General features: G+C 70.7%; 49 protein-coding genes and 1 pseudogene (1 of these 50 cut by a window edge). 22 read left to right on the top strand and 28 right to left on the bottom strand.

Features of this window, described 5'->3' with window-relative positions; genetic code table 11:
- Positions 1-1018, bottom strand: the 5' portion of a protein-coding gene (gene eccB / locus NE235_RS03100) for a type VII secretion protein EccB (protein ID WP_252799147.1). It extends 503 nt beyond the left edge of the window; only the first 1018 of its 1521 coding nucleotides appear in the window; its start codon is at positions 1016-1018; the stop codon falls past the left edge of the window.
- 53 nt (positions 1019-1071) lie between these two features.
- Between eccB and NE235_RS03095 the strand changes: the two genes are divergently transcribed.
- Together NE235_RS03095 and NE235_RS03090 are read left to right on the top strand one after the other, a co-directional pair.
- Positions 1072-2835 carry a RodZ family helix-turn-helix domain-containing protein gene (locus NE235_RS03095; protein ID WP_252799145.1) on the top strand — a complete coding sequence of 588 codons (1764 nt, stop codon included), beginning with the start codon at positions 1072-1074 and terminating at the stop codon, positions 2833-2835.
- A 33-nt stretch (positions 2836-2868) separates the two neighbouring features.
- A complete protein-coding gene (locus NE235_RS03090) occupies positions 2869-3825 on the top strand; it encodes a hypothetical protein (protein WP_252799143.1) in 957 nt (318 codons plus the stop codon).
- A gap of 3 nt (positions 3826-3828) precedes the next feature.
- On the opposite strand, the gene NE235_RS03085 is transcribed toward NE235_RS03090, so the two are convergent.
- Together NE235_RS03085 and NE235_RS03080 are read right to left on the bottom strand one after the other, a co-directional pair.
- Positions 3829-4275 (bottom strand): YbaB/EbfC family nucleoid-associated protein, encoded by a 447-nt coding sequence (locus NE235_RS03085; RefSeq protein ID WP_252799142.1) that lies wholly within the window; start codon positions 4273-4275, stop codon positions 3829-3831.
- Between the two features lie 411 nt (positions 4276-4686).
- On the bottom strand, positions 4687-4920 hold the full coding sequence (locus NE235_RS03080; RefSeq protein WP_252799140.1) for a hypothetical protein: 234 nt from the start codon (positions 4918-4920) through the stop codon (positions 4687-4689).
- A gap of 238 nt (positions 4921-5158) precedes the next feature.
- On the opposite strand from NE235_RS03080, the gene NE235_RS03075 reads away from it, so the two are divergent.
- Positions 5159-12082 carry a WXG100-like domain-containing protein gene (locus tag NE235_RS03075; RefSeq protein ID WP_252799138.1) on the top strand — a complete coding sequence of 2308 codons (6924 nt, stop codon included), beginning with the start codon at positions 5159-5161 and terminating at the stop codon, positions 12080-12082.
- A gap of 153 nt (positions 12083-12235) precedes the next feature.
- On the opposite strand, the gene eccD is transcribed toward NE235_RS03075, so the two are convergent.
- On the bottom strand, positions 12236-13636 hold the full coding sequence (gene eccD / locus NE235_RS03070) for a type VII secretion integral membrane protein EccD (protein WP_252799136.1): 1401 nt from the start codon (positions 13634-13636) through the stop codon (positions 12236-12238).
- A 149-nt stretch (positions 13637-13785) separates the two neighbouring features.
- Between eccD and eccCa the strand changes: the two genes are divergently transcribed.
- On the top strand, positions 13786-17712 hold the full coding sequence (eccCa, locus tag NE235_RS03065; RefSeq protein ID WP_252799134.1) for a type VII secretion protein EccCa: 3927 nt from the start codon (positions 13786-13788) through the stop codon (positions 17710-17712).
- A gap of 110 nt (positions 17713-17822) precedes the next feature.
- Here eccCa and NE235_RS03060 read toward each other — a convergent pair whose 3' ends face one another.
- Positions 17823-18074, bottom strand: a complete 252-nt coding sequence (locus NE235_RS03060) for a hypothetical protein (protein WP_252799133.1) — start codon at positions 18072-18074, stop codon at positions 17823-17825.
- Between the two features lie 193 nt (positions 18075-18267).
- Here NE235_RS03060 and NE235_RS03055 point away from each other — a divergent pair, with 193 nt between their 5' ends.
- Entirely contained in the window at positions 18268-18627 is a 360-nt protein-coding gene (locus NE235_RS03055; RefSeq protein WP_252799125.1) for a hypothetical protein, read from the top strand.
- A 43-nt stretch (positions 18628-18670) separates the two neighbouring features.
- Complete coding sequence (locus NE235_RS03050; RefSeq protein WP_252799123.1) at positions 18671-19042, top strand: YbaB/EbfC family nucleoid-associated protein; 372 nt, start codon at positions 18671-18673, stop codon at positions 19040-19042.
- 33 nt (positions 19043-19075) lie between these two features.
- Here NE235_RS03050 and NE235_RS03045 read toward each other — a convergent pair whose 3' ends face one another.
- Entirely contained in the window at positions 19076-20002 is a 927-nt protein-coding gene (locus NE235_RS03045) for a hypothetical protein (protein ID WP_252799122.1), read from the bottom strand.
- A 516-nt stretch (positions 20003-20518) separates the two neighbouring features.
- Between NE235_RS03045 and NE235_RS03040 the strand changes: the two genes are divergently transcribed.
- Entirely contained in the window at positions 20519-20932 is a 414-nt protein-coding gene (locus NE235_RS03040) for a hypothetical protein (RefSeq protein WP_252799118.1), read from the top strand.
- A 51-nt stretch (positions 20933-20983) separates the two neighbouring features.
- Here the strand turns inward: NE235_RS03040 and NE235_RS03035 are convergent, their stop codons facing one another.
- The 3 genes from NE235_RS03035 to NE235_RS03025 form a co-directional block, all read right to left on the bottom strand.
- Positions 20984-22003, bottom strand: coding sequence for a WXG100-like domain-containing protein (locus NE235_RS03035; protein WP_252799117.1), 1020 nt, complete (start codon positions 22001-22003; stop codon positions 20984-20986).
- A gap of 217 nt (positions 22004-22220) precedes the next feature.
- Entirely contained in the window at positions 22221-22646 is a 426-nt protein-coding gene (locus NE235_RS03030) for a YbaB/EbfC family nucleoid-associated protein (protein ID WP_252799116.1), read from the bottom strand.
- 61 nt (positions 22647-22707) lie between these two features.
- A complete protein-coding gene (locus tag NE235_RS03025; RefSeq protein WP_252799115.1) occupies positions 22708-24033 on the bottom strand; it encodes a S8 family serine peptidase in 1326 nt (441 codons plus the stop codon).
- Between the two features lie 148 nt (positions 24034-24181).
- Between NE235_RS03025 and NE235_RS03020 the strand changes: the two genes are divergently transcribed.
- Genes NE235_RS03020 through NE235_RS03010 form a run of 3 tightly spaced genes read left to right on the top strand, consistent with a single transcriptional unit; the run spans position 24182 to position 26198 of the window.
- Complete coding sequence (locus NE235_RS03020; RefSeq protein ID WP_252799114.1) at positions 24182-24781, top strand: hypothetical protein; 600 nt, start codon at positions 24182-24184, stop codon at positions 24779-24781.
- The gene (locus NE235_RS03015; protein WP_252799113.1) at positions 24778-25374 is read left to right on the top strand and encodes a hypothetical protein; all 597 of its coding nucleotides are present in this window, start codon (positions 24778-24780) and stop codon (positions 25372-25374) included. Before NE235_RS03020 ends, NE235_RS03015 begins: the two co-directional genes overlap by 4 nt.
- Entirely contained in the window at positions 25374-26198 is an 825-nt protein-coding gene (locus tag NE235_RS03010; protein ID WP_252799112.1) for a hypothetical protein, read from the top strand. Before NE235_RS03015 ends, NE235_RS03010 begins: the two co-directional genes overlap by 1 nt.
- On the opposite strand, the gene NE235_RS03005 is transcribed toward NE235_RS03010, so the two are convergent.
- Entirely contained in the window at positions 26092-27360 is a 1269-nt protein-coding gene (locus NE235_RS03005) for a hypothetical protein (protein ID WP_252799111.1), read from the bottom strand. The two genes, NE235_RS03010 and NE235_RS03005, sit on opposite strands and share 107 nt — an antisense overlap.
- Positions 27361-27420: 60 nt before the next feature.
- Positions 27421-27876, bottom strand: a complete 456-nt coding sequence (locus tag NE235_RS03000; RefSeq protein WP_252799110.1) for a YbaB/EbfC family nucleoid-associated protein — start codon at positions 27874-27876, stop codon at positions 27421-27423.
- Positions 27877-28255: 379 nt separating this feature from the next.
- On the opposite strand from NE235_RS03000, the gene NE235_RS02995 reads away from it, so the two are divergent.
- From NE235_RS02995 to NE235_RS02985, 3 genes are read left to right on the top strand one after another with little or no spacing between them, the layout of a single operon-like run.
- Positions 28256-35317 (top strand): WXG100-like domain-containing protein, encoded by a 7062-nt coding sequence (locus NE235_RS02995; RefSeq protein ID WP_252799516.1) that lies wholly within the window; start codon positions 28256-28258, stop codon positions 35315-35317.
- 23 nt (positions 35318-35340) lie between these two features.
- Positions 35341-35673, top strand: coding sequence for a hypothetical protein (locus NE235_RS02990; RefSeq protein WP_252799109.1), 333 nt, complete (start codon positions 35341-35343; stop codon positions 35671-35673).
- Between the two features lie 3 nt (positions 35674-35676).
- Positions 35677-36480: a hypothetical protein gene (locus NE235_RS02985; RefSeq protein ID WP_252799108.1), complete on the top strand. Its 804-nt coding sequence runs from the start codon at positions 35677-35679 to the stop codon at positions 36478-36480.
- 53 nt (positions 36481-36533) lie between these two features.
- On the opposite strand, the gene NE235_RS02980 is transcribed toward NE235_RS02985, so the two are convergent.
- The 10 genes from NE235_RS02980 to NE235_RS02940 form a co-directional block, all read right to left on the bottom strand.
- On the bottom strand, positions 36534-36746 hold the full coding sequence (locus tag NE235_RS02980) for a hypothetical protein (RefSeq protein ID WP_252799107.1): 213 nt from the start codon (positions 36744-36746) through the stop codon (positions 36534-36536).
- A gap of 83 nt (positions 36747-36829) precedes the next feature.
- The gene (locus tag NE235_RS02975) at positions 36830-37138 is read right to left on the bottom strand and encodes a DUF1416 domain-containing protein (protein ID WP_252799106.1); all 309 of its coding nucleotides are present in this window, start codon (positions 37136-37138) and stop codon (positions 36830-36832) included.
- A gap of 41 nt (positions 37139-37179) precedes the next feature.
- Positions 37180-38019 (bottom strand): sulfurtransferase, encoded by an 840-nt coding sequence (locus tag NE235_RS02970; protein ID WP_252799105.1) that lies wholly within the window; start codon positions 38017-38019, stop codon positions 37180-37182.
- Positions 38020-38096: 77 nt separating this feature from the next.
- Complete coding sequence (locus tag NE235_RS02965) at positions 38097-38519, bottom strand: DUF4395 domain-containing protein (RefSeq protein ID WP_252799104.1); 423 nt, start codon at positions 38517-38519, stop codon at positions 38097-38099.
- A gap of 56 nt (positions 38520-38575) precedes the next feature.
- On the bottom strand, positions 38576-38689 hold the full coding sequence (locus NE235_RS38560; RefSeq protein WP_406567528.1) for a putative leader peptide: 114 nt from the start codon (positions 38687-38689) through the stop codon (positions 38576-38578).
- Positions 38690-38831: 142 nt separating this feature from the next.
- A complete protein-coding gene (locus tag NE235_RS02960; RefSeq protein WP_308206011.1) occupies positions 38832-39248 on the bottom strand; it encodes a thioredoxin family protein in 417 nt (138 codons plus the stop codon).
- Between the two features lie 151 nt (positions 39249-39399).
- Positions 39400-40134, bottom strand: a complete 735-nt coding sequence (locus NE235_RS02955; protein ID WP_252799103.1) for an anti-sigma factor family protein — start codon at positions 40132-40134, stop codon at positions 39400-39402.
- Entirely contained in the window at positions 40131-40640 is a 510-nt protein-coding gene (locus NE235_RS02950; protein ID WP_252799102.1) for a sigma-70 family RNA polymerase sigma factor, read from the bottom strand. Before NE235_RS02950 ends, NE235_RS02955 begins: the two co-directional genes overlap by 4 nt.
- 56 nt (positions 40641-40696) lie before the next feature.
- On the bottom strand, positions 40697-41410 hold the full coding sequence (locus NE235_RS02945) for an LmeA family phospholipid-binding protein (protein ID WP_252799101.1): 714 nt from the start codon (positions 41408-41410) through the stop codon (positions 40697-40699).
- A gap of 191 nt (positions 41411-41601) precedes the next feature.
- A complete protein-coding gene (locus NE235_RS02940) occupies positions 41602-41856 on the bottom strand; it encodes a MoaD/ThiS family protein (RefSeq protein ID WP_252799100.1) in 255 nt (84 codons plus the stop codon).
- 135 nt (positions 41857-41991) lie between these two features.
- Here NE235_RS02940 and NE235_RS02935 point away from each other — a divergent pair, with 135 nt between their 5' ends.
- From NE235_RS02935 to NE235_RS02930, 3 genes and pseudogenes are all read left to right on the top strand, one after another.
- Complete coding sequence (locus NE235_RS02935; RefSeq protein WP_252799099.1) at positions 41992-42699, top strand: winged helix-turn-helix transcriptional regulator; 708 nt, start codon at positions 41992-41994, stop codon at positions 42697-42699.
- Between the two features lie 123 nt (positions 42700-42822).
- A pseudogene (locus NE235_RS38555) lies at positions 42823-43272 on the top strand (SDR family NAD(P)-dependent oxidoreductase); the annotation flags it as partial.
- A gap of 166 nt (positions 43273-43438) precedes the next feature.
- Positions 43439-43645 (top strand): Rossmann-fold NAD(P)-binding domain-containing protein, encoded by a 207-nt coding sequence (locus tag NE235_RS02930; RefSeq protein WP_252799098.1) that lies wholly within the window; start codon positions 43439-43441, stop codon positions 43643-43645.
- Between the two features lie 52 nt (positions 43646-43697).
- Here NE235_RS02930 and NE235_RS02925 read toward each other — a convergent pair whose 3' ends face one another.
- From NE235_RS02925 to NE235_RS02915, 3 genes are all read right to left on the bottom strand, one after another.
- Positions 43698-44132 (bottom strand): hypothetical protein, encoded by a 435-nt coding sequence (locus NE235_RS02925; RefSeq protein ID WP_252799097.1) that lies wholly within the window; start codon positions 44130-44132, stop codon positions 43698-43700.
- Between the two features lie 69 nt (positions 44133-44201).
- A complete protein-coding gene (locus tag NE235_RS02920) occupies positions 44202-44510 on the bottom strand; it encodes a hypothetical protein (RefSeq protein ID WP_252799096.1) in 309 nt (102 codons plus the stop codon).
- Between the two features lie 42 nt (positions 44511-44552).
- Entirely contained in the window at positions 44553-45206 is a 654-nt protein-coding gene (locus NE235_RS02915; protein ID WP_252799095.1) for a hypothetical protein, read from the bottom strand.
- A 119-nt stretch (positions 45207-45325) separates the two neighbouring features.
- Between NE235_RS02915 and mshD the strand changes: the two genes are divergently transcribed.
- From mshD to pstB, 5 genes are all read left to right on the top strand, one after another.
- Positions 45326-46177, top strand: coding sequence for a mycothiol synthase (gene mshD / locus NE235_RS02910; protein WP_252799094.1), 852 nt, complete (start codon positions 45326-45328; stop codon positions 46175-46177).
- A 224-nt stretch (positions 46178-46401) separates the two neighbouring features.
- The gene (gene pstS / locus NE235_RS02905; protein ID WP_252799093.1) at positions 46402-47502 is read left to right on the top strand and encodes a phosphate ABC transporter substrate-binding protein PstS; all 1101 of its coding nucleotides are present in this window, start codon (positions 46402-46404) and stop codon (positions 47500-47502) included.
- A gap of 107 nt (positions 47503-47609) precedes the next feature.
- Positions 47610-48587 (top strand): phosphate ABC transporter permease subunit PstC, encoded by a 978-nt coding sequence (gene pstC, locus NE235_RS02900; protein ID WP_406567527.1) that lies wholly within the window; start codon positions 47610-47612, stop codon positions 48585-48587.
- A complete protein-coding gene (gene pstA, locus NE235_RS02895; RefSeq protein ID WP_308206010.1) occupies positions 48584-49462 on the top strand; it encodes a phosphate ABC transporter permease PstA in 879 nt (292 codons plus the stop codon). Before pstC ends, pstA begins: the two co-directional genes overlap by 4 nt.
- Before the next feature lie 13 nt (positions 49463-49475).
- Positions 49476-50252 (top strand): phosphate ABC transporter ATP-binding protein PstB, encoded by a 777-nt coding sequence (gene pstB, locus NE235_RS02890; RefSeq protein WP_252799092.1) that lies wholly within the window; start codon positions 49476-49478, stop codon positions 50250-50252.
- An 86-nt stretch (positions 50253-50338) separates the two neighbouring features.
- On the opposite strand, the gene NE235_RS02885 is transcribed toward pstB, so the two are convergent.
- Positions 50339-51337, bottom strand: a complete 999-nt coding sequence (locus NE235_RS02885; RefSeq protein ID WP_252799091.1) for an inorganic phosphate transporter — start codon at positions 51335-51337, stop codon at positions 50339-50341.
- 79 nt (positions 51338-51416) lie between these two features.
- Entirely contained in the window at positions 51417-52034 is a 618-nt protein-coding gene (locus NE235_RS02880) for a DUF47 domain-containing protein (RefSeq protein WP_252799090.1), read from the bottom strand.
- A 217-nt stretch (positions 52035-52251) separates the two neighbouring features.
- Here NE235_RS02880 and NE235_RS02875 point away from each other — a divergent pair, with 217 nt between their 5' ends.
- Entirely contained in the window at positions 52252-52533 is a 282-nt protein-coding gene (locus tag NE235_RS02875) for a metal-sensitive transcriptional regulator (protein ID WP_252799089.1), read from the top strand.
- A 104-nt stretch (positions 52534-52637) separates the two neighbouring features.
- Here NE235_RS02875 and NE235_RS02870 read toward each other — a convergent pair whose 3' ends face one another.
- Positions 52638-52826, bottom strand: coding sequence for a hypothetical protein (locus tag NE235_RS02870; protein WP_252799088.1), 189 nt, complete (start codon positions 52824-52826; stop codon positions 52638-52640).
- Between the two features lie 97 nt (positions 52827-52923).
- Positions 52924-57450: a hypothetical protein gene (locus NE235_RS02865; protein WP_252799087.1), complete on the bottom strand. Its 4527-nt coding sequence runs from the start codon at positions 57448-57450 to the stop codon at positions 52924-52926.
- Between the last annotated feature and the right edge of the window lie 221 nt (positions 57451-57671).

The following is a 57671-nucleotide window of genomic DNA, read 5'->3' as shown; positions in this document are numbered from 1 at the left end:
TCGGCATCACCGGCGGCAGCCCGTCGGCCGACGGCTTCATGCTCGACCGCTGCGCGGAGTTCGCGGTGGCCGCGTCGATGCTCACCGGCTGCACGGGGCCGTTCTTGTACGCCAGTTTGCTGTTCGGGTCGTTCTGCAGCAGGACGCCCTCGGTCTGGGTGATGGGCGCCAGGCCGTCGCTCAACAGGACGTACCACCGCTCGTCACCGCCGACCGTGCTCACCCGGTAGAAGGTGCCCACGGCCGCTCTGCCGCCCCCGGGCGCGGTGACCGTCTTGCCGCGGTCCGGCACGGGCGGAGACCTGAACTCGGGCCCGGCGGGAACGGCGTTCAACCAGGTCGTCGACACTTCCGGAGGATCGTCGGTCCCGCTGATGGGCCGCACCTCCTCCGCCGGGAGCTTCATGCGCTGGTTGTGCCAGATCACCCATGACTGACCACCGGCGCTCACGACGACGGCCTCACGGTCGCTCAGCGACCGGCCGCCGGTGGCCCGCCCCACCACCAGAGAGGAGTACGAACGAGTGCCGCCGGTGCCGAGTTCACCGTTGCGCACGCACATCGAGAACGGCCCGCGGACCTGATGCCCGGCGTCCGGCAGGGAGTCCGGAGCGCCCAGGATGCCCACCGGCTTCCCCCGGTCGAACTTGCCGAGCGAGGCACGCGACACCGACCTGAGGTGCGGGTTCGCGGTGTTGAGGATCAACCGCGCGGACGTGTAGTTCGCCACCGGGTACAGCTTGCCGTCCTGCTGGCTGTAGACGAACTTGGTGCCGGTCTCCTTCTCGATGATGAGAGTGCCGCTCGCCTGCAGCCCGGTCGCCCCTCCCGGTTTCAGGAGCCCCACGATGCCGAAGCCGGCGAGCACCAGCACGCCGACCATCGCACCGGCGAACACCGACACCGTCAACCTGCGCGTCGGCGGATCCGGCAGGTCGGGCTCACCGGCGAGCAGCGCCATGCCGATCCGCTGCATCGACAGCCGATGTGCTTGATACAGGTCACGACGGTTGAGCATCGGACCTCCTGTATCGAGACATTGCGGAACCCCTGGGTCAGCACCGTAATCTAATGGGATCTTCGAACAACCTGGAATACCGGCACACCTTCCGCGGGGGACCAATGGCCGCGCAGCAGAGCCGCATCGCGTCTCTTCTCAATGCGAGTCCGACGAACGGCACGGTCCGTGACGCCTCCCCGGCCGCGGCGTCGACGAGCACCTCGTCCGGAGGCTCGCCACAGCCCACCTACCACGTGCAGGCCGGTCAGGGCGCGACCGACCGCCAGCTGGGTCTCGACTCCAGCCCCGGCGCGGTCATCAGCGTCGACGGCCACACGGTCGCCCAGGGCGACGACGGGCTGAGCCTCGCCGTCGACCAGAAGGGCGCGACCGACGTGTGGTACTCCCCTCCGTCGGACGGCACGGCGCCGGCCAACGGACAGACGCCGGCGACCGGCCAGACGTCCCCGGCCGTCACCCAGACCGCGAGCCAGTACACCGATCCCACGCAGTCCGGCGCTCAACCGGCCGTCGCCCCCTTCGGATCCCAGACCCCGCGGGGCACCTCGCAGGACGGGCAGAGCGGCCTCTCGGACTACACGCAGGTCTCCGCACACGCGTCCCCGTGGACCGGGACCGGGACCGGCGACCATGCGGGCCTCCAGGACTCCACCCAGACTTCCGGCGGCGGATCCCAGACCACCGCGCCCGGGAACGGGCCGACCGGCACGGACACGGGCGCGGCGACGTACACCGACACGGGCACCGCGGGCACGGGCACCGCGGGTCAGGACGGGCAGACGCAGATCCAGCATCTGAGCGCGGGTGACGGAAACGACGCCGCAAAGGTCGACCTGGCGATCCACGGGGCGACGGGCGGCGACACGGCACCTCAGATGGTCCTGCACGACGACGGCTCCTACACGCTCGACTATGCGAACGGCTACGGCAACGGCCACGACATGCACGTCCTCGTCAAGCCGGACGCCAAGGGCGGCCTCGACATCGAGATCCCCAAGGGACCGGACAACCCGCACGAGATCAAGCTCCACGTCAAACCCGATTCGCATCTCGACGTGAACCTCACCCGGGACGCCGACGGGAACTTCCGCATCGCCACTCACGACCACAAGCAGGATCAGGACGGCGACTGGTCGGGCTTGAAGCACCCGGTGGGCAAGGACGGCAAGCCGGTCACCGACGACGGCCAGCACGGCACCGACGCCGGTGACGGCCAGCACGGCACCGGGACGGGCACCGGGACGGGCACCGGCCTCGGTGACGGGCAACTCCCCACGGGAACCGGGAACACCGCCGTTCCCCCCGCCGACAGCACCGGGACCGGGACTGGGGCTGGGGCCGGCCCTGGGCTTGGGAATGGCATTCCCATCGCCGCCAACCCCGGCACCGGGGGCGGTGGGACCGGCGGAGGTGGGGGTCTCGGGGGGAACCAGTCCCAGGGCAGGACCGGCTCCCAGGGCGACAACACGTCAGAGGGCTCGGGAAGCTCCAAGAAAACCGGACAGGCCGCATACGACCCGGCCGCCTTCGGTGAGGTGCACAACTACCTGAAGAGCAAGCCGGTGCCGAAGCTCATGGACATGACCACCGCGGCGGGCGACCTGAAATCCGAGGACGGACTCAGCTACGCGGCGAACCATATGGGCCTCGGCTCAACGTGCAGGGACCTCCACGACGCGATCAAGGAACAGCTCGATACCGGCCGAAAGCATCTCTCCGTCTGGTGGACCACGAACCTCAACGCGCAGCAGACGAATAACGAGACTGCGAACGCGACCTCGATCGAGAATACGGTTAACAGCGTCGAAACCTGAGCGTTTCGGAAGCAGGAGCGAGAAGAGACGACGATGACCGCGATCGCAAGTCCCGCAAGCATCACGGGGGCGAGCCTCACCACGGCCGCCGCCGCGATGACGGCCGTCCCCTCACCGCCATTCGCCATCTTCGCCGCATTGGCCGGTGGCGCGCAGTGGTTCATGATCAATAATGACGAGACCGTCATGAAGACCGCTACGGACTACTTCAATCTTCACAAAGAGGCCACCGCGCTCAAGCAGGATATGCAGGCGCAGATTCCACGCCTCCTGCCGGACGATAAAGTCACGGACGCGTCGAAACCATTGCTCGTCCAGCACAACGACACTTTCCTGTCCAGCATGGACGAGATGGAGAGCATGCTGAGAGGCGCCGGTGACGCCTTCACGAACATCAGCGGCACGCTGGCGAAGATCACTGACTTCTCGCTGGCCGCGGGCGGATTCTTCCTGGCCGTCGCCTCATACCTGACGCTCACCTGGTGGAACCCGGGAAGTCAGGCGCAGGGCGCGGCCCAGGGAGGGCAGCGTCAGAGCGTCGTCGTCAGGGTGCTCATGAGGCTCAAGAGCCTGTGCACGAAGATACAGAAGTTCCTCAACATGCTGAAGAGCCGGTTCGCAAGCCTGATGAAGGGAAAGCTGCCGACTCAGGGCAACAAGGCCGCCACCCAGGTCGCCAGGACCGCCCGGGCCCGCAAGATCGCCAGAGCGACCAGAATGGCCCGGGGCGGCTCGAACAACCCCACGACGACGGCGGCCACGAACGGCGGCAGGCTCGGCAGGTTCCGAAAGCTCGGCAAGCTCGCCCTGCCGGCGACCGGCGGGTTCTACGGCTACAGCTACGTCTCCGGGGAGATGAACGGGCAGGCGGCCGGCGTGTCGCAGGTGGCCCAGACCCAGATTCAGTGGCCCGGCGAGGTCGAGGGCGACAAGTCCCCCGCCGACGGCAAGAAGAGCACCGACCCGGGCAAGACACCCACCGGCGCATAGCCGCTAGAGACCGAGACGCTTCTGGATGCGCTCCAGCTCCCCGGCCGTGTCGTCGACCGCACGCTCGAAGGCGGCCGCCGCGTTGTCCATCGCATGACCGGCGGCCTCCACCCTTCGCTGCAGCGCGTCCGGGGAGTTCTCCTCGCCGAACAGCTCCGCCATCAGCTCGTTCGTGCGGGCCTGCAGGTCCTCACCGGCCTCACGGATCAGCTCTTTGATCACCTCGGCGAGCTCGGCGGCCGGCAGCCGCATCGCCCGCGGTGTTATCTCGAGGTCGGAGACGCCGCCGTTGACCGTGCAGGTGACCTTGACCATGCCTCGCTCGGATTCCGCGTAGCCTTCGAGCGAGGCCATGCGCTCCTGAAGCTCCTGACTCCGGGCTTCGTACTCCTGCGAGAGCCGGATCAGTTTGTCGATGTCCAGGTCGCCCGGCGGGTTGAACCCCTCCACCACTGCCCTCCGCTCGTGGACGTCCAGGGAGCCCTACATTGTGAGGACAGTATGCCGCAGCGGTCCGGACACGTCACCACCAGCGGATACCCACGGCCGTCAGGGGATCGCCGCCTACGGCGCACACCCCCGGAGAACGAAGATATATTCATTCTTCTCGACCGCCACAGATTTCCAATGGCCATACCATTGTAGACGCCATTGTGGAAAGTTCACCCAGGTTAACCAAGCGTGAATCGTGAATTAAATCAGCGGATCTGTGACCTGGGCGGCTTGGTGCTGCTTCCGGGACTGCGCTAGCGTTCCGAGCGCCGGACTCGAAACCTGACAGTCACGACTGGAGGCCATGGACGACCGCCCCTCCGATGACCTGTTTCCGGGACTTTCATCCGCAGGGAAGTTATGAGCATGTCAGGTTACGACGGTGAGTGACACGTGGGCGCCGGAGCCCTCGGCGACCGGTTCAGCCACTCCTGAAGGCCCGGGAACCACGCCGTCCTCTACCGCGTCGCCCACCGACGGTGCCTCCCCTCCGGCCACCTCACCACCGCCGAGCACGTCACCGTCACCGACGTCGCCACCGTCCGCGTCACCGTCACCGACGTCGCCACCGTCCGCGTCGCCTTCGCCCAGCGCAACGCTCACCACCGAGCCCCCGGCTTCCCCGACGACCGGTACGCCGCCGTCCACGTCACACTCTCCGACCGGTTCCCCTCGGACGCAGCCCACGCCGGAGTCTCCCCCGCCATCCGCCTCGGAAGGTCGGCAACCGACTCCATCGCGTTCGCCGTCCGGTCACGGGAAACCCGGAGCGCACGGCGGGCTCGGCGCCGATCCGGACGACTGGAAGACCTCCGCTCGTGGCTTCACCGCGGCCGCGGACGTGCTGGCCCATGGAGTGGACGACTTCTACCGGGCGATGGCGGCGTACCCGTGGGGCACCGACGACCTGGGCCGCTCGATGTTCGAGGGCGACAAGGAGGCGGGCAGACCCGGCTTCGCGCAACGCCGCGACGGGCTGGTCAAGGACCTGACGTGGACGGTGAACCACCTGTACCGGATGGGGGCCGGCCTGGAGGTGTCGGGCGGGACCTACAAGGAGGCCGACGGGACGATCGTCGACATGCTGGGTGGCCGGCCGCACGTGCCGGCCTCCGGGCGCGCCGCCGTGCCCGAGCACTACACGCCCCCGCACGTCGCGGGCGGAATGCGGTCGTCATCGCCGCCGCCGGACGGGTGGGTCTGGCTCGAGAAAGTGCTGGGATATCTCGGTGTCCCCTGCCAGTGGCCCGAGGCCGACCTCGACGGCCTGGCCGGGTTGCGGGACGCCGCACGGACGATGAAGACCGTGGTGAAGGACGTCCACGGGTTCGTCGCCGCCAACTCGAGCCTGGTGACGAAGAACGGGTTCGGGGCGGCGACGGACGCGTTCGACGCCAAGGCGAAGCGGTTGCACGGCGACGGCATGCTGCTGGAGTCGTTGGCGGCCCGGTGCGACGAGCTGGCCGGCTACTGCGAGGGCGCCCGGAGCGGCGTCGTCAAGGCCCGCGAGCAGTGTGCGGTCACCCTGGCGTTCGTGATCGGTTTGATGATCTTCGCGGGGCCTCTGGGGGGCGCCGTCGAGGCGTGGGCCGAGCGCCGGATCCTGCTTCAGGGCCTGGGGCAGAAGCTCGTCCTGAACGTCATCCGTGAGGCCGTGCTGGGCATGGCCTTCATGGACGGCACGTATCTCATCGACGAGGCGTTCAACTGGGACGGCCTCGACCTGAGCGACCTGACCGGGCTGGTCGGCCATACGGTGAACGGCGCGGTCGCCGGCGGGCTGATGGGGCTCGGCCGCACCGGGCTGGCGAGTCTGAGCGGTAAGTCGGACGCCTTGGACAAGTTCATCGCGTTGAGCGAGTCCTCCGGCAAGGGTGGGATCGCGACCCGGTACGCGCTGAACGGCACCATCGGCACCACCGCGATGTACGTCGCCGGCGGCGTCAGCGGCTACGGCTGGGGCCTGGACAGTCTCGGCGAGTCCGCCGGGATGGGCTTCGGCATGGCGCTCACCGGAACCGGGGCCGAGTTCGTCAACATGCTCCGCCACCGGCGGCAGGGCGGCGCCGATCCGGCGCAGATCTCCGGCGGATCCGGCGACGGCTCCGGGCACGGCTCGGGCGGCGGGGCGCCCCTGAGCGCACCCGACGCCGGCGCACCTCGCCGGGAGGGCACGACCGCCGCCGCCCTCCCGGCAGGCGCCACCGGAGACCTCAACCGGACAGCGCTCGCCGGTCACCCTCCCGCGGACCCGGCGGCGAACGACGTTGGAGCGATCCACACCGACACGCGTGGCGAGGCCGCGACGCCGCGCCGTACCACCTCCGAGGCGGGCACCACCGGTCAGGACGGCGGCAACCGCATCGCAGAGATCATCAACACTGGCCGCTCCGCTGAGAGCACCGGGAAGGCCGCGTCCGCCGAGGCGCCCGGGAGCGCGGCGCACGGGTCCGACGCACGGAGCACCCGCCCTGCCGGATCGGCCGAGCGGCCGGACGCTCCGGCCGCCCACGAGGCGACGCCTGCCCGAAACGCCGCTCCGGCGGGCGGTACCGGCCGTGATGGGGAGCCGCTCGCCGCCTCGACGCACGAGGCGGCATCCGCCCGGAACGCAGTGCCCGAGAGCGGTACCGGCCGTGGCGGAGAGACCCCCGCCGCCTCGACGCACGAGGCGGCGCCTGTTCGAAACGCAGTGCCCGCGAGCGAGACCGGCCACGGCGGTGAGCAACCCGCCGCTTCGGCGGAGGTACGGACCGGGTCCCGGCACCCGGTACCCGAAGAGGGCACGCCGCCGTCCGGCCGGGCCGATTCCGCCGTCGGCGAGACACCCGGCGGGCCACGGGCGGAGAACGGCCCCTCCACAGACCTCTCCGCCGGGCCCGTACCCGCGGGCGAGGGCCCGGTGGCCGCGCCGGCCGGCCACGCTCCGGCGGAGACACGCTCGACGCCCCGGTCCGCCGAGCCGCCGCACCATGCCTCGGCGTCCGGTGTCGCCGAGGGTCTGGCCGCCGGGGCCGTACCCGCGGCCAGGAGCGGCGACCTCGTGGTCGCGCCGGAGCACGCGGCCGCGACCACGCATCCGGGCTCGGAGGCCGCCGTCGCGGAGCCGAAGCGGGAGATCCGGCCGCCGCGCCACGCCGACGGATCGGTCCGGGCGGTGGCGGAGCCGAAGGACGTGAAGGAGGTCGTACGGCGCTGGGCCGACGAGGCTTTCCCCGACCACCTTCCGCGCCGGGTCCGGGCGGAGATCGAGCGACGCGCGACCGAGGCGCTGACGGGCCTGGACCGGGAGGCGGCGACCGACCTCATCTACAAGGGCACCGTGTTCGCCGCGAACGGGCATGTCGTCCGGCTCAGGCTCCGCCCCGCCGACTACGTGAACATGGAGACCCCGGAGGGCGCCCGTATCTACCACGTGGACTTCGGTGGCTCCGGAGCAGGCATGAAGCGTAGTGAGAAGTCCCATACCGACCTGGTCGCCGGTGACGTCGAAATCATGGAGACCTCCGACTCGATGGAGGCGATCGGCACCCCGCTCATGAACATCGAGAGGTCGGCGAGCCGGATCCACGACGAGTCCGTGGAGGTCATGGCCGGTCACAAGTCGGTGGCCTACGCGCACGACTCCTTCATCACGGGCAAGGTGGACCTCGTCGTCGAGGTCGACGGGGCGGAGCTCGCCGGCAGCCGCTCCATCTCGGGCCTCTCGATGGTCGTCGACTTCCCGGCGGAGCTCCACCGGGAGGGCCCTGCGGTCCCCGGTGACGACCGGCCGCCGGCGCCACGGCATCGTGTCCCCGCCGACCGCGCCGGCCTCGTCCGGCAGCACGACGTCCGGTTCCTCGCGCTCGACTGCGAACCGCTGGTCCCGGAGCTCACCCGGCGCGCGCTGCAGGCCGGCGTGTCGCCGCGGAAGGTCGTGCGGCTGATCGAACGGGCGCTCGCGAATGCGATCGACCCGAAGACCCTGCTCAACCAGGCGCGCAATCTTCGCGACGGTCCCGTGACGACGAACGACGTCACCATCGAGTCCCGCGTCATCCGGCTGGAACGGATGTCCGACAGCGACTTGCCGAACCGCCTGGTGGTCCTGCGGGACGACCAGGGGCTGGTAAAGGTCACGACCGAGGCCGAGCACTTCGGCGCCACGTGGAAGCCGTTCTTCGGGTTCAAGGTCGGTGGCGGGGCGAATGACGCGGAGCTCTTCCTCAGGGCCGGCGTCGGGATCCAGGTCGGCACCGACTACGCCCGCAGCCTCGTGCTGAGCAATACCAAACACACCGTCTTCGTGCGGAAGGTCGACGTCGCCGGCTATCACGGAACCGTCCGCATGCAGGTCAAGACGGAGTTCGGGACCTTCCCCGTCGACGTGGCCGCGTTCATGACCGTGCCCGAGGCCGAGTCCGCCGCGTTCTTCGAGGCCGTGACGGGCAAGCCGGCGGCCGAGGACGTCCCCGCGGGGCACCCCGGCTCGACGGCTCCCGAGGGTCCTTCCGGCTCGACGGCCTCTGGTGACCCCTCCGGTTCGACGGCCGGGCACGCTCATTCCCCGGCCGTACCGGACGCGTCGGAGGCGCCGCCGGTGGTGAACGCTTCGCGCGGGCCGGTGGCGGCCGCGGAGCCGCCGCAGCTGGCGGCGGGCAGGGGAGCGGGCATGGGCTCGCTGAGAGAGGTGAACGGAACCGAGCACCTCGTCCCGGAGGTCATCGACACGGCCTTCGCCGACCTTCCGGAGAAGACCAGGGACCAGCTGCGACGGGAGCTGGAGGCGCAGTTCGGCCCTGCCGCCCTCACGGGGCAGAACGTCTCCGACCTCGCGCACGGCAACATCTACGAGTTCGAGGCCGGCGGGCGCCACGTCAAGGTCACCCTCGACGCCGAGGTGGGAGCGACCCGCGGCACCCGCGAGTACGACATGACGGTGAACGAGCGGAAGGCCGCCGGATCGACCGTCGCCGGGGCGGTGAACACCGGTGTCGGAGCCGGAGCCCAGGTCGCGGCGAACGTACGCGGTTCACTGCCGACCACGAAGCTGGGAAGGTTCGCCGTCCGCTTCGGCGCCGATGTCATCAAGGTCCTCGGGCACCTCGGTTTCAACCGGTGGAAGGGCCTGGACTTCTTCTCGAACTGGTCGGAGTACTCCCGATTCGAGACCGAAGGCCCGGTGACCGAGTTCACCAAGGACCTGCGCGTGAACGTGCGTGTGCAGGTCAGCGAGCGCGGCACGCAGACCCTCGACCGGTCCTGGGTGGTAGAGGGGACGGACGTCACGGCGCAGGTCGTCGTCCCCCACCAGTTCGCCCCCCAGTGGAAGATGACGCCGGAGGAGACCGCCGGCCTCGGCCGGGTGGAAGAGGTCGAGGAACTTCCCAAGGACCTGATCGGTTTCGACGGTCAGACGACCGGCGTCTTCTTCTCCTCCGCCGGTTCCAAGGAGCTCACGCTGGGAGCCGCCCGGATCGTGGCGGAGGCGCACGGCGAGCCGGCGCCGGCCCATCTCTCGCAGCTCAGCAAGGATCAGCTCCTCCTGCCGTCGGACATCGACGCGCACCTCGCCGAACTCACGTCGCCGACCGGCTGGAAACGCGTGTACACCGCTCCCGACGGCACCCGGCGCACGGTGATCCTCAAGCTCGACGTCGGCGCTCCGAAGCACATCACGATCGGCACGGGCGTCGAGAGCGAGCACTATCGGGCCGCCGGAACCTGGGTGCGGACGTCGACGAACACCGGCATCGGCGCGGAGGCCGCCGCGGGCGCCGGCGGCCGGGTCAAGGTGGAGGCCGGCCACGTCTCCGGCAAGGCGGTCGCCGCCGTCGAAGGAGGGCTCGACCGGCACTGGCGGTACGGAGGCAGTGAGACCCTCGGCGGCAGCGATGTCGTCCGGGGCACTTACAGCAGCGACGGGCTGAACCACCGGTTCAGCGAGTCGGACCTGTACCTGTCCGTCACCCCGGTGACGCCGGAGGGCGCGGCGCCGACCCGCCACCTGCTCGCCCATGCGGCCGGTGACTTCATGGTGCCGGACCGGATCGCCCATGACCTCGGCCTGGCCCTGACACCGGACATCCCTCCGCCGGCCGAGCCCCGCACGTTCGATCCCAACGAGGCCATGACCTCCGCGCTGGTCGAGCGGTTCCACGCCCGTGAGGTGCTGCCCGCGATCGAGAAGCTCGTGCGCGGTCAGGGCATCGACCCCAAGACGATCGAACGTGAGCTGGAGGCGGCCTTCAGCGAACCGGCGCTGGCGGCGAAGATCGCCTCGCTGGAGGACGGCGTCTCCGTGATGCTCCCGGTGAAGTCCGGTGCGGCGTACGGCCTGAGCGAGAACCTGGGCATCCGTGTGCGCTTGAAACTCCCGGAGGGAGATCACACGGCCGAGCGCTCGGAACTCACCCACATGGCTCGCAATCAGGGACGCAGCTCCTCCGACGCCAACCGGGAGAAGGGTTCGGGGTGGACCGGGAAGGCGCACGCGCGGGCCACCGCGCACGTCTCCGAGAAGGGCACCGGCGGAGGCGAGGTCGGCGGTACGCGGTCGTCGCAGTCCCACACCGGGAGCAGGGACGGCGTCATGGAGCGGGACATCAACCGGCGGCAGACGCAGGGCGGGTCCCACGAGTTCACCTTCAAGGACGTCGAGTTCGAGATCGAGGTCGCCAAGAGCTCCGGTCGGCTGCCCGGGCTCGACCAGGCCGCGCGGGCGGCCAGGGCCGGACTGGGCGCCATCGCCCGGCTGATCGCCGACGACGCCGCCCTCCGATGGTGGGACCGGGTCGACCCCGTCTCGATCGGCAGGGCCACCGTGCACGGAAACGAACTCCGCCTGGTCGTGCCCGACCACCTCACCCGGCCGGCCGCCGAGGGCGAGCGCGTTCCGGGTACGACCCGGGTCCGGGCCGAGAACGCCCGATGGGCGGATGCCGCAGACCCCCTCGCTTCCAACACGACCGTCGCGGAGCGGTTCCGGCCGACGGCGTTGCCGGGTGCCAAACCCCTGCTCGATCAGGTGCTGACCGCGCTGCTGCCGCCTGAGCTGCGCGGGCCGACCCCCGGCGAGTCCGGGCATGCCTCGGGGTACGAGCTGGGCCGGATCGACGGGCAGGAACTCATCCAGGCCGTCGACCGCCAGACGCTCATGACGCTGCCTCAGATGAGGAGGCTGCTCAGCGGGGACGGGGTGTCGCTTCCCGGGGGGCTCGCCCTCAGGATGGACGTGCCGGACCTGACGATCAGGCAAGTGATCTCGGCCAAGATGCGCGAGTACACGCAGAAGCCGAGGACGCACCGGGACGAGTACGGACACGCGTCGAATTCCGGCTATAAGGTCGGCCTCTCCGGCGGGCCCGAGGGTGATCGGGTCGGCCTCGGATCCCTCGGCAGCGGGCGGGGAACATCCGTCGGCCACGAGACCAACAGCACCAACATCGAAGAGAGGAACGTCGAGGAGAAGGCCAGCAGGTACGTCGTCGATGGGACCGTCCACTTCGAGATCAGGCTGCCGGGAGCGAAGGTCCTCGCGTTCGAGGTCACGGACGGGGTGCAGGGCCTGCTCGCCGAGCGGGACGTCGCGGAGTTCCAGCGTCTCCACCCGGGGCTGATCAAGGACCCCGACGGCCTCCTCCAGAAAGCGGAGCAGACCGCGGAGCAGCCCCCGCGGACCGCTGTGGAGGCTCCAGATGTGGCCGGCGCGCTCACCGGGGACACCGGCGAGGCGGACCCGACGTCAGGCGACCCCGACGCCGACTCTTCAGGAACAGGCTGAGCCGGCCGTCCTGGGCCGGCACCGAGCTCAGCCGGTCACCTCGTGTGGCGCCTGCGAACGTCCGCCGGCCGGCGTCGTCCGTCCCGAGCCGCCGGCGCGGAAGTGGCCACCGCGGCGGCAAGGTGGCCGCTGCGGCGGCGGCCGGGAGCGGGCTCAGCCGCCGAGGCCGCGGATCGCCGAGTAGACGTGGAGGACGGCGAGCGCCAGCGGGATCAGGGCGACGACCGCGATCATGTCGATGATGTCGCCGGCGCGGCCCCAGAACGGCGTCGGCTTGTGGTCGGGGAGCCACAGGCCCATGGTCAGCGCGATCGCCGCGACCGCGAGGACGGCCGGCAGGACGAGAGCGAGGCCCGTGGCCGGGGAGCCGCGGAAGGCCATCGCCGCGGCGAGCAGGCCGAGGCCGCCCATGCCGACGACGAGCATCCAGCCCCGCTGCGACCGGCCGCTGTAGATACGCGACCGTAGCAGCAGCGTCATCGACACCACCGCGGCCATGACCGGGCCCGGCCAGCCCGGCGCGAAGACGAGGAAGATCAGTGCGGCCGCCGCGATGAGCGCGATGCCCGCGACGAGCCCGGTCGCGAACCTGTCCGCGACCACCGTGCGCCGCAGCAGCGCCTTGCCGTCGACGACCGTGGTGTCGCTGCGCAGTTCTTCGGCGCTGGAGGGCAGCGGCGGCAACGGCACCCGGGCGAGGCGGAACGACAGCGTCGGGATCAGGGCACTCAGGGCCACCGCGATCGCGACCGCGGCGGCGGCGATCCCGGCGCCGTTGACGCCGGAGAAGGCCAGGACGACGCCCGCGGCGATCGTACCGATGAGAGAGGCGAACGCGATCCCGATGAACCACGGCAGTCCGTCGGCGACGCCGAACCCGGCGAGGACGGCGACCACCGTCGTCGCGGCGAACGCGGTCAGCAGGTGCGGCCCGCCGAGATGCGTCAGGGGCAGATCGCCCCGCGCGGGCGCCAGCAGGCCGCTCACGAAGGCGTACGGCAGCGAGGCGTACCCGAGGACGGCCCCGCCGGTGGAGTCTCCGACCGCGCGTGACAGGGCCGCCGCCAGCAGGACCAGGATCAGCGCGACCATCCCGCCCACGATGGCGGGGAGCCGCCACGGCGGCCCGTACGTCAGGAGCGGGACCGCTCCGACGGCGAACCCGGCGGCCGCGACGCCCAGCCCGAATCGGCGGGTGGTGTCCGGCCGCCAGCGGTCGGAGCGTTCCTTCTTCCCGGTGGCGACGACGTCGGCGACGTCGTCGAAGGCCATCTCCGGGATCAGCGACAGGCGCGGGCGGAAGTGCAGGACCTCACCGTCCCGTACGCCCAGCTGCGTCAGGGTCCGGCCGATGTCGAGCGGAGGGCCGTCGATCCGTTGCAGCACCCAGCCCGAGTGGGCCAGGCCCTGATTGGCGAGGTCGTCGCCGGAGACGCGGAGGAGCGTCGGCAGCAACTGGCCTAGCGGAACCTCGGCCGGCAACGACAGGTCGATCCGCCGGCGCGGTGCGACGACGGTGACCCGGCAGAGGTCGGTTCCGGTTGACGGGCTCACTGGCTCTCCCCGCACGACAGATCTTGACCTAGCACGATGAATCGGCTTAATAGGATGGCGCTAACTTCTTCTCAATGCCAGCGGCCTCGGGAGGCACTCCGTTGGGCACGGTGATCGTCCGTAGGCAGAAAAGGCGTCCGCCTCCCGAGATGCCCCGTGGGGAGATCCTGCTCGAATCGCCGCCGGAGGTCCCCGAGACGACCTCCGCCGGCTTCCAGCAGATCCTGACCTTCCTGCCGATGCTGGCCGGTTCGGGCGCGATGGTGTTCATGGTCGTCACCCCGGGTGCGAGCACCATCTCGTACGTCTCCAGCGGAATGTTCTCGCTGTCGATGTTCGGCATGATGTTCAGCCAGCTCGGACGCACCAGCGGCGAGCGCAAGCAACGGCTCAACGGCGCGCGCCGTGACTACTTCCGTTACCTCGGCCAGGTCCGCCGGAGGGTGCGCAAGGCCGCCGGCCAGCAGCGCGAGGCGCTGGAGTGGAACAATCCCGACCCCACCTCGCTGTGGTCGCTGGTCATGAGCGCCAGGCTCTGGGAGCGCGGAGCCTCCGACGGCGACTTCGGGAACATCCGGATCGGCAGCGGCCCCCAGCGTCTGGCCGTCCAGCTGATTCCGCCGGAGACCAAGCCGATCGAGGACCTGGAGCCCATGACCGCGGGTGCGCTGCGGCGATTCGTACGGGCGCACTCCACGGTCCCGGACCTGCCGATCGCGGTGTCCCTCGCCTCCTTCTCCCGGATCGTGCCGACGGGTGACCCGGAGGCCGTACGCGGCATGGTCCGGTCCCTGCTGGCCCAGGCCGCCGCCTTCCACTCGCCCGACGACCTGCGGATCTCGGTGTGCGCCGCACCCGAGCGCATGCCGGTGTGGGACTGGGTGAAATGGCTGCCGCACTGCATGCACCCGGAGGAGTCCGACGCCGCGGGGCCCGTACGGCTGATGGCCAAGTCGATGACGGTCCTCGAGACGCGGCTCGGCGCCGAGCTGAAGAACCGGCCGCGTTTCTCGCCCGGCCTCACCGCGGACGACCTGCCGTACCACATCATCGTCGTCGACGGCGGCGCGATCAGCGTCGACAGCCAGATCAGCGCGGACGGCATCGACGGCGTCACGGTCATCGACGTCAGCGGCAGCGTGGCGCCGACCTCCGAGGAGCTCATGCTCCGGCTGCACGTCACGGCCGGGGCGATGAGCATGGTCAAGCGGGACCGGACCGGCAAGGAACAGCTGACGGGTCTCGGAAAGCCGGACACGCTGAGCGTCGCCGCCGCGGAGAGCCTGGCGCGGCAGCTCAGCCCGCTGCGCACCAGCGGTCCCAGCGAGCCGGAGCAGAACGTCCTGGCGGTCAACCTCACCCTCACCTCGCTGCTCGGCATCCAGGACCCCACCCGGGTCGACGTGGCGACGCTGTGGCGGCCACGGCCTCCCCGTAACCGCCTCCGGGTGCCGATCGGCGTGGACGCCGAGGGCCGCCCGGTCGAGATGGACATCAAGGAGTCGGCCCAGGGCGGCATGGGCCCGCACGGCCTGGTCATCGGCGCGACGGGCTCCGGAAAGTCGGAGTTGCTGCGCACCCTCGTCCTGGGGCTGGCGGCGACGCACTCCTCGGAGATCCTCAACTTCGTCCTCGTCGACTTCAAGGGCGGTGCGACGTTCCTCGGCATGGAGTCGCTCCAGCACGTCTCCGCCATCATCACCAACCTCGAAGACGAGCTGCCGCTGGTCGACCGCATGTACGAGGCGCTGGAAGGCGAGATGATCCGGCGTCAGGAGTTCCTGCGCGCCGCCGGGAACTACGCCTCGCTGCGCGACTATGAGGCGGCCCGTGAACGCGGGGCGCCGCTCACCCCGATGCCGACGCTGTTCGTCGTCCTGGACGAGTTCTCCGAACTGCTGTCGGCGAAGCCGGAGTTCGCCGAGCTGTTCGTCATGATCGGCCGGCTCGGCCGGTCTCTCGGCGTCCATCTGCTGCTGGCCTCCCAGCGCCTGGAGGAAGGCCGGCTCCGAGGCCTCGACACCCACCTGTCCTACCGCGTCGGCCTGCGCACCTTCTCCGCCATGGAGAGCCGTGTCGTCCTCGGCGTCCCGGACGCCTACGAACTGCCATCGCAGCCGGGCAACGGCTACCTGAAGTTCGACACGACGGGGATGACGAGGTTCAAGGCCGCGTACGTCTCCGGCGCGTACCAGCCCGACGAGGCCGAGAAGGAGTCCGGGTCGCGGATCGTGCAGCAGATCGTGCCGTTCGTGCCGGACTACCTCGCGCCCAAGGTCGTCGACGTGCCGGAGGAACGGGAGAAGACGCAGCACACCGGCGAGGGCACGGGTGAGGAGAGCCTGTTCGACATCCTGGTGCGGCAGCTCGCGGGGCAGGGGCCTCCGGCTCACCAGATCTGGCTTCCGCCGCTCGACGACCCGTCTTCGCTCGATCACCTGTTGCCGCCGCTGGCCGTCGTGCCCGGTCAGGGATACACGACGGTGGGCTGGGACGGGCGCGGCCGGCTGTGCGCTCCGGTCGGCATCGTCGACCGGCCGCGTGATCAGCGCCGCGATCCGATGTGGCTGGACCTCAGCGGCGCGGGCGGTCACGTCGCGGTGGTCGGCGGGCCGCAGAGCGGCAAGTCGACGATGCTGCGCACCCTGATCACCTCTCTGGCGCTGCTGCACACGCCGCGGGAGGTGCAGTTCTACTGCCTGGACTTCGGCGGTGGAACGCTGACGGCGCTCGCGGGCCTGCCGCACGTCGGCGGCGTCGCGTCACGTCTCGACGGGGACCGGGTCCGCCGTACGGTCGCCGAGATGACGACGCTGCTGACCCAGCGCGAGCGGGAGTTCACCGAACGCGGCATCGACTCGATCGCGACGTACCGGCGGCTCCGCGCCCAGGGCGCGGTCCCGGGCGACGGCTTCGGCGACGTGTTCCTGGTCGTCGACAACTGGCTTCTCCTCCGGCAGGAGTTCGAGCACCTGGAGGGCGCCATCACCGACCTCGCCGCGCGCGGCCTGGGATTCGGGATCCACGTCGTCGCCGCGACGAACAAGTGGTCCGAATACCGCATGAACATCCGCGACCTCTTCGGAACCCGGGTGGAGCTGCGGCTCGGTGACCCGTTCGAGTCGGAGGTCAACCGCAGGCTGGCCGACAACGTTCCGCACAACGCCCCCGGCCGTGGTCTCACCCCGGATGGTCTGCACTTCCTCAGCGCGCTGCCGAGGATCGACGGACGACAGACGGCGGACGACCTGTCCGATGCGGTCCGCTCGCTCATCGACACCGTCTCGGTCGGCTGGGACGGGCCCAAGGCCCCGAAGGTACGGCTGCTTCCCGCTCTGCTGCCTCCCACCGCCCTTCCGACGACGGCGGAGGCCGGCCGGCGAATCCCGATCGGCATCGATGAGGACACCCTCTCGCCCGTCCTGCTCGACCTCGACGCCGGTTCGCACTTCGTCGTCGTCGGCGACGGGGAGTCGGGCAAGTCGAACATCCTGCGGCTCATCGCGGAGGGGATCGTGGAGCGCCACGCCCCCACCGACGCGCGCCTCATCTTCCTCGACTACCGCCGCTCGCTGCTCGACACGGCCGACACGGAGCACCGGATCGGCTACGCGGCGTCGAGCACGGCCGCGGGCCCCCTGATGAACGACGTGCGTGAGGCCCTGGTCAGCCGCCTGCCGACCCCTGACCTGACCCCGGAACAACTGCGCAGCCGCTCGTGGTGGGAGGGCGCGGACCTCTATCTCGTGGTCGACGACTACGACCTGGTCGCCACCTCGAACAACCCGCTCGCCCCGATCGTGGACCTCCTGCCCCAGGCGCGTGACATCGGCCTGCACGTGATCATCGCCCGGGCGATGGGCGGCGCCGGCCGGGCGATGTACGACCCGGTGATCCAGCGGATCAGGGAGATGGCCAGCCCGGCGCTCGTCCTGTCTGGCAGCAGGGACGAAGGACCGCTCTTCGGCGACATCCGGCCCCGTGCCCTGCCGCCCGGGCGTGGTCAGTTCGTCGAACGGCGAAGTGGCACCCGCCTCATCCAGACGGCGTTCCTCGAGGCGGAGCAGGCGGGCTGACGCGCGGGCCGGGCATGTCCAGAACGGAATCGATCGCGGGAGAATCGCGTTACGAGCTGATCGGACTCCCCCGTTACGGTTGTGACCGTAACGACGACGCTGAAAGGAGATCACGTGACCGATCCCGGCACGCCGTCTCCCCCGGCCGCCACCGCGTCAGCCACCCCCACGGGCACCCCGTCGGCGACACCCTCCCCGACCGCGAGTCCGTCTCCCACCACCTCCCCGTCGGGGAGTCCCTCGCCCGCGGGAGGCCCCACCGGCAGCCCCTCGCCCACGGGGAGCCCCTCGGGGAGTCCCTCGCCCGCGGGAGGCCCCACGGGGAGCCCCTCGGGGAGTCCCTCGCCCACGGGAGGCCCCACGGGGAGCCCCTCTCCGACCGGGAGTCCCTCTCCGACGGGCGATCCGTCTCCCACGGTCTCCCCGTCGCCGACCACGTCCGCCCCGCCGTCGAGCGTTCCGAGCCTCCCATCCGGGACGCCCTACACGCCGCCGACACACAAGCCCTCACCCCGCCCGGCGCCTTCTCATCCGGGCCGCGGCGACGACGATGTGGTGGAGAGGCATTACACGGGCCTGGCGAAGGCCGAGAAGGGCTTCGGCGACGAGGCCATCGACCTCTCCCGCGACATCAAGAAGCTGATGGACACCATCGACGGTCTCAACTTCGTGGGCAACGACGACACCGCGAAGAAGTTCAAAGAGGGATACCAGAAGGCTCATGACAACCTGCGCACGTACGTCAATGAGCTGATCACCGCATACGGGAAGATCTCCACACGCGTCGGCAGGATGAGCGACAACACCACTCTCGCCGAATGGATGGCCGACATCTCGGCGGGACTGCCGAAGGTTCCGGACGGCCCCACGGACAAGCTCTCCGAGGACGGAAAGCAACTGACCGTCGAGCCGTGAACCGGTCCCCACGTCTTTCGCTGCTGCAGATCTGGAGACTTCTGTGACCACCTCCCCCGACCCCGGCACGAACCTGCCGCCCGCGATGGCCGCGGAGATGAACCGGCTGCTCGGAGAGTTTCAGTCGGAGATCGAGCCCCTCATGGAGGTGCGGCGCGAACTCTCCTCCGTCCGTGGGACGGGAGAGGCCGCGGACGGGCTGGTGACCATCGAGGCGCTGCCGACCGGTGCGCTCTCCAGCGTGAAGATCGACCCCCGGGCGCTCCGCCTCGGTGCCGACGCGCTGGGAGAGGCGATCCTCCAGGCCGCACAGCGGGCGGCTGAGGAGGCCAACGCTCAGCTCAACGAGCGGATGAACGAGGCGATGTCCCCGTATGTCGGGGACATCGAGCGCCTCCTCGGCGACACCACCTGAGCAGGGCGTTCGATCCGCTGCTCCTGACTTCGGCTACGGTGCCGGCGGCACCGGAACGTTGTTGCCCCAGAGCTTCGGGCCTCCGCCCGAGGCGGGCTCCTGCGCGAAAGGCATGATGAGCTTCCTCAGCTGGACCAGCGGGTCGAGCGACGGGTCGAAGAAGTGCAGCGGGTTCTCCTTGAGCTTGTCGGGGTTGGAAAGGGACCCCGCGGTGTCGGAGAACAGGTTGGAGCCGGCCCAGTACCACGCGACCCGCTTCCAGATCTTGTCGTAGGCACGGTCGCCCATACCGAAGTTGGCGGGATCGATGTGGTAGAAGACGAGCGCGCCGATCAGGTTGAACGTGGCGTCCTTTCCGATGTCATAGGGCGTGCCCAGATCATCTCCCGCGATCCCGCGGACGCTCGCCTTGATCGCCTGGTCGAGGACCATGTACCACGAACTCTCGATGAAGTACTTCAGGAGCCTGATCATGTAGCCGCCGGCCGCGGCCCTGAGCCGCTTGTTCAGGAAATACGCCCCGACCCTGACTTCAGGCCAGAGAGCGAACATCGCGTCTTCCAGAAGTTGAATGGCGAGCATGACCCGCAAGGCGTGCTGAATGCGTTCTAGCAGATCTGCATAGTCATCGCACACCTTGGCCACATTCCGAGCATAGGCCGCGACATCAATGGGATATGGCGCCATGTCCTCCGAGAAAAAGGTCTCGAAGGCACTGATTCCCTTGCCTTTGTTGTGCTTCCCGAGCACGGCGGCCACGTGAGCCATGTCCCGACCGCTCTTATCGACTCGATCGGCGATGTCGCGGAAGTAGCCGGCCGCCTCACGGGCCCCCGCAGGGTCACCCTCCGGCCAATCAAGATGGAAGGCGCTCAGGTCGACGAACAGCAGACCGGCACCGCCCGCACGGAACATGGCCTTCCGGTCGAGCGTCAGCGCCCTCAGCGCGGCAAGGTTCACCCGGTCCCCCCGTTACCCATCCAAGATCGAACCCCAGTATAACCCACTATTCGGGTAGGAAATTCGCCGTGCGCGGCAAGGTGGCGCACCGCACATGGGCATCCGTTCTCTACGCATTATCATCTTATTAACCGAAATATCGGACGACCGTAATTGTTTCGAGCGTGTGAACTGTCCGCAGGAGGTCGCATGGCGCCCACCGATCCGCCGGCACCTACGGCCGCACCGTCGCTCAGTGAGTCACCCTCACCGACGGTGAGCCCTTCGCCCACCACCCCCTCACCATCGACGATCGTTTCTCCCTCACCTACCGGGTCCCCGACCGGATCCCCCTCTCCGACCGTCCTCCCGACCCCCACCGGCCTGCCCACGCCGAGTGGATCCCCCACCGCGTCACCGTCCCCCACCTGGTCTCCACCGGTTCCGGTGCCGAGTCCCACGACGTCTGCGACCTCGCCGTACTTTCCCTCCACGCGGCCGTCGCCGCGCCCGCCCTCGCCTCGCGGCGCGTCGGGCATGAGCCGTGCCGACCTGCTCACGTGCGCGAAGGCCTTCCGCGACGAGTCGACCGGCCTCATCGGCGACGTGGGGAGACAACTCGAGAAGCTCGCCTCCCTCGGCGCCTTCATGGGCGATGACGACGCCGGCAAGGACTTCAAAAAGGGCTACGAGAGCTCCATGATCAAGACCGTCAACGCGCTGAACGCGCTCGCCAACGTCTTCAGCACTCTCGCCCATGAGGGTGGCGGCCTGCTCGTCCCTCCCGTCGAGGAGCCGGGGGCGCCACCGAAGCCGCCGGGCCGGGACATGCTCGGCATCGCCGAGCGCATCGAGGGAATGGTCAAGAACAACAAGGCCGCGGACTGGGGCTCCAGCCTCCTGCCGACGGGCGTCTCGACCCCGGAGAAGGGATCGGACCCACCGCGTTGACCGAGGCGTCGGGCCGGTGCCGCCGAGGCGTCATCGGCCCGCCCCCGGGAGTCATCCGGCCGGTGCAGGGCGGCGGCTCGCCGGATAGACGCCGATCCGTGTTCCGTGGATCAGGGTCTTCTGGAACATCATCTGCCAGAGCTTGTCCGGGTCCGTGAAGTTGCTCCAGTCGCCGGTCTGGGCGTCGTTCGTGGCGCTGTAGGCGAGGGATCCGCTCATGCGGCCCGCGAAACCGGCGAGCGCCGGCTTCCACTTGGGCGCGTTCCTCCAGTACTCGGATCCTCGGTCGAAGTACCGGCCGGCCTTGGAACGGCCCAGCCCCTCCATGGTGAGGTCGAAGGCCACGTTGGCGACGAACTCCCGCTTGACCTGATCGATGTTCGTCTTCCAGTCGAGCACGTCGTAACCGGCGACCTCGTTCATGGTCTTGCGGTCGACGTAACCCGTCGTGTCGGCGAGCTCGTAGATTCCAATCTGGACCGCCTGCTGCGCGACCGCCCATTGGATCGAGTCGAGCACCACGAAGTACGCCATGCGTTCGAGGAGCCGATGGGTGAACGCCAGCACGAACGCTTCCCAGAGTTTGGCCTGGCCCCTCGCCTGGAGCACCAGACGCCAGATCATGGCTCTTTCGGCCGCCATACCGGCGAAGCCCGCCATGTAGCCGTACGAAACGCAGAAGATGATGTTGGCCACCATCTGAATCTCGAGCACTTTGAGCGCGCGTTCATGCTGCTCGAGTTGGTGTCCGAACTCGTCACACGAGTCGGCGAGATGATTGATTCCCTCGTGCAGGCTCGAGAGAAGGTGTGTCAGCCTCTTGGTGTGGAAGTCGTCGAACTCATCGATGGCGAGGCCCATATTGTGGGCGTCTTTCACCACAGCGCCATGAAGGGTGTTCGCCGTGCGCTGGGCCGACGCGACCCGATCGGCGATGTTCCGCAGGTAGGCGGCCGCCTGACGGCAGTCCTCGGGGTCGCCTTCGGGCATCTTGACGGTGGCGAGCTGAAAAAGGACCTCGCCCGTTCCGGCAAGGCCCAGGAGGCCGCTCAGGAAACCCGGTCCGGTCACTCTAGGAGCCATCAGAAACCCGCCGCATGATTGACCGTGGCCGACGCGGACCGATACATGTCATCCCCCCGACAGCAGGCAGCCCAGAGTGAAGATCTTATCCAGGCATCCCCATTGACGCCGGACCGGAAATCAGGAATTAACGCCACCGAAACAGGACGCGGTGCGGCACCGCCGATGAGCGGGCCCCATCAGCGAGGCGCCGCGCGCGTGATCATTAGAGGCCCATCTTCTTGCGGGTCTCCTTCAGCGCGGCCAGCACTTCGTCGACGTCCGCTCCGCCGAACGCGGAGTCCAGGGCGGCGTCACCTCCCGGGCGGGAGTCACGCATCAACTCGGCGATCAGGGGGCGCATCTCCTCCTCGGAGCGCTCGCTGATGTCCTCGGCGGCCTCGCGCGCGGCTTCGAGGATCTCCTCCGCGAGCTGTTCCGAGCCCATCCGCATCGCCCGTGGATTGATCGTCAGCCCTACGAGGGCCCCGTTGTGACCGACCTCGACCCTGATGTTGCCGTCCGCGGCCTCCCCGACGCCGCGCAGCTCGGCCATCGTGCGCTGCATCTCCAGCAGCTTCTCGTTCTGCTCCGTGATGCTGGCGATCAGGCTCTCGATCGACTCATGGGGGCTGCCGGAGGGCGACGTCATCCATACTCCCGAACGAGGTTCATCCGTCGTTCCCACTATGGACCATGATCGCCGTTTGTCGCTAGGCGTCCGATTTGGTGGACGCCTCCGCCCGGCTGCCCGGCTGCCAGTTCCGCCGCCGGCCCATCGGGATGAGCACCCCGCCCGCGACGACCACGGCGGCCCCCGCCAGGGCCACTCCCGCGATCGTCAGCGCGACGGACCTGGTCCGCCGGTCGGGAGGCCGGCGATAGGCGACCTGGACCGGGCGAGCGGGCACGGCGGGCGCCGGCGAGACGGAGTGGTGCTGCTCACCGGGGAGCAGTGCCGACACGGCCAGCATCGGGTTGATCATGCCGGCACCCGAACCGGTGCCGACAGAACCGTCGGCGGTGGCCTCAATACGCTGTTTGACCTGCTGATGGTCGAGGTCCGGATGGTAGGCGCGGACGAGGGCGACAGTGCCGGAGACGAACGCGGAGGCGAAACTCGTGCCCTCCTCGGCGGGCGCGTACCCGCCCGGCCAGGTCGTGGCCAGATTCTTGCCCGGCGCGGCGACGCTGACCCTCGTCGTGACGTTCGACGAATCGGCGACCGTGCCGTCCTCGTTCAGCGAACCGACACTGATGACGCCCGGATACTCCGCCGGATAAGCGGCGCCGGCCGCCGCTCCGCCGTTGCCCTGTACATTGCCGGCGGCCGCCACGATGACCGCGTCGCGCGCCTGGGCGTACTTGACCGCCGCGCGCAGGGCCGGGCTGTCCGGGGCCTGGACGGAGACGTTGATGACCTTCGCCTTGAGATCCGCGGCCTCCCGGATCGCCTTCGCCAGGTGAGGATCGGTACCCGTCGTGGTCATCTGGTTGGTGAACTTCACCGAGATGAGGTTCGCCTCGGGTGCGACACCCACGAAGGGCATGTTGCGGTCCCGCATGTCTCGGGCGCCGATGATGCCGGCGACGGCCGTCCCGTGGCCGAGGCAGTCGCGCTTGATGGTGTTGGAGACGTCGACGAGGGCGACGCGGCCGGAGAGCTGCCGCTGTGTCGCGTCGACACCGCTGTCGACCACCGCGACGGTGACGCCTTTCCCGCGCGTCAGCTTCCACGCCCGCGTGAAGTCGAGCCGCTTCTGTGCCCAGGGCTCGGCGTTGAGAGAAGGAACGCCGAGATCCGGGTTGCAGGTCACCGACGGTCGCGGAGCGGGCGTCGGTGACGTGCGCGTGGCCTTCGGCGTGGGAGTGACGGTGACCGATTTGGTGACCGACTTGGTGACCGTCGGCCGGGGAGAACTCTTCGACGTGGGACCGGCGGTCGGCTTGCCGAGGGCCAGTGCGGTCTGCACGCTGGTGAGCGAGGCGATGGTCAGGGCCCCGGCGACGGCGAACGCGGCCGGTTTCACTCTGCTCATATGAACCCCATCCACGTGTTCAGCGCGAAAACCTACCTGAACCGCAGTGCGGCCGCGACCGTCCCAGAAGAGTCCCGGAACCACGCGTAGACGTCAGGAAGCTCGCCGGTCACCAACGATGAAAGCGCCCGAACGTTACGATCTGCCCATGTCAGCCTCACCGCCACCGGGTGATCGATCAGGTCCGAGGCTCCGCGTCACCGCGGTGACGCTGGGAGCGGTCGGACTGTTGATCGCGGTGACCGCTGCGTTCGGCGGGCTGCGGGGCCGGTCGCACGCGCCCGCCAAGGGCGGCGCGGGCAGGAGCTTCGACCAGGGGCTGTTCACGGTCGAGGTCATCGACGCGCGCACCGGGCACGAGAAGACCGGTCTGGCAGGCGGGCGTACCAAGGTCCTCGCCGTGCGGATGCGCGTCACGCTGAAGGACGACAGGTCCCACGCGGTCTCGGAGTTCCTCGAGGGCGTGATGGCCGAACCGAAGCCCGGGTCGTACGTCGCGGCGGACAACGAGCTCACCACCGGCCTGATCGGCGGGCAGAAGACGTCCGAGCTCCACCCCCGGCTGCCCGCCGAGGTACGCGCCGTGTGGAAGATCCCGGAGACCGCGACGCCGAGCACGGTCACCGTCGCCCTGCGGCAGTGGGAGCACAAGCAGGGCTTCATCAACGCGGAGTACTACTGGTACGCCGGCAAGGGCTCCCGGTACTCCGCGAAGATCGGGACCTCCGTGCGCGCGGAGGGGTCATGACGCTCCTGAGACGGGTCGGCGCCGGCGTGGTCGCCGCCGCGCTGCTGGGCGTCTCCATGTGGCTCACCTACGTAACGCCGCACCTCGACGTCCGGCTGCTCGACCCGATCCCGAACCATGGCCACGCCGGGAAGGTCGTGTCCAACCGGGTGTTCAGCGTCCGGGTCGACCGGGTCGACGTCGCCCGTTCCATCGTGACGCGCACCGACGCCCTCGACCCGCGGAAGAACCGCCGGATCACGACCTCCGGGATCTTCGTCATCGTGTATCTCGGCGTCCGGAGCAACCAGAAGCCGGTCGGCCTCGGACGCGTACGCCTGACGACGCGTGCCGGGCTGCACTACGCCGAGAGCGGTCGCGACGGCCTCGTGACGAAGAACTCCGGCATCTTCGAACCGATGCTCTGGGGCAACGCCTCCTACGTCTTCGAGATCCCGAGGGACCAGCTGAAGGGCGCCCACCTGATCGTCGGCCAGTCGGATCCGCTGAACCAGCTCTCCGCCGAGGCCGACGTCGACCTCGGGATCGGCGCCGCGCCGGCCGGCCGGCTACTCGCCCATCCCCCGGACGACTACAAGCTCAGGGACGCCTGATGCCGGACCACCGATACCCGCCGGACGGCCGGCCGCCCGGCGCCCCGGACCCCCACGACCGGCCGTTCCCGTACGGGCCGCCGTCCGGAGGCAGCAACCCGTACGACCCGCCGACCGGCGCCACGAACCCGTACGGGCCGCCGTCCGAGGGCACCGGCTCGTACGGGCCGCCCGTTTCCCCGGATGGACCGCCGGTCCCGGGGACGGTGCCGTACCGGCCGTACGGACCCGGTGAGGGGGCACCGGGCCCGTACGGGCCGGGTGCGGCGCCCGACCCGCTGGAGGAGACACACCGCGACCGGCCCCGGCGCGGACGAAGGCGACGGCTCGGCCCGCGTGCCCGGCGGACGGCCGAGACCGTCGCGCTGGCGATCCTGCTGCCGGCCCTCGTCATCACGCAGTGGGTGGACGACAGCGGGCAGAACGCGACGCGCGAACGGATCAGGACCGTGCCGCGCGGAGCGACGGTGACCATCGGGCACGTGCGGTGGCGCATGCTGGGCCGCGTCCCTTCCACCGGCCGGCCCTCCGCCTCCGGCGCCGTCTCCCTGATGTTGCTGCTGGAGGTCCGGCCGCTGGACGCGCAAGGGGTGAAGCAGGCGCAGCCGTACGGCCTCACGTTCCGCGTCCGCGACGGCGAGGGTCGCGAGTGGAGCGCCGGAGCGGACGCTTCGGGAGCGGCCGAGCCCGCCGTGGGCCGGACCGCCCAGGTCAAGGTCACCGCGGTGGTTCCGCAGCAGGTGGCCACGGCGGTCGTACTGGAGCTGCGGGCGACCCCGGCGCCGCGGCCCGGGCCGGGTGACTGGGTGCGGTTCGCGCATTGACCCGCGCCACGACGAGTTCGAAGGCCGCGGCCAGGAGGCAGACCCGCACCATCTCCTGAGCCAGGCCGACGCCGAGGTCGATCGGGGTCAGGCGGACGTTCCACCAGGGCACCGGGTGCGGGCCGAGCAGCCGGTACACACCGCGCTTCGCCAGGTCCCCGAGCGGGTCGAGGGCGGTGTACAGCACGCAGAAGACGGCGAACGACAGGCCGCCGGCGCGGAACACCAGCCGGAACCCGTAGATGGCCGGGAGCCACTTCTCGCGGAGTTCGCGGGTCAGCACCTCCCGGGGCGTGTGCGGCTGGTAGATGCCGCTCGCGCGGGCCATCCCGCGCATCACCCGATGCGCGCCGAGGATCTTTTCCTCGTCCTCGGCGTCGACGCCGAGGATCAGCCCGGCGATGACCAGCCAGATCAGGCTCGCGAGGACGCCGTCCTTGAAGTACGGCCAGAGCGCGAAGACGTCGCCGAGCACCGAGCCGAGCCAGCCCCACGCCTGCCGGTCGGTGATCCAGCCGACGGCACCGCCGCGGAGTTGTTCGACGGTGAAGAGCCCGAACAGGGTCCAGTTGACCTCGCAGAAGGCGATCAGGAGGCCGCCGACGCTCGGCAGGCGCGGGAACAGGAAGCGCTCGGAGAGGTCCTTCAGGATGAAGAAGAGGACCGTCGCCGCGATGGCGATGTAGAGGTGGTCCTGCAGGAGCAGCAGCATCTTCATGCCGTCGAGCTGGCTGCCCAGGCCGTTCTGCGCGTATCCCCGGCCCGCCGCGGACTGCGCGAACGCCTGGGCGTCCTTGCCGAACCATCCCCACGCCAGGTAGAAGATCATGAAGGGGAAGACCGCGCGTCCCACGGCGCGCGCGATCCCCTCGTCCTCGTCCGCCGCCCAGGAGGCGAGGGACTCGTCGAGGTCCCGCTTCTTGATCGTGGGCAGGCCGTCCTTGACGCAGTGCACCATCGCGACCGTCGTCGCGACGGTCACGACCACGACGAGACCCAGCACGATGATCGGCACGACCGCGTTGTGGACGAACCGGTACCCGACGTAGAAGAGGGCGTACCGCAGCGTCTGCCCCACGGTGTACCACAGCGCCAGCGGCACGGCGAAGCGCCCGATCAGCCTGATCATTCGCCACGGCAGCGTCAGCGGGGAGTACGACACGAGGCCCGATGCTAGTGCCGTATAAAGCGACCTTGTCGACTCGAAGCCACAGACCGGACGTCAGATGTCGTGTCTGCGCCGCATCTCCCGGAGTTGCGCCATGGCCTGCTTCAGCTGCGGATCGTCGGCGCCGGCTCCCGATTCCAAATCCACGCTGGACCCTATCGACTGCAGCATCTCGCCGACGTCGACCTGGCTACCGGTCGCCGAACCCACGATCTCGTTGAGCCGGTCGCCGACCTCCTCGACCGCCTTCCCCACGGCCTCGAGGATCGCCTCGGCAAGGGCCTCCGACCCGAGACGCATCGCCCGCGGATCGATAGTGAGCGCGGTCAGGACCCCACCGGCCGACACCTCGACCTCGACCTGCCCGTCGGCGGCCGTCGCGCTCCCCGTCACCGAGGAGATCTCCGCGCGCGCCCGGTCCAAGCGCTCGATCTGCTCGCCGATCCGCGCGAGGCCGAGATCGTAGCTCTCGTTGCCCGTGGGATCGAAGGAGTCCGCACCCGACGCCATGTGTCCTCCGAAGGGAATCTCATTGAAGGGCCGGCGGATTCACCCTAACGCCACGTATCGCGCTGGAGAGATGGAGGAACCGTGCGCCTCCCGGTCGCGTCAGATCCTTCGTCTACGCGGCGTGAACCGTTGTGTCAGTGCGGACGACAGAAGGGCGGTCGACAGCATGTCCGAAAAGCCCACATATCGGGCATCGGTGTTAGGGTCTCCCGAAAGCGTGACATTGCACGTTGAAGGGGAGAGGGGTCCCTACCCGGAGCCGCGCAGGGCCAGAGCCGCCTGCGGTCCACCGAGCAACGGGTGTCGGCCACAGGAGTGATAGATGGGCTCGCCGGGCTATGTCGCACATCCGGAGAGTTGGAAACGATCGGGGCGAGGGGTGGCCGCCGCCGCCACGCGGCTGGCGACCGGGGTCGACGACCTCTGCGAGGAGCTGAGCGCCGCAGGCGCGTGCTGGGGCAGCGACGACATCGGACGCGCGTTCTTCAACGGCGACGAGTCGACGGCCGGTTTCGGTGCGGCGCGTGACGTGGTTCTGGCCCAGTTGGCCGACATGGTGAACCTGCTGCGCGCCACCGGTGGCCTCCTGGCGGTGTCGGGCCATACCTACCGGCTGGCCGAGGAGGCCGCCACCGTCGGATCCGCGATACCCGCGGGAGCCGACCAGAACGCGCTGGCGCAAAGCGATCCCTACCGGCTGCCCCCGGTCACGAGCACGCTGGTACGGTCCGATCCCCCGCCGGCCGCCTATATCCAGATCCTGAACTTCCTGGAGACCCTCGTCGGCGGCTGCCCGTGGCCGGACGGGGACACGGCCTCGCTCACGGCCATGCGGGACGCCTTCACCGCGATGGCCGGTGTCATCGACGCCGTGGCCGAGGAGGTCGACGGTCACGCCCAGCACGTGACGACGAACAACGCCGGAGAGAACACCGACAAGTTCGCGTCCTTCGCCGCCGCCCTGCAGGGGGGCGGTGAAGAAGGCGGCCTGCGCTGGCTCTCCTCGGCGTGCCGTGGGCTGGCCGGCGCGGTCGATCACCTGATCCGGCAGAAGAACGCCGCGCGGGAACAGTTCATCCTGACGCTGATCTTCCTGGCCGCCACGTGGGCGATCGCCTGGGCGGCGTCGGGCATCACGTTCGGCGGGTCGGTGGCCACCGCGACCGTCACCACCGAGGTCGAGGGCTTCGCGCTCAAGGCGTTCCTGCAGACGATCGCCAAGTCGGTGCTCGCCGGCATGTGGTACGGCGCGGGCATGGACGCGGCCGGTCAGGTGGCCCGGATCGACCAGGGCCTGCAGAAGGGATTCAACACCGGGGAACTGCTCAAGGCCGCGGGCCAGGGCGGACTCGCCGGTGGGGTGATGGGTGCGGCCGGTGGTCTCGTCGCCGTCCGCAGCACCAAGCTCACCACCGCCTTGTCCAACTGGATGGGCTCATCCGGATTCAAGGGCGCCGCCTCGCGGTTCGCCTTCGCCGGCACCACCGGCACCGCCGGCAACGTCGCCGCCCAGCTCGCCTTCGACCACCATGTCAACCTCGGCGAAGCCGCCGCGTTCGGTTTCGGCATGGCCGGCATGAGTGCGGCCGGGGAAGCCGGCAAACACTTCATCGGTCACGGCGCCGGCGCACCCTCTGGATCGGGACCTCGCATCGAAGAGGTGGCGACCGGGGCCGACACCCCTCGCTCGCACGACGACCCGCCTCCGCCCGGCCCGCACGACGACCCGCCTCCGCCCGACGATTCCCTCCGGCGCGGCGACGGCTCCGTTCCCAGCGCCTCCGACCTGCCCGAACGCCCCGGCAACCGTGACGACACCGGTGGTGGCACCGACGGCGGTGGCGGAGGCCGCCATCCGGCCGGTGGTGGTACCCGCGACGTCACCGCCATGGCCTCCGCCCACCCCGAGCGGGCCTCGTCCGACCACGGTACGGCTCCCCACGACGCGACGGACGGCCCGGCGCAGAACCGCATCAACGACATCATCAACGGCGGTGGTCGCCGTCAGGACGCCCCCACCGTTCTGCCGCCCGCCGAGATGCCCGGGGAACGTCCCCCGGGGGTGGGCGACGGCCGTACCGGCGGGGCCGGCACCGAGCCTGGACCACGCTCGGCCGGGAACGGGCCAGGGCCCGCGGAACCGCCGCCCACGGCCTCCGGCACCCGCCCCGAGGCGACCCGGCCGACAGCCCCCGGCACCCGCCCCGAGGCGCCTCAGCCGACGCCTCCCGGCACCCGCCCGGACAACGCCCGGCCTCCGGCGACCGGTAGCGTCCATCAGGAGAGCGCCCCGCCCGGCGCGGCCCCCGACCGTACGGCGACACCACCGGGCGGAGGTAACACCGGCCGTGACCAGGCGCCCGTCTCCCCGTCCGCCGGGGACGGCGGCAACGGTCCCGCCTCCGGGCGGCCCACGGCCGAGTCCCCCCGTGACGGGGGCACCGGCGGCTCCCACCCCTCCGGCGTCCTGGCCTCGCCGCCCGTGGACCACGGCCCCGGCCGGACCGAGCCGCATACCGACGGCCTGCCCCCGGCCGACGTGCCGGGTGACCGCGTCCCGCGGAGCACCGCGGATCATTCGCCGCTGACGCCCGAGTCGCTCGAGAGAAGTCAGCGATCGGGCGTGATCGAGGAAAGGAGACTCCCCGGCGGGAACGTGGCGGAGTCCGTCAGCCTCGTCACGTTCGGCGACGGCCGCGTCATCGTCGAGAAGGCCGTCCGGACGCCGGAGGAGGCGCACGCCGAGTACCTCACCTCGCGGCTCGGGCAGGCGATCGGCGCACCCGTCCCCCGCGCCGTCCTCGACGGCCACACGGTCCGCATGGAGTACGCCGAGGGATCGACCGCTCGCGAAGTCCACCGGGACTACGAGAACCGTCCGGACCTTCCCTACTGGAACAGCCCGGAGGGCCGGCGGCTGGGACTGCTCGACGTTCTCGCGGGGAACGGCGACCGCAGCGGGAACAACTGGATGATCGGGCCCGGCGGCGAGATAGCGGGCGTGGATCACGCGCAGGCCTTCGACCGCCTCGGCGTGAATCCGCTGGAGAATCCCTTCGTCAAGGACCTCGTCGAGCCGCACGGCCTGGGCAGCTACCGGATCATCGACAACCCGCTCAGCCATTCCGACGTCGCGCACATACGCCGGTCGGTCGAGGGTCTGCGGCCGGAGTTCGAACGGCTCGGACGCCAGGACTGGTACGACGACGTCATGCGCCGGGTCCGGGAGCTCGACGAGCACGCCCAGGGCACCCGTCCGCTCTACGGCGGCGCACCTCACGCGCCGGCCCACCAGGGCGCGGAACGGCCTCAGCACCCACCGCAGCCGGACCCCGCGCCGCAGCACCATGGCGGCTCGCCCGCGCCCCACCACGCCGGCGAGCCGCAGCCGGCCCCGCTCGGCGGAGACCGTACGCGCCCGCTGGCCGAGAGCGTCACAACGGGCGTTCGCCACGAGGAGCCGCTGATCCCCGGCAGACCGGGCTACGTGGACCGGGTGACGTTCAACGACGGGACCACCGCGATCCGCAAGCAGTTCCGGTATCCGCGCGAGGCGGACGCCGAGGCCCTCGCCTCGCGCGTCGGTGAGGCTTTGGGTGTCCGCGTACCGCGCGTGCACCAGGACGGGCCGACCGTCTACATGGATGAGGTCGGCGGCCGGAACTCCTACCAGGTCGTGGGCAACGAAGGCCTGACGGAGTGGGCGAACAGCCCTGAGGGCCGGAGACTCGGTCTCTTCGACGTCCTGATTCAGAACCCGGACCGCACCGGCAGCAACTGGCATGTCGACGCGAACGACCACATCTACGCCATCGACCACAGCGACTCGTTCGCCGGGGTGCTGCCGAGCCCACGCCTCAACCGCTTCTCCGCGCACTACCTGAACGAGGACCGTCCGGTGCGCCCGGAGTTCGCCGAAGAGAATCCTCTCTCCGCGCGCGACATCGAGGACGTACGGCAACGGCTGCAGACCGTCCAGCCCGAGTTCGAACGCCGGGGCCGCGACGACTGGTACGACGCCATGATGGGCCGGCTCGACGAGCTCGGCCGGCACGCCACCGGCACCGAGCCCTATCTCGAGGCGGGCTCCGAGCCGCGGGCACCCCTGCCGCGGCGCGCCACCGAGCCGCCGTCCGCCGAGACCCGGCCGGCACCCGCGACTCCGAGCGCATCCTCCGAGGTGCCGCGTGAGAGCGGGCAGCCGTCCCGCATCGAGCGGCTCCTCCGGGGCGAGGACGTCCCTCCCGTGGAGACCCCGCCGCGCTCCGGCCCGTACGGCGCCGGCCACGACGAGCACGTGGCCGGTGGGCCCGAGCCCGCCGGTCACGAGCGACCGGCGGGCCAGGGCGAGCGCCGGTCCGCCGATGACGAGCCGCCGGCCGCCGGCGCCGAGGACGGACCTCGCCCGCCCGACGGGTCCGAGCATCGGCGGTCGACGCCTCCGGAACATCCGGACGACCGGACGGGCACCGGCGAGGAGCCCATCGACGAGTTCGGCGACGACTGGGACGATCTGGACGCCGACATCGACTTCCTTTCGGATCTGCCGCCGCATGAGAAGGACGCCGTCGAGCGGCTCTTGGCCGACGACGGCATCCACCGCCTGAACGAGGCCCTTGCGAGCGATGATCCGCAGGTGCGGGCCGAGGCCCGGGCGTGGGCCGACGACGCGGGGAACGGGCTGCGGGCCCTTCCCCCGGCCTCGCGGGAGACGGTGTACCACTACACGTCGCTTCCGGCCGACCGGCTCGCGGAGCTGGTGCCCGGAGCCGACGTCACGATGCACGGCGTGCTCGACACGACGATGGTCCACACTCCGGCGCACGGGCACCCGGTCGAGTTGATCATCCACTCGCGCAACGGAGCCGACGTCTCGATCCTCACCGGACGGGACCAGGTCGTCTTCAGGCCGGAGACGCGCTTCCGTGTCCTCGCCGAAGAGCACATCGAGCTTCCGATGTACACCGAGCACGAGGACGTCCGGCCGATCCACCGCGTCTTCCTCGCCGAACTGCCGGCCGACGGCACTCCCCTCCCGGGGACCGTACCGGACGCCGCGAGCGTGCCCCGCCCGCTGGACGAGCGGCTGCAAGGAGTCCATGACGAGGCTCGGGAGCCGACGCGGGCAGGTGTCGCCTATTTCGACCCGCGTGACCCGTCCACGCCGGCGATGCTGGATTCGGCGAGGAGTGCGCGGCCCATCGACGGGGTGTTCAGCTTCGACCTGCACGCCAATCCGTCGAACGCGAGAGTCGGCGGCGAGCGCCTGACCGGTGGGGACGTCGCGGCCCTGCTGAGCCATGAACCCGAACTCACCCGGCCGTCCGGCCATCCGGAGGGTGATGGCCCACCGCGGATCCTGCGATCCCTGGGGTGCGACAGCGGGCGCGGCCGGAACCCGATCGCCCAGGAGATCGCCAACGAGACCGGCCGCATCGTCATCGCCCCGGACAACCAGGTCTGGATCGATGCGAACGGTGACGCCCAGGTCAGCGCTCCGAAGGTCGGCCCCGACGGTCGTCCCCGGCCCATGCGGTTCCCGCCCGAGGGCGCATGGCGGATCTTCGTTCCCGAGGGAGCGCATTCGCTCCCGCCCGCCCACGACGCGCCGCTGAGCGGACAGGACGCCGCGGCACACGAGCACGGGCCGACGAAGGACTCGCCCCGCGAGCCGGGTGCGGCCCGCCCGCACGACCCGGCACCGACCACGCACGATCCGCACGATCCGCCGCCGGAGCCGCACGACCTACGGCGCTCCGCACCCGACGACGGCCCGCCCGCGGACCATGGTGCTCACACCGGCCACTCGGAGTCGTACGCCCAACGCCGTCAGACGCTCGCCGACGACGTCGCCTCCGGTATCGATCCCGAGCACACCGTGCTGCTGGGCCGCGCCGACACCTCCCCGAGCCATCGCACGGTGGCCGAACGGGTCGAGCTCGTCACCTTCGAGAACGGCGCGGAGGCCGTCCGCAAGGAGATGAAGGTCGGCAAGGAGGATCAGACGGACCGCGAGGAGCTCGGCGCGCTGGTGGGGCATGCCGTCGAGGCGCCGGTGCCGGTGGTGCACCGCGACAGCGACCTCGTCGTCTACATGGAGTACATCGAGGGAGACACGCTGGTCGCCCTGTATCCCGAGGCATGGGAGCCGGCGGAGCTGGATCACCTCGGATACCAGGACACTCCGGCCGCGCGGCGCCTCGGCCTCCTCGACGTCCTCATCGAGAACAACGACCGGCACAACGGCAATCTGATCATCGGAGACGACGGCGAGCTCCACGGCATCGACCACAACAACGCGTTCGGTGAGAGGATCGTCGACCCCGAGGCGAACTCGTTCACCGGGGACTACGTCTCGCATCTCCGCAGGGTCGGCAGCGAGTGGGAGTACGTGTGGAAGCCCAACAGCCTGACCCATGAGGACGTGGAGCTCCTGCGGAGCCGGCTGGAGGCGCTGCGCCCGGAGTTCGAACGGCGCGGGCGTCAGGACTGGTACGAGCGCATGATGGGCTACTTCGAGCACATCGAGGACAACGCCTCCGGGACCTCCTCACTCCTCGCGTCGGCCCACGACACGGATCCGGTCGTGCACCCATCGCCCGAGGTGCCCGAAGCGCCCGTGGACGGCGCCGATCGGCCCACCCCCGCCGCGGAGACCGCCCGATTCGCCGAATGGGGAGATCGCGCCGAGGCGATCCGGCGGGCGCTGCCGCCGGACGGACTCCCCCATGACGGGAATCTGCGGGACATCATCCTGTCGACCCCCAATGAGAGCGCCGTTCACCCCGACGTCCAGCAATGGATCAAGACGGCTCTCGACTTCGATCACCCGGCGACCGGCCTGCGCTTCACCATCAGCGAGGAGATCGGGGTCCTGGATGGGGAAGCGGTCATCTCTGGTGAGTTCGTCGACTCCGACGGCGCGAATCAGGGCATGGTGATCCTGGAGTTCCACGCCGACGAGGGCGGAGAGCCGTACCTGAACATCGGCCTGGTCGAGCTGGAGGTGCAGGGCCGGGGCATCGCGGTGGACCTGTTGGAGCGGGTCGAGAACTGGGCCATCGGCCAAGGGGTCCACGACCTCAGGCTGTGGGCCAACATCGACGTCGGCGGCTACGCCTGGGCGATGCACGGCTTCGACTTCGACGCCAGATTCCCCTATGAGGAGAGCGGCCTGCCCGAGCTCGTCGAGCTGGTGAACGATCGGATCAACTCGGGTGAGATGTCGCCGGAGGGAGTACGGCAGTGGGAGGCGATGGCCGATCGCGCCGGCCCCGAAGCATGGGGTACACCTGGGCGGGTGACCGCCTACGAGCTCAGCCGCCTGGGCTGGGAGGCCCGGCGACCTGACAGCGACGGCCGTATGACCTGGGACGGCAAGCAGATCCTGCGTGCGGGTGCGTGGCAGGGTGTTCGCTTCATCGAACCGCCCGGCGAATGAGACAGGAGAGGAGGGCGCGCACCATGATCACGGCGGAGGAGCTCGAACGCGAGCGACGTCGTGCGCTGAGCCGGCTCGCGGACCTGCATCGGGAGTGGGCCCGCCGGCACGCCGGCACCGTGCCGTACAACGTCGGCCATGCCCGTCCGGGGCCCCGCGGCACGGACTACGCGGTGCACCACATCGACGTGTCGGCGACAGCGGAGCAGGAGGAGGAGTTCCAGCGGCTCGCCGCCGAGGTGATGCGGCCGTTCCAGGCGATGGCCGAGGAGTACGCCCGTCAGCAACGTGAAGGCGGCGCCACGGCTGCCGAGTCCGACGACCGTGAACAGGGCACCGATCGGGGTGATACTTGAGCCATGGCAGCGCCGAGAGTCCTCGTGGTCTACAACGTGCGCGACGGCCGGCAGATCGGGACGATCGAGCTGACGCCCGGTGGCGAGCTGATCATCGCCCCCCGAGGCGTCCGCGGCATGGTCGAGCGCATGGCAGAGGCCCGCGGCTGGGCCCCGCGGCAGATCCTCGACGAACTCCGCGGATGGAGCAACGGCTACCTGGAGATCGTCGCGACGGCGCCGACCGCGCGCGTGTTCGACGGGGTCGACTCCGAGACCGACGAGCCGTATTTCGCTCCCGATCATCCGGCCGTCGAGGATGAGGGCGAGCGCCGGAGACTCGCGGACTATCTGAAGGCGGGGCGGCCGATCCTGACGACCACCGCGCTCGAGATCGACCGGGTCGACCGCTCCCGTGGCGAGGTCGTCCCGCTGAGCTTCCGGACGGACGGGTACTGGATCTGGACGGACACGGTCGTCTATTACCTGGAGACCCACGGGCTGGCGCCGGACCTCGAGTTGTCCCGTCACATCGCCGCTTCGGGATACGCGTGCCCGGAGGTCGACGACGCCTCGGCGGAGCGCGCGCTGAAGAGCCTCTACCGGGCTCCCGCCCGGGAGCGGCGGTCGTCGCAGGCCGCCGACGCCGGCCTGCCGTCGTTCTCCGTCTCCGACGGACCCACGCCGCAGCCGATCACACTCGAGGGCGCCGGCGGGACGCTGAACGTCGCGCCGGACCTCACTCCCGAGGAGTTCGCGATCCTGGAACGCATGCGGCGGGGGCTCGGCGCCCGGCCCGGAGAAGGAGACCCTCCTTCTCCGGCCTGAATCCGGAATGCCCACCGCGTCGGCGCCCCGCCGCACGTGGCCGTCCGGGCGGGTCAGTCCACGCCGATGATCTCGATGTAGCCGTTGCTCCACCCGGCGCTCAGCTTGTCGAACGCCTCCTGCGGCGTCCAGCGGCGGACGGCGGCCATCTGCTCGATGTCCTTCTGCACGCCCGGCGAATCGGCCTGGAGCCTGCCGTCTTCGGTGAGCTCGACCACTCCCAGGACGTTGCCGGACCGTACGCTCTTCACTTCAAGATGCGCCATGGGCCAAGTATGGGCCCGCGAGACGCCCGTATGAGAAGTGGCGCCGCCACCTTTCGGTGACGACGGCACTGTCGGACGAGTCGTCAGATCGCGACCTCGAGGGCGGCGATCTCGCCGACCTGGGCGGTCACCTGCGAGTCGATGCTGACGCCGCCCGGGGCGAGCACGCGGATCGTCCAGTCGCCGGGCGCGGCGAAGAACCGGAAGATCCCCTCGTCGCTGGTGACGACCTCACCGGTGAACTCACCGGTCGCGTCGAGCAGGCGCGCGTACGCGCCGGACACCGGGGCGCCCTCGCGCACGACCGTGCCCTGGATGACCGCTTCGTTCGCGAGATCGACCGTGGCCGGCAGGCTCGCCGTCTGGGCCGGAGCTCCGCAACCGTCGCTCATTGTTCCTCCTTGCTGTGATGCGCGTCTTCAGCCGGCGAGGACTACTTGGCGTCGCCGAGCTCGATCGGCACGCCGATGAGCGAGCCGTACTCGGTCCAGGAGCCGTCGTAGTTCTTCACGTCCGACAGGCCCAGCAGCTCGTGCAGGGCGAACCACGTGTGCGAGGAACGCTCGCCGATGCGGCAGTAGGCGATGGTCGGCTTCGACAGGTCGACGCCGGCCTCCTCGTAGAGCTTCTTCAGCTCGTCGTCGGACTTGAAGGTGCCGTCGTCGTTGGCCGCCTTCGACCACGGGATGTTGCGCGCGGTCGGGACGTGCCCGGCCTTCTGCGCCTGCTCCTGCGGCAGGTGCGCCGGGGCGAGGAGCTTGCCGGAGAACTCGTCGGGCGAGCGGACGTCCACGAGGTTCTTGGCGCCGATGGCGTCGACGACCTCGTCGCGGAAGGCGCGGATCGCGTGGTCCTGCTCCTGGGCGACGTAGTTCGTCTTCGGGCGCGACGGGACCGCCTCGACGAGCTCGCGGGACTCGAGCTCCCACTTCTTGCGGCCGCCGTCGAGCAGCTTGACGTTCTGGTGGCCGTAGAGCTTGAAGTACCAGTAGGCGTACGCGGCGAACCAGTTGTTGTTGCCGCCGTACAGGATGACGAGGTCGTCGTTGGCGATGCCCTTCTCGGAGAGAAGGTTCTCGAACCCGGTCTTGTCCACGAAGTCGCGGCGTACCGGGTCCTGCAGTTCGGTCTTCCAGTCGATACGGACGGCGCCACGGATGTGGCCCTTCTCGTAGGCGCTGGTGTCCTCATCGACCTCGACGAGGACGACACCGGGGTCGTCGAGGTGAGCCTGCACCCAGTCGGAATCGACCAGGACGTCGGAGCGGCTCATGCGTTTGTCCTCCTTGTGGAGTCGGCGGATCTTCTTCGGGTGTGGGTGGCATGGCCGTGGTCTCAGGCGAACCCGGCCTACGACGCGGCCCGCCGTGGGGCGAGCCGCCGGATCAGCAGATAAGCCTCGCATCCCAGGCAGAATCCGAAGGCGGCGTTCAGGAAGGCCGCGACCAGCGCGAACGCCGTCGCGGTCATCCCCACCGCAGGGACCTTCAGGACGTATCCGAGCACCCCGGTGAGGGCGAACGCCGCACCCACTCCCTGCGCGAAGCGGGGCGGCGCCTCCGGCTCGAGCTCGCGCGGAGCACCGAGCCGGGGGCGGATGAGAGCCTGGTAGATCAGGCCGTACGGGGCGTTGCGGAGCCCGAAGACGACTCCGACGACGAACACGACGGCCTGGGCCGCCAGTAGCAACCAACTGCCGGTCACGAGAACGACGACCAAGACGAAGGATGTGAGGGTCGCGCCGAAACGCTGACCCCGTGGGTCGACCTGCATCGGCTGATGCTCCCGGTGACTGCGGTGGTGCGACGGGCTGGACGGGCTCGAATGCCTCAGGCCGTCGGACAGAGCGCGGTGGCGACGCGGCAGAAGTCGACCGCCCGTCGCTTCGTCAGCAACTCCGTCCAGGTACGCACGGACACGATGGTAAGCGCCGTCTCGCTCATCGTAAAACCCCGTCTCGGCCATCGAGACGTGAACCCTTCCCCACGAGCGCCGCCGACCTGCTCGAACACCCGCGAAAAGGATCTTGAACGCGTGGGCGCGCCGAGGTCATTCCGCCGGCTGGACGCGGTGACGGAGGGCACGTCAGGCGACCGCTTCACCGACGGCGGCGATGATGTCGGCCTTGCGGGGCAGGCCCGCGCCGCGGCGTACGATCCGGCCGGACGCGTCGAGCACCAGCACGGTCGGCGTGCGCAGGACGTTCAGCCGGCGTACGAGATCGAGATTGGCCTCCGCGTCGAGTTCGACGTGGACCACGCCCTCGACCATGCCGGCCACCTCGCCCAGGACTCGCCGGGTCGCGCGGCACGGCGCGCAGAACGCCGAGGAGAACTGCACCAGGGTGGCCCGGTCCCCGAGGCCGGTCCCGAGCTCGGCGGCGTCGAGACGTTCCACGTCATCATCCTTCCGCACGCGCAATACGCCATTACGGCGCCGCCAGATCAGGCCGAACACCGTGGCCAGGAGAAGCGCCGCCACCGCGACGTAGATTCCGGTCATCACCGCTTCTCAAGGCGCGCGCCGCGCCGGGCATTCCCGCCGGCCGGCCCGAAGTCCGATCACGGCTCAGGCCGCGACCCGCGGGCCCCACGACCGGCGTCCGCCCCGCGGCCCGCGGGCGGACGACCACCGCGCCCGTCTCCGCCTGGCCTCAGACCCGGACGCTGAGCAGCCGCCGGCCGTCGACGGTACGCACCTCGACCGCCGTGATGCGGTCCTTGGGGATCATCGATGATCCGGCGAACTCGGCGGAGCGCTCGTACTTCACCGCCCAGCCGCCCGCGATGTCGCGCCGCCCGTCCCGGGCCACGGCGACCAAGTGGCAGAGGGTCTCCGACGGCGCGCCGGTGAGACGGACGGTGAACGCGGTCCCCCATTCCTCGGCGCGCATGGTGATGCGGGCGCTGATGCCCGTCGCGGCGTCCGTGGCCTGGACGGTCGTGGCGGCGCCCACCGCGGGGCCCGGTGTGGTCAGGCCCGGCGTGGTCGGGCCCGGTGAGGGCGTCGCCGCGGGCCCGGCGACCGTACGGTCCGCGCCGAGGCTGAACCCTCCCGCGACCCCCGCCCCTCCCGTGACCAGTGCGACGGCCGCGGCCACCACCAGCCACCGGCGGTTCCCACGGCTCCGCGCGCGGTGCTCGGCGGCGGCGCGGGCCAGCACCGGCTCCAGCAGCTCCGGCGGTGGCGCGCCGACCTGCGTGATCTGCTCCTCGGTGACCCGGCCCAGCAGCGCGGGCAGGCCCGCGAGACCGGCCAGTTCGTCGCGGCAGCGGCGGCAGCGGGCCAGGTGCTCGTCGACCTGGGAACGCTCCGCGGGATCGATCGCGCCGAGGACGTACACCCCGAGCAGCGCCCGGAGATCGGCGCATCGGGCATGCGTCGTCATGGCGCCAACCCCCGCTCTTCCAATGCCAGTTTCAGCGCGCGCAGCGCGTAGTAGGTGCGCGACTTGACCGTCCCCGCCGGTATGCCCAGCACCGCCGCCGCCTCCGCCACCGAACGTCCCCGGTAGTAGGTCTCGATCAGCACGGCGCGGTGCTCGGCGCTCAGATCGGCGAGGGCCTCGGCGACGGTCCACGACTCGAGGGCCCGGTCGATGTCGTCGCCCGCGGGCAGTGCGGCGAGCGCCGCCTCCCCGGTCTCCGGCGGCCGTGACCGCCGCGACCGGTGGGCGTCGACGGCCAGGTTACGGGCGACCGTGAACAGCCAGGGCCGTACGGGGCGGCCGACCAGCGCGCCGGGATGACGCCAGGCGCGCAGCAGCGTCTCCTGGACGATGTCCTCGGCCTGCTGACGGTCACCGTCCGTCAACCGCAGGACGTACCCCAGGAGCGGTCCGCCGTGCTCGGCGTACAGCGCGCGGAGCAGCCGCTCGTCCGCAGTGGGTGCCACACCCTCGACACGTACCGGGACCCCGGATGGTTCATCGTCGCCCGGTGCCACCGGAATCAGTGGACGACGTTGAGGCTGTCCAGCTTGACGTTCTGCGCGGTGGTCGACACGCGCAGGCCCTGCGGCTGGACCTTCACGCCGGTGATGCGCGTGTTCAGCGGAAGGCCCTTGACGGACATCGTGAAGGTGAACGCCTGCCGGACCAGGCTCAGCGGCACCGTCGTCCCGCCCGTCTTCACCGACTGCGGCACGACACGGACGCTGCGCCCGGAGGGCTGCACGGACACCGTCGCCGTCACGGTCCGCGTGATGCCCAGGCCCGGAACGGTGTACGGGCCGCGCACCTGCAGGTTCGAGCCCGCCGCCGAGACCTTCATGTTGTTCGGCGCGGACTTGTTCACGTCGTCGTAGCCGATGGTGGCCGTGGACGTCGCGCTGTCCGCGACCATCTTGGAGGAGTCGCCGTTCATCGCGTCTGACATCGGCGCGGTGACGCCCTTGAGCGCGACCTTGGTGTCGGTCAGCCGGATCCCCTGCTGGGTGAGGTCCCCGACGTTGATGTCGATCTCGCCGTACCGCCCGTCGAGCGCCTGGGTGAGGAAGGGGAAGCCCTTGATGGACACGTCGGGGGTGTGGTCGAGGTCATACTGCGAGGCGACGTTCTTGGCGATCTCGTTCTGCGCCACCCTGCGGCCGATGATGTCACCGGCGATGGCGATTCCGCCGAAGACGATCAGCAGAACCAGGCAGATAACGAACGCTTTGCGCATGTCTCCCCCGATCGCGGTAGGCGATCACCATACCGATGGCGCCACCCCGCCGGAGTCACACCGCGTGATGAGATCGGCCGAGGCCCGGTCGCCCGGCAGGACCACGGGCCGCGACGCCCCCGCGCCCGCCCGCGAACGGCGGCCCCCACCCGCCCGGGAACGGAGGCAGCACCCACCCGGGAACGAAGGCTTCACCCGCCCGCGAACGGCGGCAGCACCTCGACCGTGCCGCCGTCGGGCAACGTGACCGACGCGGGGTCCCGCGTGCCGACCGGGGCGCCGTCCACGAGGTACGAGCTCCGGGCGAGGACGCGGCCGAACTCCGCACCCCGGCCGGCCGCGGCGGCCGCCAGGGCCTCCGCCAGCGTCGTCGCGTCGAAGGGCTCCTCCGTGGTTCCGGCCGCCGCGCGGGCGGCGGCCCAGTACCTGATCAGGCCCTTGGCCATGGTCCCCCTTCCGTGGTCTACACCACTCGGGTAGTGAGCTCTTTCCGCTCATTCGATATCCTCGCCTATTAGGGATCCGGGCAGCGTCGCCCTCGGGTCCTCGACGTCTTTCTGGGCCCCAAACGAGGAGGCCGTATGAGTAGCCTGCTGTTGCTGACCAACGTGCTCGAACCCTCGGACGAGGTCCTGCCCGCCCTGGGCCTGCTGCTCCACTCCGTTCGCGTCGCGCCGGCGGAGGGGTCCGCCCTCCTCGACGCGCCACCGTCCGACCTGGTGCTCGTCGACGCGCGCCGGGACCTCGCCCACGCCAAGAGCCTCTGCCGGCTCCTGCGCACCACGGGCCTCGACGCCCCGCTCATCGCGATCGTCACCGAGGGCGGCCTGGCCGCGCTCACCCCGGAATGGGGCCTCGACGACGTCTTCCTGCAGACCGCCGGTCCGGCCGAGGTCGAGACGCGGATCCGGCTGGCGCTCGGCCGGGTGGCCGCCGCCCAGCCCGACGACGTCCCGGGCGAGATCCGCAGCGGTGAGCTGACGATCGACGAGGCGACCTACACGGCACGGCTGCGCGGACGGGTGCTCGACCTCACGTTCAAGGAGTTCGAGCTGCTGAAGTACCTCGCCCAGCACCCCGGCCGGGTCTTCACACGCGCGCAATTGCTGCAGGAGGTGTGGGGGTACGACTACTTCGGCGGCACCCGCACGGTCGACGTGCACGTACGGCGACTCCGCGCCAAGCTCGGCGCGGAATACGAGTCCCTGATCGGAACGGTCCGAAACGTCGGTTACCGCTTCGTCGCCGATACCCGGCCCACCGAGGAAGGAGCCCCCGCCCACCGCTGAGCGGGGGCTCGCACATTACACAGGTCAGCCCGGCGACGCACACACCCCGGGCCCGAGGGTGGCCCTTCGGAGCGGCCATCGGCCTGCCCATCGGAGGCTCACGGCCGCCTCTTCGCCGCCGCCGTGGCCACTTTGCCGCCGCGGCGGCCACCTCGCCGCCGCCGTGGCCACCTCGCCGCCGCGGCGAACCAAGTTCGTCCTGCTTGCCCCTTCCGTCCCGGCAACACCGGCGGCGAAGGGCCTGCCGCCAGGAGGAGCCGGCATCCGGCATCCGCAGTCCGTTCGTCTGGGCCACCGATCGGCGGGGCGGACTTGTCCACGCCGTCCTCGCACTGCGCCCCTGGCGCGTGCGAACGGAGCGCCGAGGATGTTCATCGTGCCGACGACCAGAACACCCGGCGCTCCGCTGCTCGCGACCAGATCGAGGTCCTGCTGCTCGCGCCGATGCTGATCACCCGGGCGTTCCTGCGGCCGATGCGCGAGCAGGGCGGCGGCCGGATCAATCAGATCTCCAGCATGGGCGGCCAGATCGGCATCCCCACGCACAGCGCCTACCACGCGGGCAAAGTGGGGGCTCGAAGGGTTCACCGAGAGCGTCGGCCGCGAGGTCACCGGCTTCGGCGTTCACCTCACCCTGGTCGAGCTCGGCGGCACCCGCACGGGCTTCGCCTCGGCCCTGCGCTACACCACCGAGACGGCCCCCTACCGGGACAACGCGGTCGGCCGGATCCGGCGGCGGTTGGAGGCGACGGACGCCGACGCCCTTCCCGGCGACCCGGCCAAGGTCGCCGCCGCGATCTACGACACCACCCGGGATCCGAACCCGCCCCTGCGCCTCACCCTCGGCTCCGACACCTATGACGCCGTCCACAGCGCGGTCACCGAGCGTCTCGCCACGCTCGAGAGCCAGAAGGACCTCGCGGCGTCCGTCGCGTTCACCGGCTGAGCCGGCCTGCCGACGCGTCCTCGCGACCGGTCGGGGGCCGGCGTTCGAGAGGTCAGCGCGGCTCGGCCCAGTCCGGGCCCTGCGGCGGCTCGCCCTGCGGGTGCGGACCGCCCGGTGCGACGGGGCCGCCGTCCGGCGGGGGCGGGACCTGGCCGCCCGGGAAGTACGGAGCACCGGACGCGCCGTCCGGCGGGGGCGGGACCTGGCCGCCCGGGGCGTGGGGGGTTCCGGGACCGTTCGGGGGCGGTCCGTACGGGCCCTGGGGCGCCGGCGGGTACGGCTGCTGCTGTGGTCCGGGACCGTACGGGCCGCCCGGCGCGTACGGGGGCGGTCCGTGCCACCCGTGAGGCGCCTGCGGGTGTCCCGGACCCGGACCGTACGGTCCCGGGCGCTGGGCGCGTCGCCTGCCCGCCACGATGGCGATGGGCACGACCACGGCGGCCACGACGATCAGCAGGATGATCAAAGCTGCCACAGGGGTGAGCACGTTCAGGTATCCACTCGTCGTCTCTCGGCGGCCGTCGCCTCGGCGGGAGCCGTACGGACCATGGTGCGGTCAGCGCGGGGGCGCGGACCATCCCGGGCCCTGCGGCGGCGGACCGCCCTGCGGATGAGGCGCCTGGGGGTGGGGACCGTAGGCGCCGTCCGGCGGCGGGAGGTGGCCGCCCGGAGCGTAGGGACCTCCGGGGCCGTTCGGCGGCGGGCCGTAGGTCCCGTGGGGCGGCTGCGGGAACGGCTGGTGGGGACCGGGACCGTAGGGGGCGGCGCTCCGCCGGCCGCGTCGTGCGCCCGCCACGATGGCGATGGAGACGACCGCGAGGACCACGACGAACAGCAGGAAGATCAGCAATACCAGGAAGCCCATGGTGCCTTGGTCTCCGCTCGGTTCTCTCGTGCCGCCGTCGCCTCAGCGGGCGTCGTACGGGCCGTAGGGGAAGCGCCGCCCATCCTCCCAGGAGTCGGGACGCGCCGGCGGTTCGGGGCGGTCCGTCCTGGGAGGCATCGGGCTCCTTCCGCACGCCGCGGGTGACCCGTGGGAGGAGTGCACGCCCGCGCCGTACGGATCACCGTGGGGCGGCGCGTAGAGGTCGCGGGGCGCCGCCGCGTACGAGTCCGTGACCGCGGGGAACCGGGAGGACGGCTCCGGGGATCGTCGCGGGGCCGGGACGTACGGCTCCCAGTCGGAGAGCTCGGACGGCCGGGGCGGCGCGTAGGGCTCCCGTGCGGGCCTCTCGTAGGGCTCGCGAGGCGGAGGAGCCGCGTACGGCCTGCGGCCGGGCCCATGGGACTCGTGGGCCGCGGGGACGGAACCGTACCCCGGAGCGGGGCCGTACGCGTCGTACGCTCCCGGAGAGGCGGCGCGCGGCGGCTCCAGGGCCGGCCGGTACGGCGTGGGGTCGAGTGCGTCGTCCTCGTACCTCGCCTCGTCGTCCTCGACGGCGGCGTCCGGGCCGGTCAGGACCCAGCGGCGGCCCATGAGCGCGAACACGAGAACGAGGAGCAGCACAGTGACGGGCACGGCCAGCGCACCGGCCATGATCGGGAGTCCCGGATCGCCCACGACGACCGCCTTCCGCGCAGGTGAGTGCCTGATCGTATGGCAACGTTCGCCCCGTACGGAAGGGTTCCAGACCGATCTCTGACTTCGATGGTCAAAGGCGCTGATATTACGCTCGCGCCATGGACGTGATAACGCGGGAGCGGTTGACGGACGACGAGGTCGGGGACGCGCTGGCGGTCGCGGAGGCGGCCGCGGAGGTCGACGGCGTACGGCCGCTGGGCGAGAGCACGCTGCTGCGGCTGCGCGACGGCGGCGGGGCGTTCCTCACGCGCGACGGCGGGACGCTCGCGGGCGTCGGCGTCCTCGACGGTGACGCGGCCGAGTTCGTGGTCCATCCGGGGTTCCGGCGGCGGGGGCACGGCCGTGCCCTGGCGACCGCGCTGCTCGGGGCGGCCGGTTCGCTCCGGGTGTGGGCGCACGGCGAGCTGCCGGGTGCCGTGGCGCTGGCCGGTTCGCTGGGCTTCGAGCGGTTCCGGGCGCTGTGGAAGATGCGCCGTCCGCTCGACGCGTCGCTGCCGGAGGTGGCGTGGCCGGCGGGCGTGCGGCTGCGGACGTTCCAGGTGGGGGTGGACGAGGACGCGTGGGTGCGGGTGAACGCCCGGGCGTTCGCGGACCACCCGGAGCAGGGCGCCTGGACCCGCGCGGACCTCGAACGGCGGGAGCGCGAGCCGTGGTTCTCCGCGGCGGGGTTCTTCCTCGCGGAGCGGGACGGCGAGCCGATCGGTTTCCACTGGACGAAGGTGGAGGACGGCGTCGGCGAGGTGTACGTCGTGGGCGTCGACCCGTCCGCGCAGGGGCTCGGGCTGGGCCGGGCGCTGACCCTGACCGGGCTGCACCACCTGAGGTCGCTCGGCCTGCCGACGGTAATCCTGTACGCCGACGAGTCGAACACGCCCGCGACCGGCATGTACGCGCGGCTCGGCTTCGAGCACTTCGCGACCGACGCGATGTACCGCGCCCCGGCTCGCTGACCGTCCCGGGCACCGGTTCTGACACCTGTATCCAGGGGTGTTAACCGTACGGACGCCCTACGGAAGGGCTTATTTTCCGACAAGTCACGATCACGTTCATCTTCCGTTCACCTGGATCGGAGTGGCTGGACACCTCTCCTGCTTAGCGTCGGGACTCGACGGTGCCCCCCGGCCGTGCGAACGCCCGGGGCCCCGCCCGACACATGACTCGAGGAGAGACTTCGGTGATCAACAGCACTCGGCTGGCCGCTCTTGGCGGCGTAGCCCTTGCGGGTGCGCTCGCGCTGACCGCGTGCGGTACGGACGACAACGGCAGCAAGGGCGCCGGCAGCGGCGGCACCGCCGCGAGCGGCGACTGCGTGAAGACGGCGGTGAACGCCGCCGGTTCCACGGCCCAGGCCAACGCGATCAGCGAGTGGACCAAGGGCTACCAGCAGAACTGCGCCGGAGCGAACCTCAACTACAACGGCAACGGTTCGGGCGCGGGCATCCAGGCGTTCACGCAGGGCCAGGTGGCGTTCGCCGGCTCCGACTCCGCGCTCAGGCCGGAGGAGCACGGCCCGGCCGACCAGCGCTGCAAGGACGGCAAGGCCCTCGACCTGCCGATGGTCATCGGCCCGATCGCGGTCGTCTACAACCTGAAGGGCGTCGACGGCCTGCAGCTGTCGCCGACCACCCTGGCGAGCATCTTCGCCGGCAAGACCAAGACCTGGGACGACGCGGCGATCAAGAAGGACAACCCGCAGGCGAAGCTCCCGAGCACCCCGATCAAGACGGTGCACCGCGCCGACGACTCGGGCACGACGGACAACTTCACCAAGTTCCTCGCGGACACCGCCCCGGACATCTGGAAGTTCGAGGGCGGCAAGAAGTGGACCGCCCCCGGCGGCCAGGGCGCGACCAAGTCCGACGGCGTCTCCACGGTCGTGAAGCAGACCGACGGCGCGATCGCCTACGCCGAGCTGTCCTACGCGACCAACGGCAAGCTGCAGACCGCGAAGATCGGCAACGGCGCGAACCAGTTCGTCGAGCCCTCCGCCGAGACCGCCTCGCAGGGCGCGGCCGGCGCGCAGATCACCGGCACCGGCAACGACCTGGCCCTCAAGGTCGACTACAAGACCAAGCAGGGCTACCCGATCATCCTGTTCACGTACGAGATCGTCTGCGAGAAGGGCCTTCCGGACCAGCAGGCGAAGTTCGTCAAGTCCTACCTGACCTACACCTCCAGCCAGCAGGGCCAGTCGGTGCTCAGCGGCCTCGGCTACGCGCCGCTGCCCGACTCGATCCTGACCAAGGTCCAGGCCGCCGTGAAGGGCCTGTCCTGACCCGAAGTGAGTACCGAGCCGGTGCGGGTGCCCCGTACCGGCTCGGTCGCGTGCAGTGAAGAGATTCCTATGAACGACAGGGTGAGTCGGTGGGCATGGGAGGCAGGATGACCAGCGAGACCCTCGAACAGGGCGCGACCCGCGCTCTGGACGGCAGAACCCGCAAGATGAGTACCGGGCGCCTCGGGGACCGGCTGTTCGGACTGTCCGCGAAGGGCTCCGGCATCCTCCTCCTCGTGATCATGGCGGCGATCGCGGTGTTCCTCATCGTGAAGGCGGTGCCGGCGCTGCGGGCCGACAAGGCGAACTTCCTCACCTCGCAGGAGTGGAACCCCGACGCCGCCCAGTCGCGGTTCGGGATCGCCCAGCTCACCTTCGGCACCGTCCTGTCGTCGGTGCTGGCGCTGATCCTGGCGACACCCGTCGCGGTCGGGATCGCGCTGTTCATCGCGTTCTACGCGCCGAGGCGGCTCGCCGACGGGCTCGGATACGTCGTCGACCTGCTCGCCGCGGTGCCCAGCATCGTGTACGGCCTGTGGGGCCTGCAGTTCTTCGTGCCGAAGATGAACGGCGTCGCGACCTTCCTGCACGACGACTTCGGCTGGATCCCGCTGTTCGGCGGGGACACGGTCGGCGGGCAGTGCATCCTGACCGCCTCGATCGTGCTGGCGATCATGATCCTGCCGATCATCTCGTCGATCACCCGCGAGATCTTCCTGCAGGTGCCGCGGGCCAACATCGAGGCCGCCCTCGCCCTCGGCGCGACGCGCTGGGAGGTCATCCGGATGGCCGTCCTGCCGTTCGGTCGCTCCGGCATGATCAGCGCCTCGATGCTCGGCCTCGGCCGGGCCCTGGGCGAGACGATCGCGGTCGCGCTGGTGCTGGGCACGGCCTCCGGCATCAGCCTGCACCTGCTCAAGCCGGGCGGTAACACCTTCGCCGCCAACATCGCCAACACGTTCGCGATGGCCGGGAAGATCGGGCAGAGCGCGCTCATCGCCTCCGGCCTGGTGCTCTTCGTCATCACCCTTCTCGTGAACATGGCCGCCCGCGCGGTCATCTCCCGCCGCAAGGAGTTCGTGTGAGCACCGTGAACCTCACCGGCCCGTCCGGGATCCGCAAGTTCAAGGACAAGCTCGCCTTCGTCGCGGTCTGCGCGGCCTTCGCGCTGGCCGTCATCCCGCTGGTGACGCTGCTGTACACGGTCATCAAGAACGGCGCCAAGCGGTTCGACATGGAGTTCTTCACCCACTCCATGAACGCCATCGGCGGCCGCGACGCGGGCGGCGGCGCGTACCACGCGATCATCGGCACGATCGAGCAGGTCGGCCTGGCCAGCGTGATCTCGATCCCCATCGGCGTGCTCACCGCGGTGTACCTCGTCGAGTACGGCGGCGGCCGGCGGCTCGCGCGGATCGTGACGTTCTTCGTCGACGTCATGACGGGCGTGCCCTCGATCGTGTCGGGCCTGTTCGTGTTCGCGTTCTGGATCGCGCTGCTCGGCTTCGAGTACATGGGCTTCGCCGGCTCGCTGGCCCTGGCGGTGCTGATGCTGCCGACGGTCGTCCGGGCCACCGAGGAGATGCTCAAGCTCGTCCCGAACGACCTGCGCGAGGCGTCGTACGCGCTGGGCGTGCCGCGCTGGCGGACGATCTGCTTCGTCATCCTGCCGACCGCGTTCACCGGCATCATCACCGGCGTCATGCTGGCCATCGCCCGCGTCATGGGCGAGACCGCGCCGCTGCTGATGACGGTGTTCGTCACCACCGCGATCAACAACAGCCCGTTCAAGGGCCCGCAGATGGCGCTGCCGCTGTTCGTCTGGGACCAGGCGCAGCTGCCGCAGCAGGTCGCCATCGACCGGGCGTGGGCCGGCGCGCTCACGCTGATCCTCTTCGTCATGCTGCTCAACCTCGCGGCGCGCCTGATCGCCCGCCTGCGCAAGCCCGTATCCCGATAGGAGTACTCCCCCCATGGCCAAGCGGATCGAGGTCTCCGGGCTGAACGCCTACTACGGCAAGACCCGGGCCATCGAGGACATCTCGATGACGATCGAACCGCGCTCGGTGACCGCGTTCATCGGCCCCTCCGGGTGCGGCAAGTCGACGTTCCTGCGGACCCTCAACCGGATGCACGAGGTGATCCCGGGCGCGCGGGTCGAGGGCAAGGTGCTGCTCGACGACCTGGACCTTTACGGACCGGACGTCGACCCCGTCGCCGTCCGGCGGGTGATCGGCATGGTCTTCCAGCGGCCGAACCCGTTCCCCACGATGTCGATCTACGAGAACGTCGTCGCGGGCCTGAAGCTGAACGGCGTTCGCCGCAAGGCGCAGCTCGACGAGATCGTGGAGAAGTCCCTGCGCGGGGCGAACCTGTGGAACGAGGTCAAGGACCGGTTGGGCCGCCCGGGGGCCGGCCTGTCCGGTGGTCAGCAGCAGCGGCTGTGCATCGCCCGCGCCATCGCGGTCGAGCCGCAGGTGCTGCTGATGGACGAGCCCTGCTCGGCGCTGGACCCGATCTCCACGCTGGCGATCGAGGACCTGATCGCGAGCCTGAAGGACCAGTACACGATCGTCATCGTCACCCACAACATGCAGCAGGCGGCGCGGGTGAGCGACCGTACGGCCTTCTTCAACCTCGCCGGGCCGGGCAAGCCGGGCCGGATGGTGGAGATCGACGAGACCAACAAGATCTTCACGAACCCGGGCGAGAAGGCCACGGAGGACTACATCACGGGCCGCTTCGGCTGATGCGGGAACGGCGCGGGGCGGGGAGACCGGTCGGCCTTCCCGCCCCGCCACTCATTGGCCCGTTCCACGAACGGGCCGCGCGAACCTCACGCGAACAGGTGCATGATCCAGTACGCGATCGCGGCGACGATGCCCGCCGCCGGGATGGTGAAGATCCACGCCAAGATGATGTTGCCCGCGACGCCCCAGCGGACCGCCGAGAGCCGCTTGGTCGACCCGACGCCCATGATGGCCGCGGTGATCGTGTGAGTCGTGGACACCGGCGCCTCCCAGATGAACGCCGTCGCGTACAGGACGCTGGCCGCGGTGGCCTCGGCGGCGAAACCCTTCGGCGGGTCGAGCTCGATGACCCTGCGGCCGAGCGTCCGCATGATCCGCCAGCCGCCGGCGTACGTCCCGTAGGACAGCACCGCCGCGCACACGAGGATCACCCAGACCGGGACGTGAGAGTCGGCGGCCGACTGGTACCCGGTCGTGACCAGCGCGAGCACGATGATGCCCATCGTCTTCTGGGCGTCCTGCAGGCCGTGACCGAGGGCCATCGCCGCCGCCGACAGCGACTGCGCGATGCGGAACCGGCGCCCGACCTTGCTGGGATTGGACTTACGGAAGATCCACAGCATGGCGACCATGACCAGGTAGCCGAAGACCAGCCCGATCAGCGGCGACACCACCATCCACAGGACGACCTTGTAGATCACCCCGTGCCACAGCACCGTGCTGGACGCCGCGAGCGCCGCCCCGACCAACCCGCCGACCAGTCCGTGGGTGGACGAGGAGGGCAGGCCGAAGTACCAGGTGATGAGGTTCCACACGATCGCGCCGATCAACGCGGCGGCGACGATCGACAGGCCGTGCATGTCCTTCGGCGGATCGATGATGCCGCTGCCCACCGTCTTGGCGACGCCGGTGCCGAGGAAGGCCCCGACCAGGTTCATCACGGCGGCCATCGCCAGGGCGGCCCGTGGGGTGAGCGCCCTGGTGGACACCGAGGTGGCGATCGCGTTCGCGGCGTCGTGGAAGCCGTTGGTGTAGTTGAAGAACAGCGCGATGCCCACGACGACGATGAGGGCCGTCAGCTCCACGGCGGCGTTCCCTTCCCCGCGACGAACCGCGGACATCGGCTCGCGGACATGGCGAACACACGCGTCGGCGACACGGGGATCACGATTCCTTGACCGCGATCGTCTCGACGGTGTTGGCGACGTGCTCGAACGCGTCCGCGGCGGCCTCGAGCTGGTCGATGACCTCCTTGAGCTTCAGGACGGTCAGCGCGTCGTAGTCGCCACCGAACAGCTCCGCCAGCAGGCGCCGGTAGATCTGGTCGCCCTGATTCTCGAGCCGGTTGATCTCGATCCAGTACTCGCTGAGATCCCGCAGCCCGCGCAGGCGCGGCATGGCCTCCGCGGTCAGCTCGGCCGCGCGTTCCAGGACCTCGACCTGGGCGACGATGTCCCGGGGCAACTCGTCGAGCTTGTACAGCAGGACAAGGTCCGCCGCCGCCTCCATGAAGTCCATGACGTCGTCGAGCGTCGACGCCAGCCGATAGATGTCCTCTCGATCGAAGGGCGTGATGAAGCTCTCGTTGAGCCTCCGCATGATCGCGTGAGTGAACTCGTCACCTGCGTGCTCGCAGGCGCGCATCTTCTCCGCGATCCCCTCACGGTCGGCCCCGTCGCCAATCAGCTCCACGAGCAGCCTGGCACCCGTCACCAAGTTGTTCGCGGAGTCCGCGAACATGTCGTAGTAGCTGTCCTCACGCGGGGTGAGTCGGAATCGCACGTCCTTCTCCTGAAGTGCGGGAACAGTCCGCTGAGGATGGTACGGCTTACCAGGAGGAAAGCGAACCTTCGCCCCCCTGTTACCGACCGCCCTGGGCTTCGCTCGGGCCGGCTCCGGTGGCCCGACTCGGGTGCAGGTCGCTTCGTGCCCTGCCCCCGAGCGGTCCCCCTAAACGATCACTTGGGGGTCTACCCCTAGGGGGTATACAGTGGCCGGTATGCACGGGTACGCCAAGGACAAAGACGCCTACCTCGTCCGGCTGCGCCGCATCGAGGGCCAGGTACGAGGCCTGCAGCGGATGGTAGCCGAGGACCAGTACTGCATCGACGTCCTCACCCAGGTCTCGGCGGTCACCAGTGCCCTGCAGTCCGTCGCACTCGGGCTGCTGGAGGACCATCTCGGCCACTGCGTCGCCCAGGCCGTGAGCGAGGGCGGACCCGCGGCCGAGGAGAAGGTCAAGGAGGCCTCGGCGGCCATCGCGCGCCTCGTCAAATCCTGACCGTCACCGGGGAGCGAGCCGGCCGGCGACCGGATGACTCGAAGCTGATCGATCGACTTGGGGGAAACGGCCGGCGCATCCCCGCGTGCGCCGACCTCACGTCGTTACGACCGTGGCGTGTGGCCGATCCCGAGCACCATGTCGATCTCATCGGTCGTCAACGGCCGATCCGCCGTCGCGACGGCGCTGAGCATCTCCGAGTACAGCTCGATCTCATCCAACGCGACCCGGTCGTGGACGCGCATATCGAGGTTCGACTGGCGCACCGCGTCCACCTCCGTTCGTCCCCACACCTGTGGAAAAGGCTACGCGCCGGATCCGCCGGCGCACATGACCCAAGAGGGCCATTCGGCGGCCACCCGCCCAGGTAGGCCCAGGGGCCACCTCGGACTACCGCCCGGTACGGTCCTCGTGGAGACTCTGCAGCAGCCGCTCCGCGGGAGACTCCGGCAGGTCACGCACGGTCAGACGGGCCACGGTCGCCGCGTCGACCCGCGCTCCCGCCAGCCGCGCCGCCTGCCGCGCGACGATCGCGTCGAACAGCCGGCGCACCGTCTCGGCGAACGCGAACCGCCGCGACGCGCGCATCTCGCCGAACCTCCCCAGCAGCTCGACGCGCAGCTCCTCGTCCAGCAGATAGAGCTCACGCTCGGCGAACCGGGAGAACAACTGCACGAGCTGCCGGTCGGTCGGCTCCCGGAACTCCACGACCGCTCCGAACTCCGCCCGGAACTCCGGATTCGCGAGCAGGAACCCGTCCATCTCGTCCGGCTCGGCCGAACAGATCATCAGGAACTCGTCACGGCGGTCGCCCATCTGCCGGAGCAGCGCCGTCACCGCTCCGGACATCCGGTCGAGCAGCGAGGCGTTCTCGATCAGCAGCACACCGCCGACCGCCCGGTCCACCTGTGCCGCCACCTTGGCCGCCACGTCGTCGCCGGCGAGGTCGCGCGCGTCGCACACCACGACCTGACCTGAGTCGAGAAGGCCCAACGCGGCGTACGCGCCGCCGAGCAGCCCCGCGACCGTACGCCTCCCGGTGCCCGGACGGCCCAGGAAGATCAGATGGCGGCTCGGGTCACCGGACGGCGCCCGCTTCGCCGCGCGTTCGACGGCGAGCCGTGCCTCGTCGATCAGGCCGCCGATGGCCTGTTTCACCTCGTCGAGACCGATCATCCCGTCGAGCGCCCGCAGGAAGCCGTCGACATCCCCTGGAGCCCGCAGGGCGGGCTCGATCTCCTCGGCCACGCCACTGAAGTCCTCCGGCGTGAGGACCAGACGATCGCGGGACGCCCCGAACCGGTCGGTGTGCCGCGCGACCGCGCGGTCGAGATACGCCTCGACGAGACGCGCGTTCACCAGGTCGCCGTATCCGGTCAGCCTCGGCAGATCGGCCTTGACGGCCTGCAGGGCGGGCGCGTTGACCGTCACACGGCGCTCGTCCGCCAGCACGTGGACGAGCGCGAGCCGGGTCTCCGCGTCGGTCAGGTCCGGCAGCCGGAACACCCGGAAAACCCCGGCCAGCTCCGGGAGGTCGGCCTTCATCCGGTCGTACGCCGCTGGTTCGCACGTCGCGATGAGCGCGGCGCCTCCGGCCGCGTCCTCGCGGGAACGGATCACGGCCGCCGCGACCGCCGCCGGCTCACCCGCCCGCCGCAGCACCGCGTCGATCCACTCCAGCAGCAGCGGCGCGCCGCCCGCCAGCGCCGTGGCGAGGGCCTCACCCGGGTCGCCGAGCTCCGTACCGTCGAGCGTACGGACGGCGCCGTCGCCCGTCCCCGCATCGGCGAGCGTACGGGCGAGGAGGCGGGCGAACCGGCGCTGTCCGCCGTGCGGGGCGCCGACGACGAGGACGGCGGGAGCCCTGTCCTCGCCGGAGGAAGCGCGGCGATGCACGTCGTCGAGGAGCCCCACGAGATCGTCCGCGCCGGAGACGAACCGGATCCCGAACCGCTCGATGACCTCCGGCAGGACCGACCCGGCGGGCGGCGGCTCGATCTCGCCGACCGGGCGGCCGGGCATGGGCGCGCCCATGAGGTCGCCCATCATCGTCTGCGACATGATCCGGGTGCCCGGCCGCTCCGGCGGATCCCCCAGGACGCGGGTCCCCGGCGCATCGCCGAGGATCCGGGTGCGCGGCGGCCCGGGCACCCGGGTGGGCGGTACGGGTGCGGGAGGCACCGGCGGCCCGGCCGGCGAGGGCGGCGCAGGAGGCACGGGAGGCGCGGGCAACGCGGATGCCCCGGAATGACCGGGCTGCCCGGATGACCCCGGGAGTCCGGGCCGCGCGGACGGCCCCGGATGACCGGACTGCCCGGATGCCCCTGGAAGTCCGGGCCGCGCGGACGGCCCTGGCGGTACGGGAGGGCCGCCCCGCGAAACCGGCGCGGCCTGCGCCGGGGGACCGGGCGGTGAGGCCGGCGCGGAAGCACCCGGCTGCGGGCTCGGAACCGGCGTCCAGCCGTCCGCTCGGGTACCGTCCGCCAACGGGTCGACGTACGTGGCGTCGGCCGGCGCCATCGGCGGTGGGTCCAGCATCGTGACCTCGTCCGCCTGGGGCTCCTCCCCTCCCCCATGCGCGGGCATCGGCTCGGCGGATGGGTACCAGGCTCGCGTGGCGGGCGCCGCCTCGCCCCACGCCGGACCCGGCGCCGCGTTCACGGGGACGTCCCGCGCGGCGCCCTGGGCGCCGTCCGACGCGGCAATCGCCGGTGCGGGCCGCGAGGCGTCCGACGGGGCGCTCGGCGCGGCGTCCCGCCAGGCGGCCGATGCGGCATTCGCCAGGGCGTCCCACATGACGTCCCGCGAAGCGCCCGACGGAGCGTTCGCCGAGTCCTCTGACGCAGCGTCCCGCGGGCCATCCGACGCAGCGACCGACGCCGCGTCCGATGAGGCGTCCGGCGCAGCGTCCCGCGAGCCGTCCGATGCGGAGTCCGGCGAGGCCTCCGATGCCGCGTCCCGCGGGCCATCCGACGCAGCGACCGACGCCGCGTCCGCCGGGGCGTCCGGCGCATCGCGCTCGATCCGCGTCACGGAGGGGTCATCGGGCTCTGGGCTGCCGTCCGCTCCCGTCCCGGCGCTCACGGCCGGGGGCCCGTCACCCGACGACGGGCCCGGCGCGGCGGCCGGCGGGACGTCCGGCGCGGCGTCGCGGAGAACGTTCGGCGTATCGGGCTCGATGCGCGTCGCGAAGAGGTCGTCGGGCGCCGGAGCGCCGTCCGCCCCGGCCTCGGCGCTCACGGCGGGAGCGGGCGCCGGCTCACCGGGCCCGGCCGCTCGCGGGGCGCCGGCGGCCGAGGTGGGGGGAACGGCCTGCGGTGGGGCGGTCCCCATCGCCGGGGCGCTCCCGGACCGGCCGGTGTCCGCGGCCTGGCCGGCCGCGGCGGGAGGCGCCGCCCAGGCCGGGGCCTGGCCGGGCGGGCCGGTGGGCGGCTGATGGGCGACGGGGGGTACCTGCGGCGACCCGGGAGCGGGAACCGGTGGGTACTGCCGGGCGACCGGGGCCAGATCGGGCGTTACCGGGTCGGCGGGCGCCGCCGACCTGGCGCGGTCGGCGCCGACGATCTCGGCCATGATCGCGACCGGCACGGGAAACCCGCGGGGACGGGCCGGGATGCCGCCGCCCAGCCGGCACCAGGCGAGGTCCACGGCGTACATCGTGGCGAGGAGCGCGCCGCGCGCGGCCGGACGGAGGGCCTCGACGCGCCGCCGGAGGGGAGGCGGCAGCCGGCCGTCCTGCGGCCAGAAGCGCCGCAGCGGGTGGCCGGGGCCCGTGAGGATGGCCTGGGCCGCGCGGCGGGTCTCCGGGTCGAGCCAGCCGATCACCTGCTCGGTGACCTCGCGCCGGACGACCGCCAGGTCGGCGGCGAGCAGCGCCGTCGCGATGAGGCGGGGCTCGACGTATCCGTGTTCGGCCGGGTCACCGGCGATCGAGGCGAGGCAGACGGCCAGGTCGTAGAACGCGTTGCGGAAGTGCTCCCCCGCCGACGCCTCGATGCGCAGCGCCGGCGCCAGGGTGGGCGGGCATCGGGTGAGCCACTGCTGGACCAGCGCCTGGTCGCCGTACGGGAGGGCGGCGTAGTCGACCGTGGGGTTGTGCAGGGTGGCGTCGAGGATGGCGAGGAGGGCGTCCGCGCGGACGCGGAATCGGGAGTCCTCGCGCAGGGCGCTCGCCATCGCCCACATCGTCCGCAGGATGACGACGGCCGCGTCGACCCGGCGGGCGCGCAGCCGCTCGGCGTACAGGCCGACCAGCGACTCCAGCGGCGGCGGGGTGAGCCAGCGCGGCCCGTCGGCCGCGGGGAGCGGCCGGGCACGGTACGGCGACCAGAGGCCGAGCAGCTGGGTGTCGAGGGCGGAGTCGAACACCGGGGCCGCGGCGGACCAGAGCATCACGCCCCAGCCGACGGCCACCGTGCTCGGCGCGGACGAGGAGAAGGCGTTCCACCAGTGCGGGTAGTCGTGCGAGGGGAGCGCCGCGGCGGACTCGACCGTCGCGCGTACGCGGGAGGTCACCTCGGGCCGTACGTCGACGTCGACGAAGGGCAGCGACTGCGGTGGTTCGACGGCGAAGTCGGGGCCGGAGGGCACCAGGTGGGGAGGGATGCGCGGCACCGGCATTCCCTGGCCGAGGGGCCGCGCGGACGTCCGCGTCATGGGCAGCCGGGGCGGCGGGCACAGGTGCCACTGGCCGTCGGCGGGCAGCCAGCGGTACCAGCGGGCCCAGGCGCCGAACAGCCACCAGGTGCCGTCGGGCAGGACGAGCATCCGGGCGGCGACGAGGTTCTGCCGCTGGAGGGGCGGTGTGGCCGGCCACCAGCCGGCCGTCACCATGGCACGCGTGTCCCGCTCGACCACCGCGAACGGATCCTGGGCGGCGGCCGAGGGCACCTCGCCGTACGCCTGCCCCCAGACCACCATGCAATGGTAAACGGCACCCCAAGACCCTCGGATGCCCGGCGATCACGGATCGAGACCGCCCGACCGCCGTGGGTGACATTCCGTACGGATCGCCGCCACCGGGACGGGCCCCATAACGGGATTTCTCGGATCGGACCAGAAGATCGCCGATCGGAGCGAAAGCGATCGGGCGGAGGCGCGGAGAACCGGTGTCCGCCCAACACCTCGCCCGGGAGGCG

Source organism: Actinoallomurus spadix (assembly GCF_024055725.1).
Classification (GTDB): domain Bacteria; phylum Actinomycetota; class Actinomycetes; order Streptosporangiales; family Streptosporangiaceae; genus Actinoallomurus; species Actinoallomurus spadix.
The sequence above is the reverse complement of the archived record's forward strand: the minus strand, read 5'-3'. Positions and strand labels throughout refer to the sequence as shown.

What these genes read in the sequence shown, in the direction of transcription:
- NE235_RS02980 (WP_252799107.1), bottom strand. Translation starts at nt 36,746, where the DNA reads ATGGCGCATCTTGAAGTGAAGAGCGTACGGTCCGGCAACGTCCTGGGA.
- NE235_RS03095 (WP_252799145.1), top strand. Translation starts at nt 1,072, where the DNA reads ATGGGATCTTCGAACAACCTGGAATACCGGCACACCTTCCGCGGGGGA.
- NE235_RS03010 (WP_252799112.1), top strand. Translation starts at nt 25,374, where the DNA reads ATGCCGGACCACCGATACCCGCCGGACGGCCGGCCGCCCGGCGCCCCG.
- NE235_RS03090 (WP_252799143.1), top strand. Translation starts at nt 2,869, where the DNA reads ATGACCGCGATCGCAAGTCCCGCAAGCATCACGGGGGCGAGCCTCACC.
- NE235_RS02965 (WP_252799104.1), bottom strand. Translation starts at nt 38,519, where the DNA reads ATGCAGGTCGACCCACGGGGTCAGCGTTTCGGCGCGACCCTCACATCC.
- NE235_RS02960 (WP_308206011.1), bottom strand. Translation starts at nt 39,248, where the DNA reads ATGACCGGAATCTACGTCGCGGTGGCGGCGCTTCTCCTGGCCACGGTG.
- mshD (WP_252799094.1), top strand. Translation starts at nt 45,326, where the DNA reads ATGGACGTGATAACGCGGGAGCGGTTGACGGACGACGAGGTCGGGGAC.
- NE235_RS02875 (WP_252799089.1), top strand. Translation starts at nt 52,252, where the DNA reads ATGCACGGGTACGCCAAGGACAAAGACGCCTACCTCGTCCGGCTGCGC.
- NE235_RS02920 (WP_252799096.1), bottom strand. Translation starts at nt 44,510, where the DNA reads ATGGGCTTCCTGGTATTGCTGATCTTCCTGCTGTTCGTCGTGGTCCTC.
- NE235_RS38560 (WP_406567528.1), bottom strand. Translation starts at nt 38,689, where the DNA reads ATGAGCGAGACGGCGCTTACCATCGTGTCCGTGCGTACCTGGACGGAG.
- NE235_RS03000 (WP_252799110.1), bottom strand. Translation starts at nt 27,876, where the DNA reads ATGGCGTCGGGTGCGGACTCCTTCGATCCCACGGGCAACGAGAGCTAC.
- NE235_RS03030 (WP_252799116.1), bottom strand. Translation starts at nt 22,646, where the DNA reads ATGACGTCGCCCTCCGGCAGCCCCCATGAGTCGATCGAGAGCCTGATC.
- NE235_RS02975 (WP_252799106.1), bottom strand. Translation starts at nt 37,138, where the DNA reads ATGAGCGACGGTTGCGGAGCTCCGGCCCAGACGGCGAGCCTGCCGGCC.
- NE235_RS02940 (WP_252799100.1), bottom strand. Translation starts at nt 41,856, where the DNA reads ATGGCCAAGGGCCTGATCAGGTACTGGGCCGCCGCCCGCGCGGCGGCC.
- pstC (WP_406567527.1), top strand. Translation starts at nt 47,610, where the DNA reads ATGACCAGCGAGACCCTCGAACAGGGCGCGACCCGCGCTCTGGACGGC.
- NE235_RS03015 (WP_252799113.1), top strand. Translation starts at nt 24,778, where the DNA reads ATGACGCTCCTGAGACGGGTCGGCGCCGGCGTGGTCGCCGCCGCGCTG.
- NE235_RS02990 (WP_252799109.1), top strand. Translation starts at nt 35,341, where the DNA reads ATGATCACGGCGGAGGAGCTCGAACGCGAGCGACGTCGTGCGCTGAGC.
- NE235_RS02935 (WP_252799099.1), top strand. Translation starts at nt 41,992, where the DNA reads ATGAGTAGCCTGCTGTTGCTGACCAACGTGCTCGAACCCTCGGACGAG.
- NE235_RS03020 (WP_252799114.1), top strand. Translation starts at nt 24,182, where the DNA reads ATGTCAGCCTCACCGCCACCGGGTGATCGATCAGGTCCGAGGCTCCGC.
- NE235_RS02985 (WP_252799108.1), top strand. Translation starts at nt 35,677, where the DNA reads ATGGCAGCGCCGAGAGTCCTCGTGGTCTACAACGTGCGCGACGGCCGG.
- pstB (WP_252799092.1), top strand. Translation starts at nt 49,476, where the DNA reads ATGGCCAAGCGGATCGAGGTCTCCGGGCTGAACGCCTACTACGGCAAG.
- NE235_RS03025 (WP_252799115.1), bottom strand. Translation starts at nt 24,033, where the DNA reads ATGAGCAGAGTGAAACCGGCCGCGTTCGCCGTCGCCGGGGCCCTGACC.
- NE235_RS02955 (WP_252799103.1), bottom strand. Translation starts at nt 40,134, where the DNA reads ATGACGACGCATGCCCGATGCGCCGATCTCCGGGCGCTGCTCGGGGTG.
- NE235_RS02945 (WP_252799101.1), bottom strand. Translation starts at nt 41,410, where the DNA reads ATGCGCAAAGCGTTCGTTATCTGCCTGGTTCTGCTGATCGTCTTCGGC.
- eccCa (WP_252799134.1), top strand. Translation starts at nt 13,786, where the DNA reads ATGCCCCGTGGGGAGATCCTGCTCGAATCGCCGCCGGAGGTCCCCGAG.
- NE235_RS02970 (WP_252799105.1), bottom strand. Translation starts at nt 38,019, where the DNA reads ATGAGCCGCTCCGACGTCCTGGTCGATTCCGACTGGGTGCAGGCTCAC.
- NE235_RS03040 (WP_252799118.1), top strand. Translation starts at nt 20,519, where the DNA reads ATGAGCCGTGCCGACCTGCTCACGTGCGCGAAGGCCTTCCGCGACGAG.